Raw genomic sequence first — 57,671 nt, forward strand, 5'->3', positions numbered from 1 at the left:
CAGCACCGTATCACTCTGGGCATCATATGCATCGACTAATCCCCATGTAAGAGCCTGCTCAACCATAATCGGCTGTGTCATTAATGTCAAATAATTCGCTTTTTGGAATCCAATTCTGCGTACTAAAAAGGGCAGAACACAAGCAGGGAAAAGCCCAAATAACAATTCCGACAGACTGAACTGTGCTGTCTGATCTGCTATCACAATGTCGCTGGCAGCAATAAATCCAATGCCGCCAGCGTTTGCCTTTCCTCGCACATGAGAAATCGTGATATAGGGCCCTGTCGCCAGTTTTAACCACAGATCATATAGAGGTTCTGGATTCTGTGCATGCCCATGTTCATTTGCCATTTTTTCGTACATTCCTTGAAAATCCGCTCCAAGACAGAACACCTCCGGCAGGCCTTCCAAAACAACGATCGTAACCGACTCCTCACACAGTGCAAGCACATGCATGCATTCCTCAATGAGGGTGTTATTAATCGTGTTATTTGCCTCTGGTCGGTAAAACCGTAAGTAACAAATCGATTCTTGAAACCGAACCTGAATTGTTTGATAATTCATGATTCCCACCGATATTTGCGGTGGAATTCATAGATTTCCTCCAGATATAATCGCTGTCTCCCTTTCCCGGAATCGATCACTCCAGGAACCAATTGAAAATCAAGTTTGGTGTTGCGGGTTCCAAAACGTACAGCGCCACTGCCTTTCAGCAGGGATTCATATTCATCCATGGATAATTGATACCGATCATTCAAATTACGCTCGATCTCAAAACGACGCAGATATTCCTGGCTTTGCGGCATCACTACCCCGCTATAAAATTCCGAGCAGCAGCCTGATCCATAGGAAAAGCAACCAATCCGCTTCGGAGAATCAAATGTGCCCTTATCAATCGTGCCTGCCAAGGACAGGTACAAGGTCGCACCCATAATATTGCCGACTCGTTGGCAATACTCCAATCCTGGCTTGACACGTTGTACATAATCCGCCTCAATCTCATTGGGCTTGGCCTGAGTAATCCTTCGCATCATCGTGCGATGCGCTCCTTTTACCATTCCACCGAATGGAGTATGGAAGGAAAGATACTGGAAGGTATCTTTATAGTCCACTCCTTGTACCCGTTTCTGGTATTCCAAAAATGCTTGCTCGCAGCAGTCCAGATAGGACATTAAAGACAAGTCCGCATCTCCGGCCTCGCTATCTGGTATTGGCCGGCAAGTATCCATCACCTCATAGCCATAATATCCATTAGCGCCCGCATCGACTTGGAATATATGAGGATTTTCACTAATGAGCATGGCCACAGCCCCTGCCCCTCCGCTTGGTTCAGCGTAAGACCAATCCTCACTCAAAACATCCCCGCCTTCAGCGGCAATAAATCGTGAGATATCACTGGCAATAACAAGCGCTTTGGCCCCTGGCGAGACTTGGGATAAAATAAAATTCACCGCCATTTGGAGTCCGGCAGTACCCGAATAGCAGGCTTGCTTGAGTTCAAATAGCCTGCAATTCCGATTCAGTCCCAAATAGTGGTGAATATATGTACTGATTGATTTTCCAAAATCAATTCCTGATTCTGTACAGGTGATGAGCATTTCGATGCGGTTTTTTTCCGCTTCAGAGAGGGCGTCCACCAGCGGTTTTGCCGCATTGACTCCAAAGGTAACCGGATCTTCATAGGGCAGGGCAACAGCCTTTTCTTTCATTAATAAATTTTCAAATCTCGCAAGGTCCAACTGTCTGTGCTGCGCTAATTGCATGACATCTAGATAGGCTGAGCCCCCAAAAACATTCATTGCTTCTATTCCTACTAATACCATAATGCTCCCCCTTTCTTAAATGCCCGACTCATACTTTTGCATACAGATGGCCGTATTGATCCCGCCAAATCCCATGCTCAAATTCATAGTATTGTGAATAACCGCTGGGATGGACTCATTTTTCACCCAGTTGCAATCCACTTTGATCGGCTCCTCCAAATTGCGGGTAGGATGAAGTTTCGACTCTTTCATTTGTAGAAGAGTAGCAATAATTTCAACCGTCCCGGCTGCGCTCAGACCATGCCCGATAATGGATTTGGTTGCATTGATGTAAGCATGTGATAATTGGCAATCCTGTATTGCCTTTATTTCGATCTCGTCCCCAATTACAGAGCCTGTCCCATGGGGATTAATATAATCAATTTTTTCCGGCGACAGTTTCGCTTTCTCCAAGGCCCTTTTAATCACTCGAACCTCGCCTTCATAAGAAGGATTGGGGTTCCGGTTCCGATCCATCCCCATATCCCAGCCTGCAAGCTTTGCATAAGGTTTCCCCTGCCGCTTCATTGCAAAATCCGACCGCTCTATGACGATAACTCCGCAAGATTCCCCGTATATAAATCCATCGTGCATCTTATCAAAGGGGCGACACGCCATTGCTGGCTGGTCGGCATATCGGTCGCTTCCCATGGCTCCCAAGGATCGCAATGCCTGGCATTCCAAATACGAAATATCCATCAACGCCCCCATCGCAATGCACACATCAACCCGATTTGCTTGAATTGCCTCAATCGCTTGAATGATGGCGACTTGTCCGCTCGCGGAAGCCCCGCCGACAGTATATGCTATCCCTTGAATACCGAATTGCTCAGTGCATAATCCGCACAAATCAGTATCCATAAAGGACAGCCCATAGGTCGGAGATACAAAGTGCATTTTTTCCCGATAAGCCTCATAGGTTTGAAATAATTCCCGTTGCTGAAAATTGGAGCCTCCAATCACCAATCCTATGCGGCTAGGGTCGACGTCATCCAATTGAGCATCATCCCAGGCCTCTTGAAGGGTAACCATTGCCACCTGTCCTGAAAATGATGCGGTTCGTAACATTCGTTTGGAAATGGTCTCCGGATAAGACAGAGATGGCAGCTCCGCACCTATAAATGAAGCTTCTCCCTTTCTGCCTGGACGTTGCATAACTCCAAATGCATGTTGCCCTTTGAACAGCGCCGAAGCAAAGGCAGTCTTCCCTTGCCCAATCGACGAAGTAACACCAACTCCCGTAATAACTAACTCAGGCTCTTTATAATTTGGCATAGAGCGCATCTGCCAACTCTCCTACATTTTTAACGCCAGATAACTCAACGCGCGGAATATTAAGAGATAATGCTTCCATAGACTTCATTACAATATCGGCTCGATCTACCGAATCCGCACCCAAATCTACCAAGCGATCGTCATACTGAAACTGGTGATCGTTTAATTCCGGTAGAACTTCACAAATACAACCTTTAACGATTTCGAATACTTCTTCTTTACGCATGTATATCCTCCTAAAATTGGGTTATTTACAAACAGCTTGGATGGAAAATCGGATTAAATTGCTCATACAATTGAGACATATTGATACTCCATTCCGTCTTCCTTGGCGCTGCAATAGTAAAGATGTAGTTACCCAACCGATACGACTGGGCGGCATATTGCGGAAAATGCGAAAATGTACTCCGAAAGCATCCACTATTAAATCTGATCTCGTTAATTTCAAGCACTTGCAATGATGCGGTAAAGCCTGTGCGCAATATTTTCGAAATCGCCTCCTTTACCGTCCAAGAAACCGTCAATAAAACAGAGTATTCCTCTACTCCTCGCACGGCTGCGATTCTTTCCCTTTCTTCCGTCGTCAATTGGCTTTCCATGGTCTTATTTCGGTTAGGACTTATCCTCTCAATATCAATCCCCATAGGATGCGCTTCTGGAAAAACAACAGCGGTCCCGATATCATCACAGTGGGCAATGCTCACTTGGTAACCAGGGACTCCGGTAGTTCGAAGCAAGGGCTGGCCGAAAACACCTGTCTCCACGCTTATGTTGCGTAGGTTCTGCTCCCTTAACAGCACGGATGCTGCTTGTTTTGCACTTAGCCTGCCAAGCAGAAAGTTGGATTTTCGGCGCTGGAATAGCAGGCTCTCAAAGTAGCTACACTCATCTGAATGAAAAATCTCCGGATCGAGAGCAGCATCGTCACGGCAAACTGCATGTACAAAACTAACAGCCGCCTTCATCACGATATCTTCCCGCTTCAACATGAGCTGTTCCGTATACATGGTCACATGCATATCCCCCTATGAATAGGCAAGCACAAACCAAAAAAACCTTCAAATGCCTTAAGGGCTCTGAAAGCTTCCAAATGGAGAAGATATCCCCACGATTATTCTATTTAAACTTTACTAATAATTTCTAAAGCTACGTTCACTAGTCTGATATCACCCATAAATTCTAGCTGAATAACCGCCTGTCTTTTATGTCTGTCTATCTTCTTAACTATGCTGCTTCTTCCTTTAAGCGGCCCTTCTATGATACGTATATTGTCTCCTTCAATAATTCCAGTTGAGCATTCTATACAATATCTATCATTGCATAAACTCTCTAAAACTTGTCTCTCGCAATCTCGCATAGAAGCTTCTAACTTCGAATATCTCAATAAACGAATGATATCGCTGGAAGTATAAATCATTGAATTTGTACTTGTTACGAACTGCAAGTCAGGTAAGTTGGACTCAATAAACACATAACTGGGGAACAAAGGCGCTAATTCTTTCTTGACTGTTCCTGCTACTTTAAAAAGCCTCTCCTGGAGCGGTATAAATGGTTTGTAAACTTCAGAATCAAACCACTTATTAAAAAGTTGTTTAACCCTTTCTTCCCTACCCGTTCGCACAAAAAGCACGTACCAATTCACTCCGCTCATCTCCTAACAAAACATACTGCCAAAATCAACCCCTATAATGTCTGCTGCCAGTGTATGCATAGCTTCGCCCTTTCACTTATCCTGCTTGATAAGCTACAATCTCTCACGATATGTCCCTCATCAGTGGTTAACGTGACCCGCCAGCGATTAACCGCAAACAAGTTCCTTTATTTTTCATATAATCATATAATTGGAATAGTATATTTCCATTATAATCCTCTGCTCAAACAGTGTCAATTGCCATTTTGGCAACAACCCGGTCTATATTTAAGGGGGTAGAGGCCCCATCACCCTTTAGAACTGCCCCCTTTTTACCAACTCATTTAAAATTGAATAAACCTTTTTGGTTGGGGCGCATTCTGAAATTAATAAACGGCTTCATGCTCGTAAATTGAAAATAAATATTTTCATCCATAAGGTGACTGAGTGGGAACCCAGGTGCTTTACCATATGAATGAGCAGGATAAATTTGAATGGAGCTATCAACCTCTCGCTTTATTTTTTGAACGCTATGATATAAGTCTTTCGGATCTCCTCCATTCGGATCACAAAAGCCACAACCTTCAATGAAAATGGTATCCCCCGTAAACAAGTGATTGGATAAAAGATAGCATACACTTCCCACGGTATGTCCTGGGGTCAAAAGACTTCTAATTTCTGTTTCTCCAAGTTTGATAATATCCCCATCTTTAACGGGATGTAAATTTTCACATCTAAAATGGTAATAATCGATTTCTTGTATTGACATGAATACGTGCGGTCTATACTTTTCCAGGAGCGGATTTACCAAATTAACATGATCTAAATGTGAATGGGTTAATAGTATGGCTCTGAGATTACCATTCAACTGTCGAAGATATAACTCTATTTTCGATAAATCCCATGACGGATCGACAATAGCAATGTCTCCTGTTTTCTTATCCATTACAATATATACATAGTTAATAAAATTCATAAAACAGACTCTTAACTGTTCCATATGGTATGTCAGACTCATATCAGCTTCACTGAACCCACCTTCCCATGGCCAAATCCAAATTTGTGCGTCAAATTCACAGTTCAAATGCGGCTGAATTGATCTACATCACTATGCGTTTGCTATGTTGTAGTCTTTGCTAAGAGTTCCTGAATAACAAGCATTTCTGCGCTTTTCGGGATAATTCTCGTCTCCGATGTCTTTCTGTCAAAAGTTGCTGTACCAATGATTATACCAACTTATGCAATAGAAAGGCTTCGGCCCTCTGTTACAAGATTTTGCTCTATAAAGTCGTAAAACTCTTTCTTCGCTGTAATTACATAACCAAAAAAATACCGCCATACGGCGGTATTTTTGGTTTCTCTTAATATGAACACTATTATTCACACTTTCATAAACTACTAATACAAAATACATTTTTTACTGAAAGAGAGTTGGCTGAGATGAAACCTAAAAAAACTGGAAAAAGTACAGCTACTGTCCGTAGAGGGATGAATAGATCCCCTATACAACCTCAACCTCACGCAATGAAGAAGAAAAGAATATTGCCTACTCAGGCTGTTGTTAGAAACGGCGGCTTTGAAGATCAGGATTTGACACCTTGGATTGCAAACGTCAGCAACGTGACAGGTCAAATCTTTATTACCAGAACCAACCCGCACAGTGGCAATCAAGCCGTCAGAATCTCAGCTAACCCGGGGCACAGCGTCTCGCTTAGACAAACGATTTCCGATCTGAGAAGAGGAAGAAGATACCGTGTGACCTTCTGGGTACGTAATTTGATCAGTCCTTTCGGTGGTCGGCTTCAAATTAGTTTAGGAGAGCAAACCTACACGATCCAGCTTAACTCGCTACCTTCATCACAATATGAGAGAGTCTCCCGTACCTTCTCAATCTCAGGGAATTCGGGGACAGTCTCCAGAGATTTAGTGTTTCGCGTTACAGCACAGGATGCTTTTGCAACCATTCTTTTGGATGATGTATCTATATCCAGATTAAGATAATGAATCATTTGGCAGCAGAATTATCATTACAAAACACAAAACTAAACTGAATTTTATAGCATGTAATTTTTCCAAAATTAAAGCGCCTCTTCCGCATATTAACGGTGAGGCGCTTCGTTGGTCCTGTGTACCTGCGAATACTGTAATCTATATAAAATACCAGAGTCTGTCCCCAATTCGTCTTTGTTCTCCTAACTAAAAGTGAAAATCTTAAAAAGATAATTATACTTTCACGTCAAAAGTAAAATTCTCCACCTCTTCTTCGGCTTCACGCATTAAATCCAACAAACAATCGGCGTATTCTCCAAGGGATTTCCTGCTTGCGTGAAAATCAAGCCATTGAATTGTAAGTGGCATCGGGATGGAGCCAGTTAAGCAATCCCATAATGCATCCAAATTTCGACCGTAAGTTTGGTCTAATCCAAGCTGGGCTTGAAGTGTATCATGTAATTCTTCTTTTCCATGAATGTTATTTCCATTTATAATTACAACCACCATAAAGCCCCCTTCATTCTTTTAGTTGCTCAAACGTACGGTAATGATCAGTTGTTTTATAGATTAAGCCATCATTGGAGTAGAGAATTCGATCGCTCCCCCTAGTTCCGCCTGAGTAATTAATGTCTGCTTCGTACCAAATTCTCCCTTTTTTCTCGGGCAACAAGCCTTCTCGATTTCGAAATACATCACCGCCTATGCTTTTGCCTGGGGCTACTTTTTCCAAATTTCCTTCACTAGGCTCCCAGCCTAATTTCCTGGCCTCTTTCTTGGTTATATAATTCCCGGGAAGATCATTATGCTCCGAAATATATTTAGCGACTTCATCAAATTGCGTTAAAACAGAACTGCTGTGTGTTGAGTCCTTTAATGAGACCGTTTGGAGCGAACAGCCTGTAAACAGGATGGTCACTAAAATAAAAAGCAAGACACCTAAATATTTTTTAACATTCATTACATTTAATCTCCTTTTGACAGTTGCATCCTATGTTCAAACTTATCAATCTCATTGATTTCTTTTATTCATTATTTTTTCTTTTGGTGTATAAAAGTCACCTGTGAAAGTAAATCCAAATTGTTTATATAATTGAATTGCATGGATATTATTTTCATAAACACTTAAATAAATATGGTGGCCAGGGTACTCATTTTCTAAAAATGAAATAAGCTTTTCCATAAAATATTTGCCCAAGCCCATTCCCTGAAATCGCTCATCTATTAGAAACCGATCGAACCAGACTTCGTCTTCAAATTTACCGTACATAGCAAAACCCACTGGTATACCATTTTTATACAGACCTACTGGTACAAAACGAGTATCCTCCCTAGCCTCTTGTAAACATTGTGAGATGGATTCTACAAACTGTCGCTGATCCTTAGCTATGCTTAAGGAAAGTACTTCTTTTTCATTCGAGCTCGTTACAACCCGAATTTCGCTAAACATAATAACAAAACCTTTCCATTTAGTTTGTCTACAAAACGATCATATGGTATATAGTAACTATATAGTCAAGGGAGGCACTCAAAAATGAATGAAAAATACTTTACTCCGAGGGAATTTTCCGATCTATGTAAAGTTAATAAGCAGACATTACTCTATTACGATCAAATTGGCCTTTTTTCTCCGATTTACAAAAACGATAAAGGATATCGTTTTTATTCTATTCGTCAATTAGAATGGTTCAACGTTATTGAATTGTTAAAAGATCTTGGAATGTCACTCAAAGAAATCCAGCAGTATATGAAACACAAATCACCTGCCAGCTTTTTATCTTTAATGCACCAACAGAAAGAGAACATTGTTAAAAAAAGAAAAGAAATTGAAATGACGGAAAGAATCATCGACGCAAAAATAGAACTCATGGAAGAGGCATCACGGTTAGATTTTCACCAGATTTCTCTTGAACAACACACAGAAGCAACACTTTATCTTAGTAAAAATATAAAAAATATTTCGGAAGAAGATTTTGTGAGAGTGGTTTCAGAATTTGTTGACGAATTATATGTATCATTTCTCGATACAGGATATCCTATTGGGGGTATTACAAAAAAAGAGCAAGTATTGAAGGGTGACTATACGAACTACAGTTATCTGTACATAAAGCAACCTAATCCTCGGGAGGACTATCCTTATTTGAAAACTAAGAAAGGATATTTTCTAACGGGCTACCATATTGGTGAAGAAAAGAGCATTCATGAAACCTATGATCGACTTTTTTCGGAAATGGATCGACTAAACTTATCTTTAGGAGATTATGTTTATGAAGAATATATATATGATGCCGTGGTAAAATACCGGGAAAAAGATTATATTACCAAAATTATGATGGAAGTCATATTAGAATAAGGGTAGGCTCCTACTTTACCTCAATCTCTCCTTCATCAGGCTACGAAAAACAATCCCCTAGCGGATATTAGTAACGAGGATAAGAAAGGCGTAAAGAGAACAGAAAAACTATTTTGAGGAAGAAGCAACCAAAGTTATTGATGCGTTAATCAAGAGCGACTCAGTCTGGAGACTTTACCTTTCCATAAAAAATGAAGCCTATGAGGTATGCAGATATCCAGATATGCAGATATGCATATAGAGGAAGTATCCACTCATGTCAAAGCTATGCGTAAATCCAAAAATTCGTCCCCAATCCGTCCCCAAAAGTGAAAATGGCACTCGCCCCTTATGATATGGGTTTTAAATCTCAATCCCTAAAAAAAGCAAAAAGCCCCTGATTATCAAGGGCTTCATGCAATAAACTAGGATGCCGAGGACCGGGATCGAACCGGTACGGTAGTCACCTACCGCAGGATTTTAAGTCCTGTGCGTCTGCCAATTCCGCCACCCCGGCAAGCATTTAGGAACGCTATTTTACACTTACTTGTTCTTATCTTACAAGTATCTGAGAAGCTTACTTACTAAGAAGTGTTCTCGTTATGTAAATGTCGTTCATCTGGGCACCAACTTATAATACGATAATTTCATCAAAATGTAAAGGGGTTTTAAAAAAAAATATAAATTTTCTCTTTTTGTATAACTTGTGCACATTTGAACTACACTAATAAACGTCTTTCCAAACCACCAGAAGGGGTGTTACGAATGCGTGAAGGTATGATTCCAGCTGTTCTTGGGACGGTAGTATCGGCTTCAGGCGCTGTGTTGCTGAGCAGTAAGTACAAACTTGCAGCTACAGGCATTCTCGGTTTCGGACTGGCTCATGTTGTTCTGGGAGCGATTGATTTGATTGAGCATCGCTAGTTGTTTGGAAAGTACCGGGCGGGATTTATCCTTCCCGGTTTATTTTATAAGCGTTTAATATGGAGCATAAGCGTTTATGTAAAGTGTAGAACTGACCATGCCTAAGAAGGAGCGTGTAATGTGCTATGAAAAAACATAATTCCAAAAAAAAGAGTCTTACTGACGATCAAATCGAATATAAACAATCTCTGGATAAGCGTGAACCAGGATTTGATCGGATTCCTGACCCTGGTGCCGATTCACCTGCAGCTACCGATATGATTGATGAAGCCGTAGGCCGTGGAATAGACAAACTACGTAATGATTTTACAAAATAAAGCATGAATTATAAGTCACAGGTTTTTGTTAAGCATCACTTGAAGATAAGCATGATCCAACCAATAATTGAGATCCACAGCACAATGCTGATGAAGAGTCCACACAAGAGACCAAAAGAGAAATTACCTTCACTCTTCGGCATAGCACTGCCAAATTTCAATCTAAGCTTCATTTGATTCCAGTTCATAGAACCCCCTCCTTAAGTTCTATTTCGGAATATGAAGCTTATTTTTGTAGACCTATAGTCATGTTTTTTTAAAAAAAAGGGGGTTTTTGTCCTATCACCCTGAGCGCGGCAACAGAATTACAGCTATACCTACCAAACAAATCAATCCACCAATGAAATCGTACAAGTCAGGTGTCTTTTTATCAATCCACCAGCCCCATGCAATGGAAAGAACAATAAAGACACCTCCGTATGCTGCATATACACGCCCAAAGGAGGAGAAAACCTGGAAGGTGGCAATGACTCCATAGACAGCTAAAATCACTCCGCCGCAAAGTCCGACATACCATGTCTTGCCTTCTCGCAGCCACTGCCAGATCAAATATCCACCTCCGATTTCGGCGATGCCAGCCAAAATAAAAAGTAAAGCTGCCTTTAACACTCCATTTCACATCCCTAATCTTTTTGACTTTTCAGTCATCTCATTAAAGTAATCGGCCTATAATAATAATCAATGCAATTACGCCAACCAGAATAAGCAGATTACTGACCTGACGCCAAAGGCTTGAAGCTCCCTCGGAGTGAAGCTTCCGCTGATTGGCATCAAAGTTTGCTTTGGTTCCCTCAGCATCTGCTGGACTAGAAAATGGTCTGTTTTCTTCATTCATATGAAAACCTCCTTTGCAATCCACTTTAATCATACCAAACTTTTCCGTCGATTTCGCGTTGCTTTATGCTTATACTTTACCGCCATTTCCAAACGGAGCTTCATATGTACGTAGTGTACAAACCATATGTCGATATTTCACTGAATATAAAGTATGATGGCGAATCAAGGTAGAGTGGGTATTTAGACGCCTTTCATTGCAGGACGGTAGTTATGGTATAATTTAGTCAACTTGTTCAAGATCATAACCAGAGCACAACAGTTACTCACCCTGTCCTAAAACTTGCATCTAAGAATCCACATCTGCGGTTACAACCTGCATATTCTTTTTGTAGACCTAGGAGGAGGATACGGATGTCCCCTATTTTTATAGCTAGTTTAATGATAATGGGTATATTTTTATTTCAGGCAGCCATCATTTTGGGCATCATACATTGGGTTTCTAAACGTACCAAGCGTCCAGCACAAACCAAAATGTACCTTATAGTGGGTTTGCTTGTTTTTATATCAGGCTTCCTTGTGTGGGACAATTGGATACAATCGCAGGAACTCAATGGGTGGACTATGATTAGTCTGATAATGATCATGATTAGCGCCTACATACAACTTAGAAAACACAAAGAAAAACACTAATCCCATTACCAGCATCAAAGGAGGAGCGCCATGAAATCTCACTCAACACGCTTTTGGTTACAGAGGGTGCTACTGCTAATGCTTGTTTTACTCTTTAGCGGCTCTCAACAATCGTTCATTGTTGCCGATGCCGCCCCGCCAATTAATGCTCATGCCTCTGCCAAAGCCAGGCAATTACTTGCCTATTTAACTAATGTACCGGATGGTATGCTAATTTCTGGACAGCATGATTATTTAGAGGCACCGGATGAACAAAATAACAAGCTGCAACAAATCAGCGGACAATACGCAGGACTTCACGGCTATGAGTTTGGTGGGTTGACTAATCAGTCCCGTACTGCTTTACGAGAGCAACGTCAGCGCGTTGTGAATAGTGCTATTGAATGGAGCCAGGACGGCGGAATCGTAGCTATCACCTTTCATCAGGCGTTACCGGGCAAGCCAAAAACGTGGAAAAACGTACAAGCAAAAATTACTCAAGCTGAATTTAATCGTTACATCACGCCGGGTACCCCGCAATATAAGCAGCTCATCGCTGATTTGGACGAGGCGGCTCTGTCCCTTAAGACCTTACGGGATGCGGATGTACCAGTTTTATGGAGACCCTATCATGAAATGAACGGCAACTGGTTTTGGTGGGGGAACAAACAAAATTACGCTAAGCTGTGGGATCTAATGTATGATCGGTTCGTACATGTCCATCATTTAGATAACCTATTGTGGGTCTGGAGTCCCAATGCCCCGAACGCATACAGCACGCCCTATAATCTGTCCTTTCCAGGCATTAACCGGGTAGATGTGCTTGCAGCCGATATCTATAATAATGATTACAAATCCTCCTACTACACTGAATTGCTAAAGCTTGCACAAGGCAAGCCTATGGGAATCGGAGAAAGCGATATTCTGCCAAGTGCGAAGGTGCTACAGAATCAGCCAGCCTGGGCCTATGCCATGACATGGGGAAAGGAACTGTCGGCAACTAATTCGCAGGCAACCATTAGACATTTTATGAACCAAAATAATATTATCACACGAGATCTTCTCCATGAGTCCCTCCGCTGAAAGAAAAAAGCTTGTACTTTGCTCCTAGAGCGAAATACAAGCTTTTTTTCATACCCAGTCAAAAGAAACTCTCTAACTATTTCTGATTACCTCTTCAAGATCAAGATCGGCATACGCCTCTTCACCAAGATGTACGGATACAATGGTGTAGATCCGCTTGGTTAATCTAGACATCAGCCGATCACCTGGTGCTACGGAATATTCTTCCCGAAAATCCCCAATCTTGTGAAAACCGCTGGACATATGGATGTACAAGTTGCCCCTACGTGTTTTACCATGTACCAACATCAAATCTCCTCCTGCTGTGTGACCAACCTAATTTCCCTGTTATATCTATATCGGTCAGAACAAGATAGGATATAAGTCCCTGGTCCCTTCTTTCGTTTCACTCGTTAGTGCACATAAACGAAACGGGCCTGTCAGTGGTATGACAGACCCGTATTTGTAAAATTCACTTTTCGAATTAGAAAGAAACTATTATTGATAGGATTCTGCAATCGCATTGGCTGCGATGATTGCATTATACACATCATCAGGACTAACCGGGAACGGCATGTTGATCATCGTATCATTTGCTGCACAAGCAGCTTCAGCCACCTGGCGCCATTCAGCCTCAACAAATTCCTCTACACCCAGGTCACGAAGAGTTAATGGAAGACCTACATCCTTAACCAGCTTAATCACAGTCTCCAGCTCTTCTTTTGGCGCGTTTTCCAGCACCAGCTGAGTTAACAAGCCGAAAGTAACTTTCTCACCATGCTGTGCTTTGTGAAGCGAAGGAACAGCCGTCATACCATTATGAATAGCATGTGCCGCTGCCAATCCACCTGATTCTGCTCCGACACCACTCAGATAAATAGTCGCTTCAATCGTATCCTCAACCGCACGAGTATACACTTTACGATCCACTGCGCGTTTGGCCTTCACAGCATTTTCCAGCAATGTATCATAACAAAGGCGAGCCAGTCCCAGACCTGTAGTGGAAGGCTTGTTCAGCACCAGATTGTCCCCATTGGCCTGATAGCAGGCACGAGCTTCAAAATAAGTGGCCAGTGCATCACCGATTCCTGCTGCAAAGAAACGTGCAGGCGCCGCTGCCAAAATACCTGTATCCGCAAGTACTACATCTGGATTCGTAGGCAGGAACAAATATTCATCAAAGGAGCCATCCTTCTTGTAAATAACCGCAAGTGCGGTACAAGGAGCATCTGTAGAAGCAATGGTTGGAAAAATAACGACCGGCAACTTTTCATAATATGCTGTTGCCTTGGCGGTATCCAGCGTTTTTCCCCCGCCAATCCCTATAATGATGTTCGAACCATGTTTACGTACTAATTCACGGTTACGATCAATCTCTTCTTTTGTACATTCATATTGGAATTTCTCGAAGACCACTTGGTTACCAGCTGCTTCAATCGAAGCACCTGCCTCCTTTTGGGCTCTTTCAAGTATAAACTCATCGCAAATAACATAGGCTTTATCGCCATAATCCTTAATGTAGTCATTTAACGACGAGAGCAGATTTTGTCCAGAAATAAATTTCTTGGGTGAAGTGACGGACCTTACAACATTTGTCATGTAAATTCCTCCTCAGCTTTGACTCATACTCAAATTAATAATGATTTGGGCATGTGACCCCTTAACTATAAACCTCTTTTCACATTATTAAAAGGCTTATTATGGAATATTTTATGAACAAATTGTGTATCTATTATTCTTGAAGAGTCGAAATCCATTCAGAGTACAGGATGCCCATCATGATGCGATCATAGCTGTTGCCATCACGGAGAACAGCGGAACGAACTCTACCCTCCAGCTGGAACCCTGCCTTTTCATAGGTACGGATCGCTTGTGTATTGTACTCAATCACATCCAAGCCGACCCGATTAAGATTCAGCTCATAAAACGCATAACGAAGAATGAGACGTATAGCTTCCGCTCCAAACCCCTTGCCACGGTAGTCTGTATTACCTATACCTACTGCCAGCTGCCCGCAGCGATTATTCCACTCAATCCCATGAATAGCAACAAATCCGATCAAGACATCGTCTGCCAATGTTCTTAACCGAAAATAGATCTCGTTAGAGCTAGGAGATCCTTCCGATTCCATCTGTTTCAACGTGTAGGGGAGTGCCAAATCCGTATCTACATTTCGCAAATACTTCGCATCCTCACCCCATTTGAACATCAGTTCAGCATCTTCTTCCCTGACTGCGGCCAGTTTTATTCGTTCCCCGTAAAACAAATTTTCGATTTTAATAACCCTTCAGCTCCTATTATGAATTGTGTACGATGTTTTCCGTCATCATTGTCATGTTATCCAATGTCCGCAATATGAGCTCTCCCTTATGAATTCAATGTTTAAATTTTACAAAATAATCACCCCTAACACAACCAAATCATTACAATTATCATGGTGGGAAATACAAAAAGACCTTGCAGCTGCAAGGTCTTCGTATTCCTAATATTTGAACAACATAGCAACCAGTTGATATCCAGCTCCGATCGTCCAGAATAGCACATGATCGCCACGCCGGATACGACCTGATCCAATACCTTCATATAGAGCAATGAACGGGCTGCTGGTACCTGTATAACCATAACGATCACCCACATAAATCATCTGATCATCCTCTAGCTCCAAATGATCCTGGATCTTCAACACATTGGCCAATGAAAACTGCGACAGACAATAAGCCCGCACATCCTGAGGCGTCAGCCCATTCTTTTTTATAATGCGTTCAAGCAGCTCGAATGTTGGAGGCAGGGCCATATTGGCGTCGAACGGAAGCCACTGAATATATTTTCCGGGCGCGTTCCTTTGGAGTGTCGCCGCTAACCCCTGAGCCGGGTACAAAATTTTATCTATATTGACGGGGTCCGTAAAATACAGGGAATCTATGAATCCAGTTTCCTCTTCAGTACGCTCCAAAATAACTGCGCACGCAGCATCCCCATAGTTCGCATAAGTAATCTCATCCGCAGGATCGGAAATGAGCGAATTATAATCTGAGCCGATAATAAGCGCTGTCCGTACATCGGGATTAGATAACATCGACCGACTGGCTTGATCGACAGCTACTGTCATCCCTGCACAATTCGCATTGGAATCCATCACTGCCACATCATGTCTGGCCCCAATCGCCTGGTGAACAAACAAGGCATTCATCGGAAACAGCGACTCAGGAACTTGAGTGGAGAACACGATCATATCCACATCACGACCTGTCATACCAGCTTGCTCCAATGCTTTTTGCGCAGCTGCTATCCCCATAGTTAGACCGTTTTCGTTGGGGTCATCAATGATATAGCGGTGTTTTCTTCCCATATGCTCCATGAAGCGTCGAATATCTTTTCCCCGCTCGTCAAAATGGCGAATATAATATTCGTTATTCAACGAGTGGGACGGATGATACACTCCCAGTGCTTTTATTCTGATATGGCTCATCAGGTTTCCCCCTTACTCATACGTCAGCGCATTATTGTACTACAATATCTACGTTGTTTAATCCTGCTTCACGTGCTACGCGACCAAGCTGCATTTTAATAATCGTTTGCTGGAGGCTGATAACAAAAATTATTTTGGCAAATCCAGTTTCTTTATAACGTGCAAAAGAACCCTTCAGTTTCTCTACTTCACCCGGTCCCAAAAGTGCCATTTGGGTGCAATCTACCCTGAGTGTAAAGTTCGATGCCTGAATAGATGAAGTTTTGGCGATATAATCCTTTACAAAGCTGTCATACTCCTCTTGGCTAAAAACTCCATTCACTGCCATATGTACCGTTTTAATGACTTGATCCACTTCGATGGTATAAGGATGTTGACTCATTTTAGAAAGACTCCTTTGATTTCATTTTTTGTCTATTAAGAGTATCGGAATAATAGGTAGAATTTTTAATATAAAACGAGATACATCACCCCTAATATATTACAAATTTGTGAATACACAAAAAGCCGTCACCACTTCTAGAAGAAGCTACTGACGGCTGAAAAAATTACAAATGCTCATATGGAATTAATTCGTAAATGTATGACGACCAAGTGAGATGACAGCCGGACGGCTTTTACTCCATTTGGCTGTGGCAATCGCTGGGTTGTAATAAAACAAGGACCCATTGGTCGGATCAGCCCCATTAAGTGCCTGTCTGGCTGCTCGGTACGCAGTCTTGTTGGGCTTCAGGCGGTATTGACCATCTTGTACAGCGGTGAATTGACCCGGCTGTAAAATAACGTCGGGAATCGAGCTTGGAAACTCGCCGGACTGCACACGGTTTAATACTACAGCGCCAACAGCTACTTGTCCTTCAAACGATTCCCCACGCGCCTCGGAATAAATGATCCGTGCCAGTTGATCCAACGCGGTTACGCGGACCTTTCCGAACGAATCCAGCTTGGCCTGTGTTGCCGCTCCCGCTATACCATCAGGCGTCAGACCGTTATCCTTCTGAAAACGAGCCACCGCTTTACTGGTCAAGGAGCCATAGTATCCCGTAAAACCAGCTTTGAAGTAACCGAGTGAATGAAGCTGCTGTTGAAGCTCCAGCACCCGTTCGCTTTGAATCCCTTTCTTTAAAGCTGACGATTGTGCCTGTGCTTGTCCTGGTGCGACTGATAATACTGTACCTAACATGCATGCGCAGGACAGGATTAAAATAGATAATTTTTTCATATTCCAGACAACCTCCTCTTTCATGTTCTGTCCGGTGCAACCATTCCGGCCTGTACAACTCAGGGACGTTTATCCGATGATGCTTCTTTTGCCATAACTTATGACTAGCTGCGGAAATGACGCGTGGCTATATATGGAATCGGATATTGATGCATTCACACGTCCGTTGCAGTATACCACAAGCCGCATTTACGTATCATCCGGCTCTGGTCCTAAGAATAACTAAGCTAATAAAACACCATTCCTAAGGGGCTGACGTGTATGAGAGGGCAATAGACCACATTTCGACTACACTTGAATACGTGACTTTTTTCGCTATTTTTCGATTCAATCTACCCAGGACCTGAATCTGACATTTGCTTTTTCAAACCACATTTTGTGCACATAAATATAGGCGAATGCATAGGGTAGCGTACGATCATTCATTTCGAGTAACAGAAAGGCAGGAAAGGACACGTGAATTCATATATGGATTACACCTCTCCCACTGTACAGTTCACCTATGATTTAAGCGACAATATTTTGTTTCAGAAAGATGCTCAGAACTCAATCAACGAGCTGTCGATCCAGCAGCTGAATACATTAGCAAATGTATCGCTACTGGATATCCGTCTCAGCACTGCTAATGTTGTAGAGCCTCACTACCATCAAAATGCCACAGAACTAATATACTGTATTTCTGGAGCAGTGACCGTGTCACTGATTAATCCCTTTACCCGCGAGTTACGACATTTTCCGATTACACCTGGACAGGTGGCTAACGTCCCTCAGGGATGGTGGCATTATCTAGTCGCCACGGTGGACAACACTCACTTGTTGGCGATTTTTAACGCTCCAGTCCCTGAATTCATTTTAGGCTCCGATGTTTTGCGGCTAACGCCGAGTAACATTATGGCTCATACTTACTGCCTGGATGAGAAAAAGGTTCAGGAAGCGCTCGCCCCTATTAAAAAACCTGTCATCATCGGTCCTCCCAATGACTGTAAGCAGCAGCCACCTCGAAAACCAGGGATTCATGTAAGGCTAAACGATACTTCATCACATCGTCAAATCGCCCCCCAAAGAGGTTACACCTATACTCATGAATACCCTGGCTTTTCCTTTAATCCCTATCAAGAGCAAGATTAACCCTAGTCAGACCTGAAGTACGCCGGAATCCCCCTTCCCTGTATGTTCGCCGTTACCATAAGACTTTCCCTCTCATAAAATGCCAATGTGTATAAGAGGGGGTGATTGAATGGACGCTTACTACAACTGTTTGAACTGTATGAATAAAAAGGTGCGTATTCTCACCATGGACGGAAAACAGTACGAAGGAACCATTACGGATGTGGATCGTAAAAATGTGTACTTAAAAACCGAGCGGAACGGACGTGTACAAACGTCTGCCTTTTATCCTTATGGGTATGGTGATCAAATCTTAACTTTGAGCCTATTTACCCTATTAGCGATTGCTTTAATTTAATCCTCATCCATCTCCCGTTTCGGCTTATTGATGCCAAAACACCCCATTTGACAGCTCCCCAGCCCTGCACAGTTGTGTTGGGCTTGTGCGCTGTTATTTGGGGTGTTTTATCATACAATCCATTCTCTAAAGCACTTAACCCCCCACCGGTAATATACCAATGAGGGGTTAAGCTACTCAATTGAATTTAGATCCAGAAAGACTTTGTAATGATAACGAGCAGAATGAACAATACCAGAATAGCTCCTGTCGATGTCCAAACGCCTGGGTAGCCCCCTACCGAACCGCCACCGCAACCTCTTTCACATTCACTCATGGATCATTGCCTCCTTTAATTCAAGGTACAACATAGCTTATGTATGGAGCTTTCCTATGGACCGGGCTTTTTGGCAATGTTATGAATATTTTCACGGATGGGCATTAGCCTACACCTTTCCTAGGCAGGAGCATAGGATATCACAACTAATCCTGAAGGAGTGAAGCAATTGAATTCAAATCAAATGTTTAATTATAACGTTAACCAACCTTTTCCTCACCATCCTACCTCCCACCATGTCGTGGTACACCCCGTAGATCCATATGTCGTAGAGACATTAAAATCAATGATCGGCAAGTACGTTGTACTTGAAACAACACGTGGCAGAATTGATGGATGTGTAGTAGATATTAAGCCTGACCATGTCATCTTGGATGTATACGGAAAAAAATTCTTTGTTCGAATCAGCGAAATCGTATGGATCATGCCCAGCTAAACAAATCAGACATTAAAAATCCTCGCAGATCCTATCCGGATTCGCGAGGATTAATCATGACATGAACCTTCTAATCAAGCGAGCCTGCCAATGAAGCACGAAGTTCATCTATCGTTCCATTGTACTCATCTAGATCGACTTGGCCGCTAATACCTGGAACACTGCCTGTGCTACTGTATTGCCAAGCCCACCAGCTATTCCAAGCTGGAACTGCGGTCGGCTTTTGCGTAGTGCTGTATCGCGCTACCCACAATTTATACATAGAAAACGTAGGATCAAACTTGGAAGCAAAGACATTTCCCGTGTATACGATCGGCTCACGTCCGGTAAGCTTCTCCATTTCATCCAAAAATGCATGAGCCACTTCACTGATCTGTGCGGAAGTAAGACCTTTAGGATTATTTTCATAATCCATCACAGGGGGCAGATCCAGCCTTCCTCCTGCTGAATCTAGAGCCCTGGCGAAATTAGCTGCTTCCTGGCGAGCTCCATCTACGGTAGTTGCGTTTAAAAAGTGATAAGCGCCAACCAGGATGTTAGCATCTCTGGCCCCCTGAACATTTGCTAAAAATTGATTATCTTGATACTTGGTGCCCTCTGTAGCTTTAATAAAAGCAAATGTCTTGCCTGCTGCCGCCACCTGCTGCCAATCAATATTGCCATTATGGTGCGAGACGTCAATCCCCTGCGCGTGTCCGTCAGAAGAAATCGTAGGCTCAACAGGTATAGTAGATATAACAGTATCGGTAGATGCTGACTCCTCCGAAGCCTGATCCAACGCTATGACAACTTTACCATCATCTGCATTAATAAGATGAAAGGGTGTGCTGTGATCAAGATCAACCACAATACGTGCCGAGGCTGGGTTTGTGCTAAACATGGAGTATCTTACCTTGGAAGCATCTAGATCTTCTGTGACTAGAAAGCTTCCTTGTCCACCATTGTTAATAGATTGCGAAGCTGGAAATTCCTCGCCAAACTTCGAATCAGGTATATCTATAACAATACGATCTGGTTGAGTCAATGTGGTTACTTTGGGGCTTACCTTTCCATCCACCGTTATCATCAATTCGTGATTGTTGAAGCTAATTTGGTGTATAGCTGTACGCTCACTCTCTGTAGCATCACTTGCAGCTTGAGTAGCAGAGTGATCATGGGTGGTCACGCTGTTTTCGCTTGAAGCAGACGGAGTCGTCAAAAATACGGTTTTAAGTTCGTTGTTCCAGACCACTTCAACTCCTGTCTGTTCAGATACAAAACGAAGTGGAACATAAGTCGTCCCCCCGTTCAGCAAAGGAGCTACAGCCAGCCCCATCGGTTGATCATTAACTGAGGCAATGGGATTGTTGACCTGAAGGCTCAGGTTGAGATTTTGTTTATGTATAGTTATGGTACCTGTCTTGGATTCCCAATTCACACGATAACCCAATTCCTCTACAATAAGACGGAGTGGAACCAGCACATTGCCCTTTACTTCCTGAATCTGCGCACCCTTGCTGACACTTATATCTTTACCGTCCAGCTGAATATGTGAATTTGAAGACGCAGCGTGACTTTCTCCTGGAAATGCTAATAGAAACAGAAACAAAAAAGCAAATAAACTAATTTTCTTCATATATACCCTACCAATCTCTAATTTTTCACTATGTAAATTTTACATTCTATGCACCTCTGAAGCCTCCATTTTGATAGACGCGACTCCTATGTAAAAAGTTACGATTCATTCATTATATATTTCAGCCTTGTAATACGAAAGCACTAAAAAGCTCCGCCAGCTATACGCAAGCAGAGCTCTTTCCAGTTTATTAATCTCATTTGCTACAATCTCATCACAAGCACATACTTCCAATTTATACAGTTACAAACGTTATCCCTACAAGAATGATCGAAGTAACAGACAGTACAAGTAAGGGCAGCATTGCTTTCTCTCTTAAAGTCTTAAAGCTCACATTCAGCCCCATGCCTACCATAGCCATCGTTAACATAAAGGTAGTAAGCTGAGAAAGTTCGTTCATTAGATTAGGTGGAACTAAAATATATTTTCCAAAAACATAACTTCCCAAAATACTTGCCGCAATAAAGCCAATGAGAAACCAGGGGAACTCCACTTTAGTACCTGTACGAATCTTTCCGGTTCGTTTCATCCAATACATTAAAATAAAGCTAAGCGGTATGAGTAAGAAGACACGCCCCAGTTTGGCTAATAAACCCATGGCAAGAGCATCCTGTCCGGCAGGCGCTGCTGCTAAGGCCACATGTGCAATTTCATGTAAGCTGATGCCCGACCAGATTCCATATTGCATATCCGTCAGAGGAAGCCAAGGTCGAAGTACTGTAAACAAAATAGCAAATACCGTTCCGACCAAGGCAATGAGTCCAACTCCTATGGCTGTATCCTCATCGTCCGACTTTAACAAGGGAGATACAGCTGCTATTGCTGCTGCACCGCAAACTCCTGTTCCAATCCCTAGAAGTAGAGAAAGCGAAGCATCTGCCTTACATCGTTTGGCCAGCCAAACCGTAAAAAAAATGGCGAACACCACAGTGCCTACATCACGTAAAAGCAACCCCAGCCCCTGATGAATAACAACATCCATATTCAGCTTCAGTCCATACAACACAATAGCTCCGCGCAGTATTTTCTTAGCTGAAAATTCAATTCCTGAGCGTACAGCTTCAGGATATCCCCACAACTGTCGGTATAGTATAGCGAGAAACATCGCACATGCCAATGGACCTACATAATGAAAGCCTGGTACTTCATTCAGGACGTATCCCGCCAGTGCGAAGATCATCGTTAGCACAATGCCGAATAAAAACCGAAACAATCGACCTTTGTTCAATAAAAGTTTGCTGTGTTGAATATGACTTTTCATGCTGATTCCCTCCAATTCTACATGCATACAGCTTAATATGTATTTTGTCATAAGAAAAATAAATCATTATAATAATGATAATAAGTAAATAGGCATGATTAAATTGGAGGAATAAGCTTTGGATCAATCTTTAGTCGTTTTTGTTAGGGTTGCGGAGAAACAAAATTTTACACGAGCTGCTGAGGCACTACATATGACCCAACCTGCGGTAAGTCAATATATTCAAACACTGGAACGCAGTGTAGGAACCCGGCTCTTGGAGCGAAGTAATAAATATGTGCGCTTAACTAAAGCAGGTGAAATTGTGTATCATCATGCCCAGGAGATTATCCGACTCCATACACGTATGCAGTACTTGGTGGATGAGCTAATGCATACGGCAAAGGGTAACCTGTCTATTGGTGCAAGCTACACGTATGGTGAATATGTACTACCACATGTAATTGCGCAGATGAGAATTCAGTACCCACTCATTCAGCCCTCCATTACCATCGGCAATACATTGGAAATTGAAAAGCTCGTGATCCATAATCAACTGGATGTAGGCATTATCGAAGGAGAATTTCAGCATGACCATTTGCACATTGAATCCTTCGCCGATGATGAAATGGTTATTGTCGTTCCGCAAAATCATCGTTTGGCCGGTAAATCTCAAGTGGATATAAATGAGCTGCATGAGGACATCTGGATTCTGCGGGAAGAAGGCTCTGGAACCCGGGAGGCGGCTGAAAAGATGTTTGCACAGCTTCGATTTTATCCTTCTCATATGATGAATTTTGGCAGTACACAGATCATCAAAGAGTCGGTAGAAGCAGGCTTGGGGATTTCTTTGCTGTCCCAATGGGTAATTCAAAAGGAACTTGCTTTGGGAACATTAGAAGTATTGGATATTCTCAATCTCCCGTTCATTCGGAAATTTTCTTTTCTGACCCCTTCTGCGATATTTGAGACGAAAGCAACCACTGCTTTTTTGGAGATTTTGCGAGATTATAATGTGAAAAGGTAATCTGCGAAAGAAAAAAAGCACCCATTAAGGTGCTTGCAGTATAGTCAGTATTATATTTTTATGAGGAGAGATGGTCCTTACCATGGTATAAGAAGTGGGAGAAATCAGCATGGCTTCCTTGGAATTGTTGCATATCATGAGCTGCAATACCTACAAAATTCCCTGTAAATCCTCCAGACAAAAAGCTGATATCCTGTATTTCAAAAAGTCGCGTCCAGGAAGGTTCATCTCCGACTCCATAATAAAATTGTGCATGGGATGCATGAACCTCTACAGCCAAATGTACAGGAAAATCATTCTGAAGGGCAATCACTTGCGGAATTAGCGTAAATGAATTAGCTTCACAGCGCATCATGCGCAGCACTTTTCCCACTCCCTCTTCATAGCTAACATACGCATACAAATAGTCTTCTTCATTGAGATACAGCAAAAGTCCCGCCATTTGCAAATAGCTGGTTGGCTGATACTCCAGTGCTGTTTCTACCCGGAAATGATGATCCGTTTGCCGAATGGCAAGCACGTGATGCTGGAACAGACTTTGTATGGATTCTCCAGCATGGATTCGAAGATAGCCTGGGCGTTGACTTAATGAACACCAGCTATCGTCCGCCAGGATACGCAATGTGTTCCACGTTTTGTCAAGTGTGGGGCCCTCGAAAAAGTCTTCGAAAATATACTTCTGCTGCTCTTGCTGAACCAAGATTGTCCCTTGAGGCGCAGGCACCTCCAATTGGGGTGTATGGCCCCCGGCGGTTAATCGCAGCCAGCCTTCATCATTCCAATATACTTGCTGTAACGCTGTCTCGCGCCCTAAAATGGCGTATTTCCCCTCCACTGGACGTGTACATAAATGAGCCATATACCATTCTCCGTCCGGTGTTTCCACAAGACTGCCATGTCCTGCGCATTGTAAAGGGAAATTCAGCAGATCACGAGACGTAAGCATCGGGTTATGCGGGTCCACTTCATACGGGCCGGTTATCTGCTTGGAGCGTGCTACGGTAACTGCATGCCCCGTACCCGTTCCACCTTCCGCTGTAACAAGATAATAATAACCGTTCTGCCTGTAGATGTGGGGCGCTTCTGTCTTCTTCAATGGAGTGCAATCAAAAATTTTAATAGGCTCGCCAACAAGCCGCTGTTGACTGCTGTCATACTCCTGCATGACAATACCCGATGACTTATTGCTTTCCAACATGCGGTAATCCCACAACGCGTTCAGCAGCCATTTTCGTCCATCCTCATCATGAAATAAAGATGGATCAAATCCACTACTATTCAGATAAACGGGTTCCGACCACGGTCCGTTGATCGTGGGTGCCGTTATCACAAAATTATGAACGTCCTTGAACGGACGCTTGGTGCTTTTCACATCTGTATAGAGCAGATAAAAAAGGTTATCCGCATAGCTTAATTGCGGTGCCCAAATGCTGCAATTTTTCGGGTTCCCTCTCAAATCAACCTGGTCAGTCAAAATATCCGTGCAGTGCTCCCAATGAGCCAAATCTTTGGACTGATACACCCGTACTCCAGGCAGCCACTCAAATGATGACACTACAATATAGTAAGTATCTTCGACTCGCGTAATACACGGATCGGGATTAAAGCCTTTTAATATAGGGTTTTGGATCAACATGAGACATCACTTCTCCTTACTTTCCAAAATGTGACTCCCTCAAAAACCTGCTCCTTGCTCCATGCTTCTGTCCTCGCTTCAAAGCAATCCGCCCACGGAACACGCTGCTTACGTAATAAAGCTATTTCATCAGATCCGCCATATTCCTGATAGCAGACGGTTTTCTCATTCGCGACATTGTCCCAATTGTCCCAGCCGCGTGGGTCGATATGGTCACCCATTTTACAATCGACAAATACGGTTTTGGCATATTCCCGCCATGGACGGCCCAAAAAAACAGGAGTAATATCAGGCTCTGCGGTTAAATAGCAATGATCGAATACATAGCCGTACGTTTGTCCTTGCGGTGTAGAGGCGGCTGTAACGTAGCTTGTATGGTTCTTATGATGACGCAAACTACGAATCTCGCAATCTTCAAAGTAAGCGGTAGCCCCGCCAAAAATGAAATCTATCGTACCCTCGATGTAACAATGCTGATAAAGCTGGCGATAGTGTGCATGGTGTTCTTTCAAAGGAATTCCACCAAACTTTAATCGTTCTTTGGGTGCAGGAGGCAGAGGGCCTGTAAATAACGTGTCCTGGTACCCTTTAAAGGTGCAGTTTCTAAAGACGGTTTGATCACAATGAGCGTATACCGCAACGGCCTGCCCAATGTGTTCTCCTTGTCCGGCCGTGTTGGAAATGATGAGATTTTCCAAGATCAGATGGCTGCCGCCTATAAATAAAGTCGGTGTCGCAAAGGTTCCTATTTCCTCACCTGCTTCATTCCGCTCCTTGGCATACCGGTCCATACGAATCTCTACCTGTCCGATGCCTATGATATGTAGATTTGAACGGTAAATCCGCACTTCTTCCTCATAGGTACCCGATAAAATAGTTAACGTTTCCATTTCGTTGGAAGGCGATTGCTCCAATACATGAATCGCCTCCTGAATGGTGTGGAAATCACAAAAGGATTCTTTTCCGACTAGCATGGTTACCCCAATCCTTTCATTTGATTTACAAGTGTTCAGCTAAAAATGACTGCCAAGCCGTTCGCATTTCCAATGTCTCCATATGGCCACCGCCCGCAATCACAGGCTGCCAATGCTCAGGGTGACCTGCTTTCTGATAAGCTTCCAACAACCCCTTGGCCAAATGCTCGACTCCTTCTATAGGACACATCCGATCATTTTGACCTGTTATACTCATCCGTGGACGAGGTGCGATCCGCTTTTGAATATCCAGCGTGGTGAAATGCTTCAACAAGCCGGGGACATAGGAATAGAAGCCATGATGATCCAATCCCCTTTTAGCGATCAGCGTATGGGCATCTACCTGTCCGCAGATATCCACCGTGACCTGTATTCGTTCATCTAAAGCAGCCATCCACCATGCCATAAGTCCACCCATCGACATACCGATCGTTGCGATACGGGAAGCATCAATGTCCTCACGCTGACACATATAATCTACCAAACGACGGTTATCATACAGCATCATGCCCCACAGCACCTGACCCTGCCAGAGCATTTCTTTTACCAGCTCGCTCTCGGTTTTGCCTCCACGCTCGTTGAAGCCCCACATGTCGATACAGCACACGCAATACCCCATGTCTGTCAGGGTTGTAGCAAACGAAGGCTGCTGCAGGTAAGAACTGCTATGAAGCAGTTCCTTACGTCCATTCGTATAGTTGCCCCCATGCGAATGGTTAAATACGACCAATGGGAACGGACCGTCCACTTGTAAGGGTGTAGCTACATAAGCGGGTACAGACTCGATCCCGTTCAAGTCCAGCAGGAGACACTCCAGTCGATAACCCTCCCGCTCTTCTTGATTCAGTAGAGTCGCCGTTATAGGGCGATCTGCCGGAAGGTCTCCCAACAATGCTTGCAACTTATCCACGTTTTATGCTCCTTTCATCCCCTCCTATTTCACAACATTTTGTTCAGAAGGTTGTATCGTTACTTGTTCTATCAGCTTTTCAGGCTGAGCTGTATTCTTCGAATGACAACGATTGATTTCAACATCTTCCCCATTTTCAATGTAAAAGGCAGGACCTTCATGATTCTCAATCGTAACTTGTTGAAAACGAATATCCCTTACATTACCTAGATAAAAACCACGGTTGTTCATATCTTCAATCCCTGTCATCATGGCCGGACGACCGGGAATCGCATTTTTAGCCATAGATATATCAATATTGGAAAATGTAATTTCAGCAATATATTGTTCTGCAAGTCCGTATAAGAAACCAGCCGCCGCATGAACCTGACGTGCCGTGATATCGGAAAAATGGATTCTTCTAAAGCACGGAGTTTCATCAGTAATTGGATAGGGATTTTTATCCCACACATATTTGTCCTTGCCCCGAGGTCCGCAGAAATAATACAGGTTTAGAATAAATGGACAAATGACCTCCTCCATCACAATGTTGCTGATACGAATATCCTCGATGATTCCACCGCGTCCCCGTCTTGATTTCAGACGTATGCCCCGATCCGTTTGCTTGAACACGCAATTGCTGATCGTAACATTACGAATATCTCCGCTCATTTCGCTTCCCAGTACGACAGCACCATGACCATGCACCATTGTACAGTTGGTAATCGTAATATTTTCACAAGGAATCCGCTCATGGGTATCTTCGGTTCCTGCTTTGATCGCAATACAATCATCACCTACATCAATATTGCAGTTGCTAATACGAACATTGGAACAGGATTCGGGATTAATGCCATCCGTATTGGGAGAGTCGGCTGGGTTAAGAATGGACAAATTGTCAATCGTAACGTTATAGCAAGCAATGGGGTTTACAGTCCAACTGGGGGAATTTTTTAACATGAGGTCTTTAATGGTGACCCGTTGACAGCGGTCAAAGCTGATTAATTTGGGTCTTGGATACTGCAACTCTTCAGGGTGATTCCGATGCTTTTCCCACCACGGTTGACCATTTCCGTCCAGTGTTCCGCTGCCTGTAATCGAAATATTCTCAAGGTTCTCTCCATAAATGCACGATGCATGTACTTCCCGCTGAACGCCTTCCCATCTGGATTCTACTACAGGGTAATCTGCCAGTTCCGTACTGAAGGAAAGAATTGCGCCGGGGCTTAAATGCAGCTCAATATTACTTTTCAGAATAATAGCACCCGTCAGGTATGTTCCAGACGGAACAAAAACGGTGCCTCCACCAGCATTACTTGCTGCTTCAATGGCAGCCGCAATCGCCTCTGTCGCCATCGTCGTACCATCCTGAACTGCTCCATAATCTACAATGTTATATAATTGCATTTCGTTCTCTCCTGTCTTTATTTTAAGTGAATAAAACGCAGTAGGCGGAATGGTGCTGGACAAGTGTCAGCGATGTTAAGCACCATCCGCCTGCGTAGTGACAATTCATGTACACTAATGTTCAGCCTATATCTTTATTTTTTCGTTTTCTTATACGCTTCTTCATACTCAGTGGTAATTCGTGCTCCGCCTGACTTTTTCCAGTTTTCTACAGCTGCTTTAAATCCGGCTTCATCAATTTCACCCATAATAAATTTGAAGGAGGCGTCGGTAATGATTTTCTCCAGCTCTGTTCCTTGTTCATTAGCGGTGGCTGAATCCAGTGGCACTGTCGGGTCCAGAACAGCAAATTTATTATTTTCTCGCACTAATTCATTAGCCATTTCCTTTTCCGGATTGGCATCCTTTAAGTTATAGGTCACTTCACTTGGTCTGGAGCTTGAAAATGGCTGAACGTCTGCTTGCCACAAATCTGTATTCGTAATTTTAAAGGAACCATCCTTTTCGATTTTATAATGAGTACCTTCAATACCACCGGTCATGTACATATATACATCTTTGTCAATTAAATCATCTACAAATTGCAGCAGTCTCTTCAACTCAGCTTCTGTCTTTACTTCAGATTTCGGAAATGCCAGCAAGCCTCCTACCCCGCTTCCTTCAGACCATACGTGATATTGGCCATCTCCATTAGAAATCTTGTTAACAGGTACCAGCTTCAGCCCTTTTTGTAAGCCTTGAGACAAGGTTCTAAGGTTAGAGATATCGATCATGCCTGTATAAATCCCTGCTTTACCTTGTGCAAATTGTTGTTGCTGGTCCGTTTTAGCGGTTACAGCAAAGTCTTTGGAGAGATACCCATTTTTGTATAATTTATTGGAATACTTTAAGGTCTCCAAATATTGAGGAGTATCAAATTCCGGCGTAAACTTGCCGTTTCCATCTACTTTCCAGCCATTAGGTGTCCCAAAGTAGGAGCTTAATGTTTTGAAGCTGCTGTAACGCAGATCCGATCTGTCAACAAACCCAGTCGTATCATTTTTTCCATTGCCATCTGGATCATCTTCTGTAAACGCTCTCGCAACTTCATACAACTCATCCAGTGTGGTCGGCACTTTCAGTCCTAAGCGATCGAGCCAATCCTGACGAATGACCAGACCCGCCCGAGCCAGATTTTTCTGGAACGGAACACCATACAGTACCCCTTCAATAGAAGCAGCTTCGCGCACTTCAGGCGGGATCTTCTTCAAATTTTCATAATCATCCAAGTATTTGCCTACATCCCAGAATAGTCCTGATTTCAATGAACTACGCACTGATGAATTTGTCATCATCGTCAAAGTCACCATGTCTGCCAATTCACCAGAAGCCAGTGCGGTGGTAATTCTCTCTTCCTTGGAAGCATCCGGCACCCAGTTGAACGTAATTTTGGAATTGGTGTATTCTTCGATTTTGCTTTTAATCGTTTCTGTAGGCGGAGAGGCTGTATGCAATACGTTTAGCCAGGTAAATTCCAGTTTGGATTTGGGATCATAGGTTTGGCTGGCTTGATCCTCAGTCCCCTTGTCACCACAAGCAGTTAGAAAAACACTCATGACCATAAGTCCGGCAAGAAGACCCGATACTCCCTTTTTCATCGCGGTTCTTTTTTTCATCGTGTTTGCTCCTTTTTCGTTTGTATATTCATGCCATATCCTCCTCTTTCACCAGAACCTCTCGCTCTATTTTGCTGAATACCTGATGCGTCATCCACATCACGAGATAACCGATGATGCTCGCTCCGGCAAAAGTTAGAATTCCTGGGTACAAGCCTAGAATCAATGCATAAAGCACGACAATAGCTACAAAAAGAACAAGTGTATATTGTAAATACGAAAATCCAATGACGATCGACATCTTGATCTTCAGCTTGATGCCTTTCCAATCATAGTGAGCCAGTAACGGAAAAATGTATGCCAAAGAGATAAGATACAAAAAGGCACCCATCAGTGTCACCACACGAACATACCAGGATGAGCTGTTGACGATATCCACGTAGAGCACGTAACCCACAAGGCTGTATAGCCCGCCAATGATGGCTGCTTCCTTAAAGCTTTCTTTAAAGTAACGTACAAACGTCGAGAAAATGGCGACTTCCTCATTGCCCCGAATCCACTGCCTTAAAATACTAAGCATAGCAACGGTTGCAGGCCCTACACCTATAAAACCCAAGCCCAGGATTGTCGCAATCGTCCACAGCAAGTTAAGGTAGACCAGGCGTAGCAGGCGCATGCACCATTTGTTCATGTTTTCTACAAATCGTACCATTTTGCATCCTTCCCGTCGTCATTAGTAAACGCCGTCCTCACCAAATTTCTTAGCGAGTCGATTGGAGAACATAATCAGAATTAAGCCTACTACACCTTTGAAAAGTCCTACCGTCGTACTGAAACTTAATTGTCCATTCTTTAAGCCCGCAGTATAAATATAGGTGTCAAAGATTTCGGCAACCTCGCGGTTTAATGAGTTCAATAGCAGATACATATGTTCAAAGCCCAAATCCAGCGTGCTACCGATTTTCAAAATTAACAAAGTAATAATAACCGGGCGGATCGCTGGCAACGTCACGTGCCATGTCTTTCTCAAACGCCCAGCACCGTCCATTTCTGCTGCCTCATACAATTGTGTATCCACCACTGTAATTGCAGATAAATAAATGATGGTAGACCAGCCAAGTTCCTTCCAAATCACTTGCCCGATATAGACCGTTCGCAACCACTGCGGAGATGTCAAGAAGCTGATTTTCTCACCACCCAGCGCGGCAATCAGTTCATTCAGCACACCGCCGTCCACCGTCAGGAATACATAAGAAATCGAAACGATGATAACCCATGACATAAAGTGCGGGATATAGATAATGGTTTGAATTATATTTTTGAAAAACATCTTCCTAACCTCATTCAGCATGAGCGCCAATATGATAGGCAATGGAAAAAAGATTACAATATTCAGTGCAAATAAAACCAGCGTATTGCGAAGCAACATAAAAAACGTAGGCTCTGTAAACAAACGAATAAAATGCTTCATTCCTACCCATGGACTGCCTGTAATTCCCTGAAAGGCTTGATAATCCTGAAATGCAATTACCAATCCTCCCATAGGGAAGTACTTGAAAATAATGAAGTACACCAACCCGGGTAAAACCATCAGATAGAGCAGCTTGTGTTTCTGCATTCGTAAAAGGCTTTCCGTCGTTCTTTTGTTCTTTTTCATTTTCATCTTCATGTTTGGTGCGGGGACACTTGAAACTTTCATTAGTTCGACCTCCTTCAAACGTTCCTGTATACGCTTTCAAGAGTACGTTATTTTCGTCATTCCGCATATAATCATCAAATGATAGCGTTTACAAAAATAGGCCAACAGCCTACTTTACAGCCTTTTCACCTTAGCTAATGATTACTACACAACTTAATGATCATCCTCTTTTTTCCACGCTTAGAGAACACCTCAAGATTTGATTATATACGGAATTCTTTGCTCTTGATAAGGTTTACATGTAAACGATTACAAGGAGGTCACCCACATTGGAACAACCATTAATCAAACCAAAATCACGAAAAAAAGAATCACTGGGCAGTCGTATTTTCAACATTGTAAACAGTACACTTTTGATTCTCATTGCCCTCACTTGTCTCTTACCTTTTTTGAATATCATCGCCAGCTCATTTGCTTCAACTGAGGAAGTAGTGGCCAAGAAGTTCATTTTATTCCCTGTAACTTTTTCACTGGATGCTTATCGCTATATCCTATCCACTCCAACGATTTTTAGAGGACTGGGGGTTTCGGTCGGAGTAACGATCGTGGGTACAGTTGTAAGTATGATTTTTACCGCTTTTATGGCTTATGGATTATCCCGAAAATATCTGCTTGGCCGCAATACGATTAACTTCATTGTCGTGTTTTCTATGTTGTTTAGCGGGGGGATGATTCCGACATTCCTCGTGGTCAAAAGCATGGGACTGATCAATTCGTATTGGTCCTTGATTCTGCCCGTAGCTATTAATGCATTTAACCTGATTATCATGCGTAACTTTTTTCAGGCATTGCCGGATGATTTGGAGGAATCGGCCAAGATGGACGGGTGCAACGATTTTGGTATCTTCTTTAAAATTATGTTGCCATTAGCCCTGCCTTCTATTGCAACCATTTCTTTATTCTACGCTGTTGCCTACTGGAATACGTATATGCACGCCATTCTCTATATCAATGACTCTGCCAAATGGCCAATTCAAGTCTTACTTCGCCAAATTGTTATCGTCTCCAGTGGTATGCAGGCAGAAGGAACTGCGGTAGATGTCATCCCGCCTGCGCAGACGATTAAGATGGCGGTCATTGTTATAGCGACCGTTCCGATGTTAATCGTGTATCCATTTGTGCAAAAGCACTTTGTCAAAGGAGCCTTGCTGGGGGCGGTTAAAGGTTAATTGGCTTGCTTCATCTTTCGATAAGCCCCTGGTGTAACCTGTTCTTTTTTTCGAAAAGAGCGGATAAAGTTTTGCGAATTATGATATTGCAGCCGCTCGGCGATTTCTTTAATCGTCATATCTGTCTCAACGAGCCATTTCTTGCTCATTTGCAGGCGATAGCCCATCAGATATTCACTAAACGTCGTTCCGTATTCTTTTTTGAAAATACTGCTTAAATAATTTGGATTGTAATGCAGTCGATCTCCAATGAGTTCTAATGATAATTCCTGGTCATATTCAGCACGGATAATCGCGGCAATTTTCTCAGAGAGACAGCGGAATTGCTGGTTGGTCTTCTCCTTCATGCTTTTTACCATGGGGAAAATAACCTGTTCCAGCAGCATGCGTTCTATCTCCTCCGGGTTACGGATATCCAGCAAACGGTGATACAAGGCATGATTGTCTTGCGTTAGCAGTACTTCAATCCCTAATAGCTGCTCTAATTGGATGAGGTTATTGACAAAGCGTACCAGCAGCACTTCAAAGTTCATGGAATGGTTGTTCTTTGTCATCATTTCCGCCAATAAAGAGTGCACGGTATGATATACCTGCTCTTCATCTCCTATGCGGATGGCATCAAACAGTTTGGATTCCAATTCCGCAGGATAATGCAGCAGCACCGGACCTGAAATGACCATGGAAATATCCTCATAAAAAATAATCGACTCTTTACCTAGGTTTAAACGGTGATGCAATGCTTGCTTGCTCATCTCACAAGCTTCTTTACTTTCTAATAAGTTATCATACGCTGTGCTAATACCGATGCTGATGGATACATTCAAATACTCTTTTACATTCTGAATCAAAAGGGTCGCATGATCCAGCACTTGCTTTCTCATTTCCTGTGCACTCTTACCTGCCAAAATTAATATGGTAGCCTGGGTGTTATCGTTCAAAATGATGGGAAGCATACGCTGCTGCTCAGGAATCGTTTCTTCTACGATTTTGTTAATAGCCAGCAGTAAAACATCTTTATCCGAAGGTTCTCGATCTCCCAGATTATCCAGTTGAACCAACAAGGTAATATACACTTGATTCTCGATCTGCGGGTAGCCCAAGCGTGGCATTTTTCGTGCCAATTCCTCTGCGGAAACACGTTTGCGAAACAGGTTGAGAATCAATTGCGTTTCCAACTGTGGCATTTCGGACTGAATGAGACTTTCCAAGCTTTCCTTCTCTGTTACAATGTTGTCGATGGAATTAATAATCCACTCAATTTCATTTTTAGAAGGTTCATTTTTGAAAGCGAAATTGGGATTTTTCGGTAAGCTGCGTTTTATTTGCTGGAATGGCTTGGTAAAGTAAATGGCAATGATGTATGCCACCACCACCATTAAAAGCGTTAATACAAGGCCCATCATGATAATCCCAAATTTGGTCGTTTGAAACGCGTTTGCAATCTCTTTTTTATCTAATACCGTTAAGTAAGTCCAATTGTTGTAAGCAGATTTAGCATAAATGATTTGCCGCGCTGGCTGATGCTCCGTTTTCTCCAATGTCAGCATGCCCGTGTTGTTTGATTTAGCAGTAACCTCTGAAATGTGCTGAAGCTGCTGAGTAGACAATAAGGGAGTAGCAGGCTCAGTTTCGTACATTAAGTCGCCTTTTTTATTCAAAATAAACACAGGCATATGATCCTCTGTTTGAATGGTATGGCTTAACGTCTGCGACGAAATATCAGATAGCGCGATGGCCTGTTTCTTTTTGGAAAACACAGGCAAGGTATTCACAAAACGGATTCCTTTATCTGTTTTAATCCAGAATAGTCCCTTATCCTGGTGGTCGATATAGGTACTAATCAGCTTTTCTCGTTCCGTTTTCGTCAAATAAGACAGGCTTCCATTGGAGATTCTCCAATTCTGATTTAGACTTATTAGTGAATACTCGGTTCCTTCTAATCCCATCGTAGCAATATAATTGAGCTGGGTATTTACATTCCGATACGCTACAAAATCTTTTTCTGTAATGGGATTTTTGACAACTTCATTAAAGGAACTGGTCGTGCTATACGTATTAAAAGCGTATTCAATCGTTTGGATTTTCTGTTCCAGGCTATTTCTGATCTGCGCCATGTAGCTTTGCTTGGTATTGGAAACTCTCTCCACAACGGAGCTAATTGTTGTAAAATAGATATAGCTGCCAAAGCTGGCCACCAATCCTATTCCCAAAACCAGAATCGTAATAAAAATAGTGTAGAACATTCTTCCTTTTTTCATTGCGCTCCCCCTTTGGTTCTTGGTATCACACCAAATTATAGCGCTTTCATAACAAGGTTTAAATCATTTTTTTCACGTGTGCATTATTTTTTACATCCGTATCATTCCAATTTAAGTTGATTTTATTTGGTTTGCGGCAGTTAAAAAGAAATTTGGAGGTCTCTTATGTTACATGTCGTTAGTTCTAAAGAACAGATTGTAAAAGAAGAATTTCCGTTGGACACTTCCTTTCTCTCCCTCTATCCCATAGTGGCTCGTGAAGCTCGTCCTTTTGTATTGGTGTTACCTGGCGGTGGCTACGAGCATTTGGCCTCACATGAAGGAGAGCCAATCGCCCGGTGGTTAAATGATCTAGGTATTCATGCGGGCGTGCTGGAGTATCAGGTCGGTGATTTCGAGATTACCTCCTTGCTGGAGGATGTAGAACATGCCCTGCAATGGATTCGCCAAACACCGCATGACTGGCTAGTGATCCCTGATCAAGTGGGTCTCATCGGTTTTTCAGCAGGCGGTCACCTGGCCTCCATTGTCTCCACGATCGGAGCGGAAAAACCAAATCTTCTGATGTTGGGATACCCTGTCATTTCATTTCATGATCCTTATACGCATCTTGGAAGCCGTACGCACTTTTTAGGGGAACAGCCGACCCTGGAGCAGCTTCAAGCCTTTTCATCCGATCGGCAAGTGACTGCACAGACACCTCCGACTTTTATGTGGACAACGGCCAATGATGGCGCTGTACCGGTAGAAAATAGCCTGTTGTTCGCTTTCTCATTATCCAGAGAGCGTATTCCGTTTGAACTGCATGTATTTGAGGAAGGACGACACGGATTGGGACTATCCGAGGACAACCTTGAATGCAGACAATGGCTCGACCTGGCGGAAAAATGGCTACAAAAACATGGATATACGCAGGCAAGACGACAGATGACAACTCGACTGTTTATCGCAGGAGACTCTACTGCAGCCCAAAAAGGAGCAACCGAAAAACCGATGACAGGCTGGGGCGAACATTTGCAAGCTCATTTGGACTCTACTGTTCATGTGGACAATCGTGCCGTCAATGGACGAAGCACCAAATCTTTTATAGCAGAAGGGCGATTAACTGATATTGAAAAAGATATTCAAGCTGGCGATTATCTGTTTATTCAATTTGGACACAATGATGAGAAAAAAGAAGACCCCAATCGCTACACCGATCCTGATGGAGAGTACCGTCTAAACTTAATTCAATACATTCAGTCCGCTCGGGAACGTGGCGGAATTCCAGTGCTGTTAACCTCTGTAAGCCGCCGCCGCTTTACCGCAAACGGTGAACCTGATCCGCTGGCCGTAGGAGCCTATCCCGCTGCCATGAGACAAGTAGCCAAGGAAACCCAGACACCGTTGCTCGATATTTTCGAAGCATCACAGCAGCTTTATCGTTCCATGGGCGAAAAAGAGTCCCAGCTTCTATTTATGCATTTGCCTGAAAAAACGCACCCTAATTACCCAGCTGGTGTAGCCGATAATACCCATTTTTCTGACGAAGGCGCAAGGAAGATCGCCCAGTTGGTGGCGGAAGCGATTCGTCGAAGTACGGAACTGTCTGCATTAAAACACCTTATGGTTCAAAGGAACCTGGACAGCAGTGAGAGGCTTGCGCACCAACTCATCAACTGATATTAAGTGCCTACATGCACATACGAAAAACGGATCTCGGACGAATCACTCCGACGTCCGTTTTTATTTTGTGTTATGCAAAGATGGCCCAGCTATAGAGAATAGCTCAAAAATACAGTATATTAAAATTAATTTCTCTAATTTTCATATTTTAATTATTTTGTATCTTATAGGACTTTAGAATCGTTTTATTGTATTGTTTTTACAATATTTGTCGAATGAAGTGAAAGAAACCATTTTACATGGCATATTTTAGGAGATCATATCATACATAAGGAGGATTTTTTTATGAATACTAAGAAAATATTATTATCAACAGCTATGTCTTTGGGACTCATTGAGGGTATTATTATCCCTAGTGCGTCCGCAGCAGTAGGCCCTTCTCCAGAAATTACACCTGTTGTACAAGTAAACGGAGTATCCTACAGAACGGCTACGTTGCCACGTAATTATTCTTATGCGTTGTCAAATTACCCTGGAGATACTTATAAAGTGGCGAGCGGAAATGTCACCGTCTCCGCTTCCGGCGTAGTAACCACCACCACTGCAACGAATGCAAGAGTTGAGATTTACGCCGGTAACGGTAAATTGAGAATGGTGTATACCCTTAAGGTAAACTAAAAAAAGCGTTAAAAAAGCACTGTTCGTTTATTCGAGCAGTGCTTTCTTTGTTGGACCTATATTCCTACTAGCTATAATGATGTATTATGAGATATTTCAAAATTAATGACTCGGAGACTTATAAAAAACGGACGGGCTGAGGTCACCCCTCTCTTTGCTACTCAATGTCTTGCGAATTCAATAAAACGAGGCCCATAACTTTATCAATAACATTTGTACTCTCTGAGACATTAACCATATACTAACATAATAAAATTTTGGAAAACTAAACCATAAAAAATATATATAAGAAATCATAAGCAAAAAATTGTAGACTTGGATTGTAGTCCGTATAATAAATCGCGGTATAAATGTTAAAAAAATATGAAATTAGTTATCCTTTAAATGTACTTACGGACCATTAGAGAAACCTTATTTTTGTATTTTTTGTTGGTTAGCAAGATTCATTATCTTGATTTAGCCTGTTTTAAATATTTATAGAAAAATAGAACTAGTTCTGATAGACTATTCTATTGCTACTATATTTTTATACTGGAGGATATTGGGTTCGTGAAAAATAAAACTTTTTTCTCTCTTTTTTGTGTTATTATTTCCATAATAGGATTAACAGCATGTGGAGTATCATCAAGTAAAGATCAATCATTACTATCAAAAGAAGAATTTGAACAAATGTATGTAAATGCTGATCAGTTTGAAGACCGTTCTATTAATTTTTATGGACAAATCACCTATGGTCCTAAGGAGAATAGCAATGGAATTTATGTTCAAGTGAATGCTGATCCGAAAAATAATGAAAAAAATACTTTTGTTTACGGCGATAGTTTTTCAAGCTTCTCTAATGTAAAAGAGAATGATTTTATCCACGTAACCGGTACTGTCATAGAAAAATATCGTTATAGAACGACCCACGGCAACTACACCTCAGCTCCTGCCATCTCGGCAAATAAAATAGAAAAATCTATGTTTATTGATCCTACATTGAGCACTATAGAAGTGAATAAGTCAGTAAAACAAAAGGGCTATATCATGACTCTTCAAAAAGTCGAGTTTGCTGAAGAGGAAACACGAATTTATATGGCAATTGAAAACAGATCTACAAGCACTATAAATTATTTTGACTTTTATACTAAATTGGTTCAAGGAAACAAACAATACGAACCAACGCTTGATCGCGTAAGCTATACTTACCCTGAATTACAGTCTGAAATACTACCTGGTATGAAGACAGAAGGAATCCTTACATTCTCAAAAATAGACTCTTCTAAGGATTTAGCCTTAATTGCAAAAGGTTCTTCAGAGGAACTTGAATATAATCCATTCAAGTTTAAGATTTCAAAAAAATAGTCTTTTCGGAACTACTCCTAGCATATTGCATCCCCTAGAATGGATTATGCCCCCTTCGGGTAATTCAATATATTCTAAGGGATGCTTTCTTGAAGGCAATGAAACGTCAAAAAATAAATCGAATTCATATAAAGTAAAGAAAGAGAAGGTTCATTAGCAACTTACAATCCCCTCCTCAGATTGCGATTTTATTCCCGCCCTCTGAAAACAACAAAAAAACCCTTGCTAAGCAAGGGTTTTTGAGGAAATGGGCCCTGAGGGACTCGAACCCCCGACCAATCGGTTATGAGCCGACCGCTCTAACCAACTGAGCTAAGGGCCCTCAAAAAAACATGTATATTCACGCTACATATTCGTAACAGCAACGTTAATTAATATACAACATTTTCTTGTGTTTCGTCAATAGTTTTTTGAAATTTTCTTTTTAAGAATTATTTTTGTAAACCTATGGAATAAATCGGACACCATAACGGCCTTTGCGCGAGCGGTACACCTCCACTGCGCGGGGATCATTGTATCCATACATCCAGCCGTCATGCTCCAGCCTTTTTGCCAAACATCCTGCCTGAAATTTAGTCGTGTACAGTCTGCCATAGTAAACCCAATACATCCGAACTCCCTCTTTTCACATGTATAGTAGGAGTTAGTGTAACCGGATCGAATTCGATTTACACAGCTTGATTACTAACAATCTGCACTGGATGGCAATGAGTCTGTGGCGCACTACTTATTAGCTCCGTTGTCTCTAGTACTCAGCCTTATTTGCCAAAAGAAGCTGGGTCCTGACGCCAGGAACGCAGCAGTTCCATTTCTTCCTCCTGAATGGTTCCTTCACGCAAGGCAACCTCCATCAAGGCGGTGTAATTGGACAAGGTTTGCAGCTTCACACCTGCTTCTTCAAAAGCTTGAGTGGCTTTGTCCAGCTGGTAGCTGAAAATAGCCAGTACAGCTAACGGCTGAGCTCCTGCTTGCTCTACGGCCTGTGCTGCTTTAATGGAGCTTCCCCCGGTAGAGATGAGGTCTTCGATAACCATAACCTTTTGTCCGGCGCTGATACGGCCTTCGATTTGGTTTTCCTTCCCGTGTCCTTTGGCTTTGTCTCTGACATAAGCCATTGGCAGATTTAGCTTTTGTGCCACCCAAGCGGCATGAGGAATCCCTGCTGTGGCTGTGCCGGCAATAACCTCGGTCTCAGGGTATTGTTCACGGATGAGAGCCGCAAAAGAGTCTGCGATTAGTTCACGCACCTCCGGGTAGGACATGGTCAGGCGATTGTCACAGTAGATAGGGGATTTAATACCGGATGTCCATGTGAAAGGCTGCTGTGGACGCAGTGCCACTGCCTGAATGCGTAACAGATGGGATGCAATTTGCTCTGGGATATTGTTTAATGTAGTCATACTTGTATCATCTCCTCAATAATATGTTTTGCTGCGGCGCGTGGGTCTGGTGCCGCCGTGATCGGCCGTCCAACGACAATGTAACTGCTGCCTTGGGCAATGGCTTGTCCGGGTGTAAGCACACGCGACTGATCACCTGTAGCGCTGCCTGCCGGGCGTATGCCAGGGGTTATGGTTTTAAAGTCCGCTCCGCATACCGCACGAATTGCAGGCACTTCTAATGGGGATGCTACCACACCGTCCAGCCCAGCCTCACGTGTCAATTGTGCATAACGAACGACAGCATCCTGCACCGTGCCCGGAATGCCCAACTCTGTATTCATGGTCGTCTGATCCGTGCTGGTCAGCTGTGTGACTGCAATAATGAGCGGCATGGTAAGTGAGCTGTCTGCGGAAATCGCTGCTTCGGCTCCGGATCTGGCGGCCGACATCATACTGCGGCCTCCAGCAGCGTGTACGTTAAACATATCCACCCCTAGACGGGTAATACTCTCTGCCCCTCCACGTACCGTGTTAGGGATATCGTGCATTTTCAAATCCAGAAATACGGAGTATCCTCTTGATTTTAATTGTTCTACAAAAGCTGGTCCTGCGCTATAAAACAGCTGCATACCCACTTTTATATAACAAGGAATTCCCTCCAGCTGCCGAATTAACTGCTCAGCCTGTTGTGCATCCGGGTAATCTAGCGCAACCATCAGCCGTCCTGCCATCTGCTGAAATGCTTCATTCACCGTTCTACCGCCCCTTTTCACATCAATTCGGGTATATTTGCCCGTGATAAAGGACACCCGTCAGCAAATGCTGATGAATGTCCTTCCCATTACCACTTATTTTGCTTATCTATTCATAACGCGTTAGTTGCTTAGAACTGGCATCGATTCGGATGTGAAGTTAATCGTCTCCAGCATTTTTAACAGAGCGCGCACTGTATCCAGCGAGGTCATGCAGACAATGCCGTTTTCAACTGCTTCGCGGCGGATGCGGAATCCGTCACGCTCTGGCGTTTTGCCTTTGGTGAGCGTGTTGAAGACAAAGTTGGCTTCACCTGTACGGATCATATCCAGAATATTCGGATTGCCCTCACTTAGCTTGTTAACAGTGTTCACTGGAATGTGGGCCTGTTCCAAGGCTGCTGCCGTTCCACCTGTAGCAATAATTTTGTAGCCCAGTCTATAAAAGCCCTGCATCAGCTCGACCGCTTCTTCCTTATCCTTATCCGCTACTGTGATGATGATCGCCCCAGTAGATGGAATTTTCATACCTGCGCCTACGAGTCCTTTGTACAATGCTTTCGCATACTGGATATCGCGTCCCATAACTTCACCTGTAGATTTCATTTCAGGCCCCAGTGTCGGCTCTACACGACGCAGCTTGGCAAAGGAGAATACAGGAACCTTAACCGAGACATAATTACTTTCAGGCCATAGCCCTTCTGTGTAGCCTGCATCTTTGAGCTTACCGCCCAAAATGGCCTGTGTCGCCAGGTTCGCCATCGGAATATTCGTTACTTTACTCAGGAAAGGAACCGTCCGTGAGGAACGAGGGTTAACCTCGATGACATACACCTCATCTTGATGAATGACGAACTGAATGTTTACCAGACCAATCGTTTTCAATTCCTTGGCGATGCTGATCGTAATGTCCACGACTTTTTGCTTCAGCTCGTCAGACAAGTGTTGTGGCGGATACACTGCGATCGAGTCACCTGAGTGAACCCCTGCCCGTTCCACATGTTCCATAATCCCTGGTACTAGGACCGTTTCGCCGTCACAGATGGCGTCAACCTCAACTTCTTTGCCCAGCATATAACGGTCGATGAGCACAGGATGTTCCGGATTGATTTTAACCGCTTCTTCCATGTACCGCAGCAATTCCGTATCTGAGTACACAATTTCCATAGCGCGTCCGCCCAGGACGTAGGATGGACGTACCAGAACTGGGTACCCCAATGCTTGGGCAGTTCCTACCGCTTCATCTACCGACGTGACCGTATTGCCTTTAGGCTGGGCGATAGCAAGGCGAGACAGCAGCTGTTCGAACTTTTTCCGGTCTTCTGCTTCATCGATACTTTCCAGACTCGTACCCAAAATATTTACGCCTGCCGCACTAAGTGGAGCTGCGAGGTTAATCGCCGTTTGACCGCCGAACTGGACGATGACACCAATCGGTTTTTCCTGCTCGATGACATTCATTACATCTTCGAAGAAAAGTGGCTCAAAGTAGAGACGGTCAGATGTGTTGAAGTCTGTAGAGACGGTCTCCGGATTGTTATTAATAATTACCGCTTCGTAACCTGCTTTTTGAATAGCCCACACCGCATGCACAGTGGAGTAGTCAAATTCAATCCCTTGCCCGATCCGAATCGGTCCTGAGCCGAGTACGATGACTTTCTCTTTGTTGGATGGAATCACTTCGTTTTCCACCTCATAAGAGGAGTAGTAGTACGGAGTTGTGGCTTCAAACTCGGCCGCACACGTATCTACCATTTTGTAGACAGGACGCAGGTTTTGATTTAGACGGAATTCACGAACCTCGGGTTCGGTTGTCATACTCTTGCGTTGACCCATACTGCGAATCTCAGCAATGGAGCGGTCAGTAAATCCTTTTCGTTTGGCCTGATAGAGTGTTTCATAAGTCAACTCAGACTCTTCTGCGATAGTGGATTCAAATTTGACAATTCCCTCTACCTTGTCGAGGAACCACCAATCAATTTTAGTTATATCCTGAATATCTTGTTGCTTCCAGCCGCGACGGAATGCCTCGGCTACCAAGAACAAGCGTTCATCATCTGCTTTACTCAGACGATCCTTAAGCACCTCATCAGATAGTTGATCGGCACCCTTTAGATGCAGGCGATGTACACCAATTTCCAGAGAACGAACCGCTTTATGGATTGACTCTTCAAATGTACGTCCAATGGCCATGACTTCACCGGTTGCTTTCATTTGTGTGCCAAGTTTGCGGTTGGCAGAAATGAACTTGTCAAATGGCCAGCGTGGTATTTTACTCACGATGTAATCCAATGTCGGCTCAAAGCAAGCATACGTTTGTCCCGTTACCGGATTCACAATTTCATCCAGTGTGTAGCCTAGTGCAATTTTGGCCGCCATTTTGGCAATCGGATATCCGGTCGCCTTGGAAGCCAGTGCCGAGGAACGACTCACCCGTGGGTTGACCTCAATCACGTAGTATTGATAGCTGTGCGGATCCAGTGCAAACTGTACATTACAGCCGCCTTCGATATTGAGGGCGCGGATAATTTTGAGAGAAGCGGAGCGCAGCATCTGATACTCACGATCTGACAGCGTCTGGCTCGGCGCTACGACGATACTGTCACCAGTGTGCACGCCGACCGGATCGAAGTTTTCCATATTGCAGACCACGATACAGTTGTCATTACCGTCACGCATGACTTCATATTCGACTTCCTTCATACCTGCGATACTTTTTTCCACTAAGCATTGTCCGATTGGACTGTAACGCAAGCCAGAGCTTACTGTTTCACGCAATTCTTCTTCTGTGGCGCAGATCCCACCGCCTGTACCTCCCAGCGTATAAGCCGGGCGAACGATAATGGGATAACCGATTTCGTTAGCAAATTCCAGCGATTCTTCCAATGTCGTTACAATTACACTCTCCGGCACGGGCTGTTCCAACTCACGCATCAGGTCGCGGAACAAGTCCCGGTCTTCGGCTTTTTCAATTGAATTCAGTTGAGTTCCCAGCAGCTTAACGTTTTCGCGCTCCAACACCCCTGCGCGAGCCAGTTCCACTGCCATATTCAGACCTGTCTGTCCTCCCAGTGTAGGAAGTAGACCATCTGGACGCTCCTGACGGATAATCTGTGTTACAAAATCCAGTGTAATCGGCTCGATATATACTTTGTCTGCCATATTGGTGTCTGTCATGATGGTTGCCGGGTTACTGTTAATCAGTACTACCTCGACGCCTTCTTCTTTGAGCGCTTGACAAGCTTGTGTACCAGCGTAATCGAATTCTGCTGCCTGACCAATAACAATAGGACCGGAACCGATCACGAGTATTTTTTTAAGTTCTGTATTTTTCGGCATATTAGCGCTCTCCTCTCACTGCGGCGGCGATAGCAGCCTGACGCGGTTGCTTTGGTTGATTTCTTTTGTGTTCACGAATCATATCCAGAAAGCGGTCAAACAGGTAGCCATTATCGTAAGGGCCAGGTGCAGCCTCTGGGTGATATTGCACCGAAAACGCAGGATATTTAGTATGTTTAAGACCCTCGATCGTTTTATCGTTGTTATTAATATGCGTCACTTCAAGCTCAGTTCCTTGGATCGAATCCTCATTCACTGTGTACCCGTGATTTTGTGATGTAATGAAGCAACGGCCGCTCTCCAGTTCTTTCACCGGATGGTTACCACCGCGATGTCCAAATTTCAGCTTTTCCGTATCCGCTCCCGAAGCTAAGGCAAACAACTGGTGTCCCAAGCAAATCCCGAAAATAGGGTATTCTCCTAGCAGTTCAGCCACCGTACGGACAGCATGCGGTACGTCTTTCGGATCTCCAGGACCGTTGGACAGCTGTATACCGTCTGGATCTAAGCGACGAATTTCTTCGGCCGTCGTATCATGCGGAACGACAACCACATCGCAGTCCCGTTTATTCAGTTCGCGCAGGATGCCGCTCTTGGCACCATAGTCAATCAATACGATCCGTTCTCCGTTGCCAGGGCTGCTGTACGGATGAGGTGTAGAAGTCAAAGGAACCTGATTGCGCAGTTCTTCTATGGTCATGTCGGACATCATTTCTTTTAGTTCTTCCACCGGCTGGGAACCAGTCGTCAAAATGCCCTTCATTGTGCCGTGATGGCGAATAATCCGGGTGAGCATGCGGGTGTCGATGTCGCTAATGCCAATGATGCCATATTCCTTCAGCAAATCGCCCACGCTGTATTGAGCACGCCAGTTACTTGGCGCCGGCTCGTAATGTCGAACAGCAAAGCCATGAACATAAGGCCGTACCGATTCAAAATCATCACGAGTAATTCCATAATTACCAATCAGCGGGTAAGTCATGGTTACGATTTGTCCGCAATAAGAGGGATCCGTCAGCACCTCTTGATAGCCTGTAATCCCTGTGTTGAAAACGACCTCGCCTGTTTTTTCACCTTCTGCACCAAATGATGTGCCTGTAAACAGCGTGCCGTCCTGAAGTAACAATCTTGCCTGCATCCCGTCTCACTCCTCTATTTTGTTTCCTGCTATAAGGTTCTATTTTTTAAGTAGTTGTGTATTATTTTGCTTCGTCAGCAGACCATACCAGTTTGCCGTCTACCCAAGTTTTTACCGGCCAGCCTTTGAGCTTCCAGCCTGTAAAAGGAGTGTTGCGTCCTTTGCTGGCAAACGTTTGTGGATCAACTGCCTGCTCCTGCTCCAGATCAATCATGGTCAGGTCAGCGGGTGCTCCCTCTTCCAGACGTCCTGTATCAAGGCGGAAGACACGCGCTGGGTCAGTCGTCATACGGCGCACCAGAAAGTCCAGCGTCCATTTCCCGGTAGCTACGAATTTGGTGTACAGCAGTGGAAAGGCCGTTTCAAATCCGACGATTCCAAATGGCGCCAGCTCCAACCCTTTTGCCTTCTCTTCCTCACTGTGTGCTGCATGGTCAGTTACGATGATATCAATCGTTCCGTCCTCCAGCCCCTCGATGCATGCCTGTACATCACGCGGGGAACGTAGTGGAGGATTCATTTTCCAGTTGGCATCCAGCCCAGGAATGTCCTCATCGGACAGTACCAAGTGATGCGGGCATACCTCAGCAGTGACTTTGATGCCAAAAGATTTTGCATGGCGAATCAACCGCACCGATTGCTCTGTGCTGACATGGCATACATGATAATGTGCCCCGGTTGCCTCGGATAGCAGGATGTCACGCCCAACATGGATCGCCTCGGATTCATTGGGGATACCTTTAAGTCCGTGACGCTTGGCAAATTCACCGTCCGTCACCGCTGCTCCTACAACAAGTGTGTTATCTTCACAATGTGCAATGACTGGCATATCCAGCGCTTTGGCTCGTGACATGGCATCTTTCATCATTTGCGCACTCTGCACTCCGACTCCGTCATCAGTAAAGCCGATTGCACCTGCTGCTTTGAGCGCTTCAAAATCCGTCAGTTCTCGTCCCAGTTCGTTTTTCGTGATGGCTGCGTAAGGAAGTACCTTGGCCAGCCCAGCCTCTTGCCCCTTTTTCAGCACCAGCTGAACCGTGTCTACATTGTCCGTAACCGGACGTGTGTTCGGCATGCAGGCAATCGTGGTAAATCCACCTTTCACCGCAGCGCGGCTACCTGTTTCAATGGTTTCTTTATATTCAAAGCCAGGTTCTCTCAGATGCACATGCATGTCGATCAGACCAGGGATGACCAGTTTTCCCTGGGCGTCGATTTTTTCGACATCGAGCTCTTGCCCAGATGCCCCTTCTTCCACAAGTAGGCTAACTCCGGCATCCGCATTTGCGATAGCTAAAATTTTCCCATCGGCAATTAGGATGGATTTCAATTCAGCCTCGCCCTGCTCGTTCAATACGCTTGCATTCATAATTAATTGTTTCATCTGAAATATTCCTCCGCTCAGGTTTTTTGCAACTTTTTCCCTACGATCCTGCTGACAGCTTCTACAGCTTCATTGCCCGTTCCATAACCGCCATGCGGATCGGAACCCCGTTGGCCATTTGCGGAAAAATTCGCGATTGCTCGCTTTCCACAACTGCACTGTCGATCTCCACATTTCGATTCACTGGAGCCGGGTGCATGATAATTGTTCCGGACTTAAGGCTTGCTGCTCTTTCTTCTGTCAAACCGTACTGCTCTCGGTACTCATCCGCTGAGCGCAACATTCCTTCGGCATGCCGTTCCAGCTGGACCCGCAGCATCATGACTACGTCTGCCTGCAATGCTTCTTGCATCGGCACATAAGGCGCGTACGTTGCAAGATCAGATGCCTGCATATTGTCTGGTGCACAGAAGCTAACCTCGGCTCCGAATTTTTGCAAGGCCCACAGATTCGAGCGAGCTACACGGCTGTGCAAAATGTCTCCTATGATGGATACTCTCAAGCCTTTAAGCTCACCGAAAGTTTTGCGCATGGTGTAGAGGTCTAGCAAAGCCTGCGTTGGATGTTCATTGTTGCCGTCTCCCGCATTAACCAGCGGAACACTGACCTTCTCAGCAAGCTCTTGCAGCACTCCGGCTGGCTTTAAGCGAATGACTCCAGCATCAATGCCCATGGATTCAAGCGTACGCACAGTATCGTAAATGGACTCCCCTTTTTCCACACTGGAAGCCGCAGCGGAAAAGTTCAAAACCTGAGCGCCGAGTCGCTTCTCCGCCATTTCAAAGGAAAAGCGTGTGCGTGTACTATTTTCAAAAAACATGTTGGCCGCGAAGCGTGACTGTAGGACTGGAATCAGTTTTTGCGGCTGTGATTCCCAATACTGAGCACGATCCAGAATCGACTCAATTTCATTTCGGCTAAGTTCTTTTAATCCGAGCAGGCTACGTTCTCTAAGTTGACTGGCTGTTGTGATCATACCTATTCCCCCCGGTTCTGAATGATCGTCACTTCGTCCTTACCGTCCGTCTCCTGAAGTGCAACTACGATTTCCTCAGATTTGGAGGTCGGGATGTTCTTGCCGATGTAATCCGGACGAATCGGAAGCTCACGGTGTCCGCGATCTGCTAGCACAGCCAGCTGGATCATTTGCGGTCGTCCGCAGTCCATCAATGCATCCATCGCCGCGCGAATAGTACGGCCTGTGTACAGCACATCGTCAAAGAGAATGACTTTCTTATCATGAACCGATACGTCAGCGGGATTCATCAAAAGCTCTTTTCCATTTCCTTTAGCCTCGGCAACGCTGCTCCGGTCATCCCGGTAGGCTGTGACATCTAGCTCTCCCCATGGAATTGGTGCGCCTTCAATTTCAGCAATTTTTTCAGCCAAGCGCTGCGCCAGATGAACTCCGCGTGTTCGAATACCTACGAGTACGCAATCGTCAATACCCTTGTTTTTCTCCAAAATTTCATGTGCAATCCGCGTTAATGCCCGACGAATCGCAATTTCATCCATCAGTACATGTGTTTCAATACTCATGCTTCCAGCCTCCTCAGGTGATGTTCCCTTCAGACCTGGTCCCGTGTTCGGATACAAAAAAGACTCCTTGCCCAAGTTTGGCAAGGAGTCTCGTATGAACAGTCTTCCACTGTTCTCCGATCTGTCGGACACACTGAAGACATACCGCCGCAGCGGATGCACTGATCAGTGATCCATTCACGTTACCTTGCCAGCCTCACGGGACTGATTTAAAGGTGCTATTCAGGATTTCCTTTGTCCTGTTTCTCATAGTGTGAGATGGTTAACCATCTCTCGGACAAAGTCCATCGCAACTACAAGAAGTATGACAGATTGAAAATCTCGTGTCAACACCCGTTCAACCGGAACCACCGGAAGCACTTTAATAATTATACATCCTAATTGTATAATTATCCATAGTTGTTTTTACCCATTCCTATTCAGACAATAAAAAAACCGCCATTTAGGCGGTTATACTTAATAATTTATTCAAGTTTTTGAATAGGAAAGCAGAGCAAATCATCATTATTTTAGCGACTACGCAAGGACGTTAATACGTCCTCCATATCAGGAGGGATCGGTCTGCTAAATTCTAAGTACTCTCCAGTAGTTGGATGCTTAAATCCCAGAACCGCTGCATGCAGCGCTTGGCCATCCATACGAACCCCTTTACTGCGTCCATACATAGGGTCGCCAACCAATGGATGTCCAATGAATTTCATGTGAACACGAATTTGGTGTGTCCGTCCTGTCTCCAATTGAAGTTCAAGCAGGGTATAATCACCTAACCGTTCAATGACGAGAAAATGGGTAACTGCATGCTTGCTGTTGCGTTCCGTAACCGTGAACAATTTACGGTCACCTGAATCACGACCAATCGGAGCATCTACGGTTCCCTGATCGTGACTCAAATGACCGTGGACCAATGCTATATATTTCCGAGTCACGCTATGATCCTTCAGCTGTGCTGCAAGTGATGCGTGGGCCTGATCATTTTTAGCTGCCATCAGCAGTCCTGATGTATCCTTATCAATACGGTGAACAATACCGGGACGTAATTCCCCGTTAATGCCGGAAAGGTCATGGCAGTGGTACATCAGTGCGTTGACCAGTGTTCCCGAGGAGTGTCCTGGTGCAGGATGCACAACTAGACCACGTTGCTTGTTAATGACAATAACGTCCGAATCCTCGTATACGACATCTAGCGGAATATTTTCCGGCATAATATCTACACTTTCTGGTTCAGGTACCGATAGTACGATATGATCTCCTTCAGCCAGCTTGTAGTTCGCTTTGACCGCCGCACCGTTCACCAGTACCCGACCATTCCCGATCCACAGCTGGATCTGGGAACGAGACACTTCCTTCATTTCTTCGGCGATGTATTTATCTATACGTGTTTTGACATCCTCTGAATCCGCTGTCCATTCCAGAGATTCACCCTCCAGTTCGTCCTCATAAGACAGACCTATGGCTTCGCCGTTTTCATTCACTTCGTTCATGCTATGACTTCCCTTCAACGCTATCATTGCCATTCCCTTTTTCCCGACGCGATTCCAGCAATGTATCCAAAATAATCAGTGCAACACCGATGACAATTGCCGAGTCTGCCACATTAAAAATCGGGAATGTGTAGCTTCCAAAATTGAACTGTGCAAAATCAACTACTTCTCCAGAAATAGCTCGATCCAAAAAATTACCAACCGCTCCCCCAAGCACCAAACTTAGCGCAACAGGAAGTAGTTTTTGCCCAGCTCTGACCGTTTTTCTCAGGTACCATACGATCCCGATCACAACTACAATTGTAATCACGATAAAAAGCCAGCGTTGCCCTTCCAAAATCCCAAAAGCGGCTCCGCGATTACGATGAGAGGTGATTAAAAAGAAATTGCCGATGACTGGTATTTGCTCGTACAATTCCATCCGCGTAGCCACCAAATATTTGACACCCTGATCAATCAAAAAAATAATTAGCGCAATACCAAAATAAATCACAGTCCTTCGTCACTCCGATCCGCTTATATCCGTTGTCGAACCCATTTATTGTAGCATAAGCCTTCTCAGATCGTCCACGAGTCCTGCAGGCTATCGAGCATAGTCCTTAAATGGAATGAACTCAATCACATTTGATTAGAATTTCCTATGTAAAAGAGGTCTTCCCGGTGCACACTACAAGGAGCATACCTGACACAACGCATGCATGTAAATCTAGAACAAGGAGAGGATTCCATGTCCCCATTGACGGAGCAACAATTGCAGGGCTTGCGTAACGAACTGCTGGAACGCAAAAAGGAAATTGAGCATCGTTTGCAAAACAACGACCATTATGGACTCGGCGATTCTCAACGCGACCAAACCGGTGAGCTTTCTCCCATCGATAACCATCCAGGCGATCTAGCTACCGAAACCTATGAGCGAGCCAAAGATATTTCCTTACTGGAGCATGACGAGTTTCAATTGGAACGTATCAAATCAGCCTTGATGGCTATGGATAAGGGAACCTATGGCATTTGCGCCGCCAGCGGCAAACCCATCCCCTATGAACGCCTGTTGGCTGTTCCCTATACCATTTATTGCAAAGAATACAGTCCTGAGACAGAAGTATCCAACAACCGTCCGGTGGAGGAAGAATTTCTCGCTCCCGCGTTCGGTAGAACAAGCCTGGATGAGCGTGAAGAACAAAACGGCTTTGACGGTGAAGATGCTTGGCAGATCGTTGAAAATTGGGGAACCTCTAACACTCCGGCCATGGCGGAAAGTGGTGAAATCCACCGCTATGATGATATGGAAATTGAAGCTGGCGATGATAATATGGGCTTCGTAGAGCCATATGAAAGCTTTGTCGCTACTGACATTTATGGCAGAAATGTATCCATTGTCCGCAGTTCTATTTATCAGCGTTATATAGAAGATGGCGAGGGTGAAGGTCTGCTGGAGCCAGATTTGCACGAGGACGAATCGGAAGCTTAAAAGTGAAACGCCCTAGTAGGTAGTAAGCTCTAATTGTCGCTGTACGATCCGTACAATATCAGCGATATAATCACCGATAATCGGCAAATTCAACGCTCCGAGCACTTGCAGCACATAAATTATGGTAGCGGCAAAAAAAGTAAACCCTAGCGCAATGCCGATTCCACGGGAAACACCTGATATTAGGTTTAGCCAAAGTAATCGCCAAGGCTTATTCAGCAGCAAAGCGTAATCTGCAATACGTGTTCGTTCCATCTGCTCTGATACAGCTTGCACCAGCTTTTCCACACGACTTAGTTTCTCTGCCTGGTCACCTGCTATTCCCTTATCTGAGGCTATGGCGGCCCCTTCTCCGTTCATCCCTCGGAGACTCCTTCCCAGTCTGCGCCTTGACCGTGCTGTCATATGCACAATCCCCCTTTTCCCATGGCTGCCCCGAAAGCAGCAAACGAGCCGAAGCACGTAACGGAGGAAACCCGTTTCCGATGCTTAGGCTCGTTTTTATATGCTGCCTGTTATTGTATTATGGGACAGGGGGCTTGTAATTATTCCCCAATATGAACGCCGATCGTTTTGCCATTCACTTCTACATGTTCCGCTGGTTCGGCTTGACCGAATGTCACCGTGGTTACCAATACGTTCTCACGCAACACAGAGTCGAAGCTTTCGATCGCCTGACGCAAGTCGTTGTCTACATCCAACGTCAATGCTACATACTTTTCAATCGGCAGATCCAGCTTTTTGCGGTAGTCTTGTACCGCACGAACCACTTCACGTACCCAGCCCTCTTGCTCAAGCTCCGGTGTAATGTCTGTGTTCAACGCTACCGTTAAGCCATAGCCAGAAGCAGAAGCGAAGCCTTCTTTCGCTTTTTTCTCCACCAGCAATTCCTCAGCTGTAACTTGCAACTCTTCTCCTTCTGGAGAAGCCACGTTCAGTACCCCTTTTTCTAAAACAGAACGAGTTTCTTCAGCAGACATTCCCTTGAAAAGATTTTGTAGGAATCCGACATTTTTGCCGTATTTCTTGCCTGCCACTTTCAAATTCAGCTTCAATGTAAAATCTACAAATCCGCTATCGTCCGTCTCAACATGAATATGCTTCACATTGATCTCATCTTTGATGATTTCCTCATAGCCACCCAGGTCAAAATCCTGATCCATAGACAGAATCAACTCAGACAACGGTTGACGTGTTTTCAAACCCGTTTCGTTACGGACATTACGTGCTAATTCAACGACGCGACGTGCCGTTTCCATATCTCGCTCCAGTTCCAGATCAATTAAGGATTCATTGGCAGACGGATAGTCATCCAGATGAACACTTTCCCCATTGCTCAGGTTGAGGTAAATATCCTCAGCAAGCAGCGGTGTGAACGGTGCAAGCAGCTTCGCCGTCGTTAACAGCACCTTCGTCAGTGTGCGGTACGCATCCAGCTTATCTTCTGTAAGCCCGTTACCCCAGAATCGATCACGTGAACGACGGATATACCAGTTACTCAGTTCATCCACAAACGACTCAATCGCTTTGGCAGAGTTCAGGAAGTCATTGACAGACAATGCTTTGTCCACAACCAAAATTAAGCTGTTCAGACGGGACAAAATCCAGCGATCCAATTTGTGTGCCGATGGCTTGAACGGATGCTGTGCCGGATCAAATCCGTCAATATCTGCATACAAAGTCAGAAATGCGTGTGTATTGACAAGCGTATCTACCAGCTTCGATTTAGCTTCGCCTACGATGCCTTTGGAAAAACGTTTGCTATTCCATGGTGCGCTATCGGAGAGCAATGCCCAGCGGAAAGCGTCTGTACCGTACTCGTCAATTACTTCCCACGGATCGATAACATTGCCCTTCGATTTGGACATTTTCTGACCCTGCTCATCCAGTACATGGCCTGTTGCCATGACAGCTTTGTAAGGAGCTTTGCCAGTCAGCATAGTCGAAACCGCAAGCAAGCTATAGAACCAGCCACGAGTCTGGTCAATCCCTTCACAGATCATATCTGCTGGAAATTGCTGCTCGAACGTTTCATTATTCTCAAAAGGATAATGATGCTGTGCAAACGGCATAGAACCGCTATCGAACCATACGTCGATGACTTCCGGTGTGCGAGTCATTTCGTATTTACCGCATTGGCTACGAACCTTGATATCATCTACATATGGTTTATGTAGCTCGATATCCGCCGGCACGTCCCCAATCGCACGTTCTCTCAACTCAGCAATACTGTGGGGTGCGAACTGTTCTCCAGTTTCCTCACAAACCCAGATATTAAGCGGTGTACCCCAATAGCGATCACGACTGATGTTCCAGTCCACCAGTTCCTCCAAAAACTTGCCAAAGCGTCCTTCGCGTACATGACCTGGGTACCATTCAACTTCGCTGTTGTTGGCAATCAGTTGATCCTTGATCGCAGTTGTTTTGATAAACCAGCTGTCCATAGCATAGTACAGTAATGGAGTATCGCAGCGCCAGCAAAACGGATAGCTATGCTCGTATTTTTCCTTGCTGTACAGCAAACCTTTTTCGGATAGCATTTTCACAATATCTACATCGCAATCTTTCACAAAACGGCCTGCAAAATCAGTGATTTCAGCTACATAGTTACCTTGAAGATCCACTACGTTGATAAACCCAACACCATTTTCACGACATACGCGATAGTCATCCTCACCATGTGCCGGAGCCATATGAACGATACCTGTACCGCTGGAGTCTGTTACGAACTTCGCACCCAGAATTTGGTTGCCCTTTTCCACCTGAAAATAAGTAAATGGCGGGGTATAGGTTTGGCCTACCAGTTCAGAACCCGATAGTGTGCCAATCACTTCATGATCACCTTTAATTACGGTCTCAACCAGATTTTTAGCAACGATGTATACACCATCTTCTTGCTTCACACGTGCGTATTCCAGCTCAGGGTTGACAGCGAGCGCCACGTGGCTCGGCAAGGTCCAAGGTGTTGTCGTCCAGGCCAGTACATATTCACCACTGCTATGCAGCTTGAATTTGGCCGTGGCACTCAGATCCTTTACATCTTTGTAGCCCTGTGCTACTTCATGGGAACTTAGCGTCGTCTGACAATCCGGGCAATACGGACTCACACGATGACCACGATACAGCAGGTCTTTCTCATGAATCGTCGCCAAAATGTTCCATACGCTCTCGATATAGTTATTGTCCAAGGTAATGTACGGGTGATCAAGGTCTGTCCAGTATCCGATCGCTTCGGTTAAATCGCGCCATTGCTGCTCGTATTCAAACACGCTCGCTTTACATTTTTTAATAAATTTCTCAACACCATATTCTTCAATTTCAGGTTTGTGGGAGATCCCCAGTTGCTTTTGCACACCCAGTTCCACCGGCAGGCCATGCGTATCCCAACCCGCCTTCCGTACGACACGATATCCCTTCATAGTCTGATAGCGGCCGACGAAATCCTTAATTACGCGACCCAGCACATGACCGATGTGTGGTTTGCCGTTAGCTGTTGGTGGGCCCTCATAAAACACAAAATTGGGCTTTCCTTCACGATTGGTAATGGATTTACGGAATGTGTCCTCCTGTTTCCATTTGCTCAGGATGCGTAGGTCACGTGACCGTGCTTTTTCTTTAACATCCACTCTGTTCATAACGTTATACTTCCTCTCTGCTCATCATTAATTGTTCTAGCGCACTTAAAAAAGCAACAAAAAAAGCCCCATCCCTGTAAAAGGGACGAGACTGTGCTCGCGTTACCACCCTGATTCCGTAAATAGACCAATCTAAAAAGACGATCTTGTCACGACTCTCTGAGCCCTACTCTACTTCAGCAGGGCGCCATTATAACGCATGGCAAACGGTGATCGCTTACACACGCCCCAAGTTTAAGCGCTTCAGCTCACTTCTCCGGGAGGATCTTCAGTCATGTTCTGAACGTTGGCTTGCACCGGTAGGCCAACTCTCTGAGGGACAAATCATGACGTACTCGTTCCCATCAACGAATTAAACATGTTAAATTCATCGAAATCTTAAATCAGCAACATCGTTGCCTTGAATCACAACCATCAACCGATAGACGGATAATCGTTGAATTCAGTATAGTATTTACAGTTATAGCCTGTTTAAAGATAAAAGTCAACCCTAACAAGACCTAATAAAAGCTTGTCAGAAATCAAAATTAGTAAATTTCTTTCATTTCACGCTCGCGCTCCAGCACTTCGCGTTCCCGGTTTTCAAGTGCTTCCCAGCCATCTTGGCTTAACAAGTCGAGCTGCGCTTCCACCAATGTACGAAACCGTGCTCGGTAAATTGAAGCCTGTTTCTTCAGCTCTTCAACCTCCAACGCGATTTTACGGGATTTGGACAATGCTTCGTTCACAATACGATCCGCATTTTTTTCCGCTTCCTTCACGATCAGTTGAGATTCTTTCTTGGCGTTGTTGCGAACTTCATCAGCTGCTTCCTGCGCGACAATAATTGTCTTGCTCAGTGTATCCTCAATTGTCGCGAAATGATCGAGCTTCTCCTGTACGTTCAACAACTGGGTGCTCAATTCTTTATTTTCACGGATAACGCCCTCGTAGTCCTTGATCACCTGATCCAAAAATTCATTAACTTGATCCTCATCATAACCGCGAAGCCGGCGGGCAAATTCCTTATTATGTATATCCAATGGCGTTAATGGCATGCCGTCCACCTCCTATAAGATTGACAAAAAATTCATTTTCCGCGTCACGACGCTCAATATCATCTATCGGTCATCATACCCCGTTTTGTGAATACTGTACAGAGCAAAATCGTTCCAGTTCAACGCTATAGGTTAATTCTTTCGACAGAAATCTCATGAATCCTGCCTTCAGCTATACAAACTTACCAATTTTGACACGGAATCTACCCTTTTTTGTCATCCCGTCTGTTTCAAGCACTTTAAAACGCCCAAATCCCTGCATGGAAATAACGTCCCCAACTTTAAGTGAAGTCGATGGATTCTCCTCCACCTTCCAGTTTACCCGACATCGTCCCGCTCGAATCGGTGTTAATATTTTACTGCGGCTCAATTTGTAGACGTCACTAGCAATCCCGTCCAGGCGCAAAGAAGCCACCGTCAGATCCATCGCCTCTAATGCGACTTCCTTCGTTCGGAGACTTGCTACTGGCAACAGTTCTGTCCATACATGAACACGATGTACCTGCTGCAAATGCATGGTCATAAAATCTCCAATCTCTGACGCCACCAATACATGACACCCATCATCCAGCACATGAATGTCCCCGATTTTGCCACGCTTGATCCCAAGCCCCAAAATGGCACCTAGATAATCGCCGTGCTCAAGGGTATTGATTTTATGATCATCAGAAGTGATGGAAAGGACCTGAATTCCCATTTCCTCATCGTCCAAATACGAATAATCGGGCGCAATCAGCGCCCGCTTTCGTTCCGAAGCCATGTATCCGCCATCTACCCTAATCGTGACCTTGTCTTCCTTCGAAGCAAGTGTCTCCAATATGTACTGTTGCCGCGGATCCAAAAAATCAGTCAGCTTCTGCTCATGATAAGCTCCCGCATGACTGATCCATTCGGAAGCACGATCCACATAATCCCGTTCATCCGGGTGAAAATGCTCATAAATCTCAGTCCGCATAAATCCTCCTAGACGAAATTGCCGATTAAAGAAATCAAACCGTACGATGCAAAACGCAGAGCAATCAGCGCTACGATAGGTGAAATATCAATCATCCCGAAGATTGGCGGTATAAACCTGCGGAAAGGAGACAAATATGGCTCCACAAACCTGGCAAGTAAATCACCGATCACACTCTCTCTGGCATTAGGAAGCCATGACAGCAGGACATATGCAATGATCATGTACGAATAAATCTGAAATAGCCAGTAAATTACCTCGATCAAGAAAAGCTCACCTCATTCTGTTAAGTTCTTGTTCAGTGTCAGCCAGTATCTCCGTAATGGAGCCTTGAATTTCAACCGTATCCGGTGTGCACAGAAAAATATTGTTACCGACCTTCGAAATGCCGCCACTCAGTGCATACACAGTGCCACTCAAAAAATCAATGATGCGTAGCGCCTGATCCTTGCGAATTCGTTGCAAGTTAACCACGACGGTCCGGTGGGAACGGATATGGTCGGCGATTTCCTGTGCTTCATCGTAAGAACGCGGCTCATACAGAACAACTTTCACATTTTTTTGTGAATGGATGCTGACAACATTCGTGCCCTTCTGGTTCTTACGTTTATCAAAGCTTGGGGTTTCAATTTCTTGATCTTCCGGCGTATTCATAACCTCTCGCTCTATAACTTCCTCTTCTTCCTGAAGGCCCAGAAAGTTCATGAACTTATTCATTACGCCCACTGAAAATCCTCCTC

Annotated in this window: 61 protein-coding genes, 2 tRNA genes and 1 other annotated feature (2 of these 64 only partly in view); of the genes, 14 read left to right on the forward strand and 49 right to left on the reverse strand. The window is 44.1% G+C overall.

Annotated features, from left to right (window positions below; genetic code table 11):
* The 7 genes from ACUC6J_RS15680 to ACUC6J_RS15710 all read right to left on the reverse strand — a co-directional run.
* On the reverse strand, positions 1 to 564 hold the 5' portion of the coding sequence (locus tag ACUC6J_RS15680; protein WP_290409498.1) for an enoyl-CoA hydratase/isomerase. 198 nt of this gene lie to the left of the window's left edge; 564 of the gene's 762 nt are visible here — the first part of the coding sequence; the start codon lies at positions 562 to 564; the stop codon falls past the left edge of the window.
* Complete coding sequence (locus ACUC6J_RS15685; RefSeq protein ID WP_447249081.1) at positions 561 to 1,823, reverse strand: hydroxymethylglutaryl-CoA synthase family protein; 1,263 nt, start codon at positions 1,821 to 1,823, stop codon at positions 561 to 563. The genes ACUC6J_RS15680 and ACUC6J_RS15685 overlap by 4 nt, the downstream gene beginning before the upstream one ends.
* A 15-nt stretch (positions 1,824 to 1,838) precedes the next feature.
* Positions 1,839 to 3,086: a beta-ketoacyl synthase N-terminal-like domain-containing protein gene (locus tag ACUC6J_RS15690; protein ID WP_447249082.1), complete on the reverse strand. Its 1,248-nt coding sequence runs from the start codon at positions 3,084 to 3,086 to the stop codon at positions 1,839 to 1,841.
* Positions 3,064 to 3,303 carry an acyl carrier protein gene (locus tag ACUC6J_RS15695; protein ID WP_016821485.1) on the reverse strand — a complete coding sequence of 80 codons (240 nt, stop codon included), beginning with the start codon at positions 3,301 to 3,303 and terminating at the stop codon, positions 3,064 to 3,066. Before ACUC6J_RS15695 ends, ACUC6J_RS15690 begins: the two co-directional genes overlap by 23 nt.
* Before the next feature lie 25 nt (positions 3,304 to 3,328).
* The gene (locus ACUC6J_RS15700) at positions 3,329 to 4,084 is read right to left on the reverse strand and encodes a 4'-phosphopantetheinyl transferase family protein (protein ID WP_228552566.1); all 756 of its coding nucleotides are present in this window, start codon (positions 4,082 to 4,084) and stop codon (positions 3,329 to 3,331) included.
* A 113-nt stretch (positions 4,085 to 4,197) separates the two neighbouring features.
* The gene (loaP, locus tag ACUC6J_RS15705; protein WP_016821487.1) at positions 4,198 to 4,719 is read right to left on the reverse strand and encodes an antiterminator LoaP; all 522 of its coding nucleotides are present in this window, start codon (positions 4,717 to 4,719) and stop codon (positions 4,198 to 4,200) included.
* 328 nt (positions 4,720 to 5,047) lie between these two features.
* Positions 5,048 to 5,683, reverse strand: coding sequence for an MBL fold metallo-hydrolase (locus tag ACUC6J_RS15710; RefSeq protein ID WP_016821488.1), 636 nt, complete (start codon positions 5,681 to 5,683; stop codon positions 5,048 to 5,050).
* Between the two features lie 464 nt (positions 5,684 to 6,147).
* On the opposite strand from ACUC6J_RS15710, the gene ACUC6J_RS15715 reads away from it, so the two are divergent.
* Entirely contained in the window at positions 6,148 to 6,708 is a 561-nt protein-coding gene (locus ACUC6J_RS15715) for a carbohydrate binding domain-containing protein (RefSeq protein WP_447249083.1), read from the forward strand.
* Between the two features lie 222 nt (positions 6,709 to 6,930).
* Here ACUC6J_RS15715 and ACUC6J_RS15720 read toward each other — a convergent pair whose 3' ends face one another.
* Genes ACUC6J_RS15720 through ACUC6J_RS15730 form a run of 3 tightly spaced genes read right to left on the reverse strand, consistent with a single transcriptional unit; the run spans position 6,931 to position 8,146 of the window.
* A complete protein-coding gene (locus ACUC6J_RS15720) occupies positions 6,931 to 7,203 on the reverse strand; it encodes a barstar family protein (protein ID WP_447250301.1) in 273 nt (90 codons plus the stop codon).
* A 13-nt stretch (positions 7,204 to 7,216) separates the two neighbouring features.
* A complete protein-coding gene (locus tag ACUC6J_RS15725; RefSeq protein ID WP_017428096.1) occupies positions 7,217 to 7,657 on the reverse strand; it encodes a ribonuclease domain-containing protein in 441 nt (146 codons plus the stop codon).
* Between the two features lie 51 nt (positions 7,658 to 7,708).
* Entirely contained in the window at positions 7,709 to 8,146 is a 438-nt protein-coding gene (locus tag ACUC6J_RS15730) for a GNAT family N-acetyltransferase (RefSeq protein ID WP_031461761.1), read from the reverse strand.
* A gap of 84 nt (positions 8,147 to 8,230) precedes the next feature.
* Between ACUC6J_RS15730 and ACUC6J_RS15735 the strand changes: the two genes are divergently transcribed.
* Positions 8,231 to 9,049, forward strand: a complete 819-nt coding sequence (locus ACUC6J_RS15735; RefSeq protein ID WP_404302093.1) for a MerR family transcriptional regulator — start codon at positions 8,231 to 8,233, stop codon at positions 9,047 to 9,049.
* A 410-nt stretch (positions 9,050 to 9,459) separates the two neighbouring features.
* Here the strand turns inward: ACUC6J_RS15735 and ACUC6J_RS15740 are convergent.
* Positions 9,460 to 9,545 (reverse strand) — tRNA-Leu (locus tag ACUC6J_RS15740).
* A gap of 248 nt (positions 9,546 to 9,793) precedes the next feature.
* Here ACUC6J_RS15740 and ACUC6J_RS15745 point away from each other — a divergent pair.
* Positions 9,794 to 9,952, forward strand: a complete 159-nt coding sequence (locus tag ACUC6J_RS15745; RefSeq protein ID WP_013311032.1) for a hypothetical protein — start codon at positions 9,794 to 9,796, stop codon at positions 9,950 to 9,952.
* 125 nt (positions 9,953 to 10,077) lie between these two features.
* Entirely contained in the window at positions 10,078 to 10,269 is a 192-nt protein-coding gene (locus ACUC6J_RS15750) for a hypothetical protein (protein WP_025365320.1), read from the forward strand.
* Positions 10,270 to 10,304: 35 nt separating this feature from the next.
* Here the strand turns inward: ACUC6J_RS15750 and ACUC6J_RS15755 are convergent, their stop codons facing one another.
* The 3 genes from ACUC6J_RS15755 to ACUC6J_RS15765 all read right to left on the reverse strand — a co-directional run bounded on the left by ACUC6J_RS15755 (position 10,305) and on the right by ACUC6J_RS15765 (position 11,104).
* Positions 10,305 to 10,457 (reverse strand): hypothetical protein, encoded by a 153-nt coding sequence (locus ACUC6J_RS15755; protein WP_019688000.1) that lies wholly within the window; start codon positions 10,455 to 10,457, stop codon positions 10,305 to 10,307.
* A gap of 94 nt (positions 10,458 to 10,551) precedes the next feature.
* Positions 10,552 to 10,878 (reverse strand): YnfA family protein, encoded by a 327-nt coding sequence (locus ACUC6J_RS15760; RefSeq protein ID WP_013371956.1) that lies wholly within the window; start codon positions 10,876 to 10,878, stop codon positions 10,552 to 10,554.
* 43 nt (positions 10,879 to 10,921) lie between these two features.
* Positions 10,922 to 11,104, reverse strand: a complete 183-nt coding sequence (locus ACUC6J_RS15765) for a hypothetical protein (protein ID WP_016821496.1) — start codon at positions 11,102 to 11,104, stop codon at positions 10,922 to 10,924.
* A 662-nt stretch (positions 11,105 to 11,766) separates the two neighbouring features.
* Between ACUC6J_RS15765 and ACUC6J_RS15770 the strand changes: the two genes are divergently transcribed.
* Complete coding sequence (locus ACUC6J_RS15770) at positions 11,767 to 12,798, forward strand: glycosyl hydrolase (RefSeq protein ID WP_025365323.1); 1,032 nt, start codon at positions 11,767 to 11,769, stop codon at positions 12,796 to 12,798.
* 72 nt (positions 12,799 to 12,870) lie between these two features.
* On the opposite strand, the gene ACUC6J_RS15775 is transcribed toward ACUC6J_RS15770, so the two are convergent.
* The 6 genes from ACUC6J_RS15775 to ACUC6J_RS15800 form a co-directional block, all read right to left on the reverse strand.
* Complete coding sequence (locus ACUC6J_RS15775) at positions 12,871 to 13,086, reverse strand: hypothetical protein (RefSeq protein ID WP_013371960.1); 216 nt, start codon at positions 13,084 to 13,086, stop codon at positions 12,871 to 12,873.
* A 189-nt stretch (positions 13,087 to 13,275) separates the two neighbouring features.
* A complete protein-coding gene (locus ACUC6J_RS15780; RefSeq protein WP_016821499.1) occupies positions 13,276 to 14,376 on the reverse strand; it encodes a glycerol dehydrogenase in 1,101 nt (366 codons plus the stop codon).
* Between the two features lie 133 nt (positions 14,377 to 14,509).
* Complete coding sequence (locus ACUC6J_RS15785) at positions 14,510 to 15,043, reverse strand: GNAT family N-acetyltransferase (protein ID WP_016821500.1); 534 nt, start codon at positions 15,041 to 15,043, stop codon at positions 14,510 to 14,512.
* 216 nt (positions 15,044 to 15,259) lie between these two features.
* Positions 15,260 to 16,246, reverse strand: a complete 987-nt coding sequence (locus tag ACUC6J_RS15790; protein ID WP_102998791.1) for a ketoacyl-ACP synthase III — start codon at positions 16,244 to 16,246, stop codon at positions 15,260 to 15,262.
* Positions 16,247 to 16,277: 31 nt separating this feature from the next.
* On the reverse strand, positions 16,278 to 16,628 hold the full coding sequence (locus tag ACUC6J_RS15795; protein ID WP_013371964.1) for a hypothetical protein: 351 nt from the start codon (positions 16,626 to 16,628) through the stop codon (positions 16,278 to 16,280).
* 186 nt (positions 16,629 to 16,814) lie between these two features.
* Complete coding sequence (locus tag ACUC6J_RS15800) at positions 16,815 to 17,468, reverse strand: cell wall hydrolase (protein ID WP_044785309.1); 654 nt, start codon at positions 17,466 to 17,468, stop codon at positions 16,815 to 16,817.
* A gap of 456 nt (positions 17,469 to 17,924) precedes the next feature.
* On the opposite strand from ACUC6J_RS15800, the gene ACUC6J_RS15805 reads away from it, so the two are divergent.
* Both ACUC6J_RS15805 and ACUC6J_RS15810 read left to right on the forward strand, forming a co-directional pair.
* Positions 17,925 to 18,596 (forward strand): cupin domain-containing protein, encoded by a 672-nt coding sequence (locus ACUC6J_RS15805; RefSeq protein WP_113049895.1) that lies wholly within the window; start codon positions 17,925 to 17,927, stop codon positions 18,594 to 18,596.
* A gap of 109 nt (positions 18,597 to 18,705) precedes the next feature.
* Complete coding sequence (locus ACUC6J_RS15810; RefSeq protein WP_447249084.1) at positions 18,706 to 18,933, forward strand: hypothetical protein; 228 nt, start codon at positions 18,706 to 18,708, stop codon at positions 18,931 to 18,933.
* Positions 18,934 to 19,120: 187 nt separating this feature from the next.
* Here the strand turns inward: ACUC6J_RS15810 and ACUC6J_RS15815 are convergent, their stop codons facing one another.
* The gene (locus tag ACUC6J_RS15815; RefSeq protein ID WP_016821506.1) at positions 19,121 to 19,249 is read right to left on the reverse strand and encodes a hypothetical protein; all 129 of its coding nucleotides are present in this window, start codon (positions 19,247 to 19,249) and stop codon (positions 19,121 to 19,123) included.
* A 169-nt stretch (positions 19,250 to 19,418) separates the two neighbouring features.
* Here ACUC6J_RS15815 and ACUC6J_RS15820 point away from each other — a divergent pair, with 169 nt between their 5' ends.
* Positions 19,419 to 19,685 (forward strand): DUF2642 domain-containing protein, encoded by a 267-nt coding sequence (locus tag ACUC6J_RS15820; protein WP_330719967.1) that lies wholly within the window; start codon positions 19,419 to 19,421, stop codon positions 19,683 to 19,685.
* 70 nt (positions 19,686 to 19,755) lie between these two features.
* Here the strand turns inward: ACUC6J_RS15820 and ACUC6J_RS15825 are convergent, their stop codons facing one another.
* Positions 19,756 to 21,300 carry a GH25 family lysozyme gene (locus ACUC6J_RS15825; RefSeq protein ID WP_330719968.1) on the reverse strand — a complete coding sequence of 515 codons (1,545 nt, stop codon included), beginning with the start codon at positions 21,298 to 21,300 and terminating at the stop codon, positions 19,756 to 19,758.
* A gap of 235 nt (positions 21,301 to 21,535) precedes the next feature.
* Positions 21,536 to 22,561 carry a YeiH family protein gene (locus tag ACUC6J_RS15830; protein ID WP_330719969.1) on the reverse strand — a complete coding sequence of 342 codons (1,026 nt, stop codon included), beginning with the start codon at positions 22,559 to 22,561 and terminating at the stop codon, positions 21,536 to 21,538.
* Positions 22,562 to 22,679: 118 nt separating this feature from the next.
* On the opposite strand from ACUC6J_RS15830, the gene ACUC6J_RS15835 reads away from it, so the two are divergent.
* Positions 22,680 to 23,567, forward strand: coding sequence for a LysR family transcriptional regulator (locus tag ACUC6J_RS15835; RefSeq protein ID WP_025365328.1), 888 nt, complete (start codon positions 22,680 to 22,682; stop codon positions 23,565 to 23,567).
* Positions 23,568 to 23,625: 58 nt separating this feature from the next.
* Here the strand turns inward: ACUC6J_RS15835 and ACUC6J_RS15840 are convergent, their stop codons facing one another.
* The 7 genes from ACUC6J_RS15840 to ACUC6J_RS15870 form a co-directional block, all read right to left on the reverse strand.
* Entirely contained in the window at positions 23,626 to 25,203 is a 1,578-nt protein-coding gene (locus tag ACUC6J_RS15840) for a glycoside hydrolase family 43 protein (RefSeq protein WP_447249085.1), read from the reverse strand.
* A complete protein-coding gene (locus tag ACUC6J_RS15845; protein ID WP_044785316.1) occupies positions 25,197 to 26,177 on the reverse strand; it encodes a pectinesterase family protein in 981 nt (326 codons plus the stop codon). The genes ACUC6J_RS15840 and ACUC6J_RS15845 overlap by 7 nt, the downstream gene beginning before the upstream one ends.
* A gap of 25 nt (positions 26,178 to 26,202) precedes the next feature.
* Positions 26,203 to 27,087: a dienelactone hydrolase family protein gene (locus ACUC6J_RS15850; RefSeq protein ID WP_330719971.1), complete on the reverse strand. Its 885-nt coding sequence runs from the start codon at positions 27,085 to 27,087 to the stop codon at positions 26,203 to 26,205.
* Positions 27,088 to 27,111: 24 nt separating this feature from the next.
* Positions 27,112 to 28,473 carry a glycoside hydrolase family 28 protein gene (locus ACUC6J_RS15855; protein ID WP_249506804.1) on the reverse strand — a complete coding sequence of 454 codons (1,362 nt, stop codon included), beginning with the start codon at positions 28,471 to 28,473 and terminating at the stop codon, positions 27,112 to 27,114.
* A 134-nt stretch (positions 28,474 to 28,607) separates the two neighbouring features.
* Complete coding sequence (locus ACUC6J_RS15860) at positions 28,608 to 30,128, reverse strand: extracellular solute-binding protein (protein WP_447249086.1); 1,521 nt, start codon at positions 30,126 to 30,128, stop codon at positions 28,608 to 28,610.
* Between the two features lie 28 nt (positions 30,129 to 30,156).
* Positions 30,157 to 30,780: a YesL family protein gene (locus tag ACUC6J_RS15865; RefSeq protein WP_016821516.1), complete on the reverse strand. Its 624-nt coding sequence runs from the start codon at positions 30,778 to 30,780 to the stop codon at positions 30,157 to 30,159.
* A gap of 21 nt (positions 30,781 to 30,801) precedes the next feature.
* Positions 30,802 to 31,767 (reverse strand): ABC transporter permease, encoded by a 966-nt coding sequence (locus tag ACUC6J_RS15870; protein WP_016821517.1) that lies wholly within the window; start codon positions 31,765 to 31,767, stop codon positions 30,802 to 30,804.
* A 269-nt stretch (positions 31,768 to 32,036) separates the two neighbouring features.
* Between ACUC6J_RS15870 and ACUC6J_RS15875 the strand changes: the two genes are divergently transcribed.
* Positions 32,037 to 32,936, forward strand: a complete 900-nt coding sequence (locus tag ACUC6J_RS15875; protein WP_016821518.1) for a carbohydrate ABC transporter permease — start codon at positions 32,037 to 32,039, stop codon at positions 32,934 to 32,936.
* On the opposite strand, the gene ACUC6J_RS15880 is transcribed toward ACUC6J_RS15875, so the two are convergent.
* Positions 32,933 to 35,194, reverse strand: a complete 2,262-nt coding sequence (locus ACUC6J_RS15880) for a helix-turn-helix transcriptional regulator (RefSeq protein ID WP_045244396.1) — start codon at positions 35,192 to 35,194, stop codon at positions 32,933 to 32,935. The two genes, ACUC6J_RS15875 and ACUC6J_RS15880, sit on opposite strands and share 4 nt — an antisense overlap.
* Before the next feature lie 165 nt (positions 35,195 to 35,359).
* On the opposite strand from ACUC6J_RS15880, the gene ACUC6J_RS15885 reads away from it, so the two are divergent.
* The 3 genes from ACUC6J_RS15885 (at position 35,360) to ACUC6J_RS15895 (ending at position 38,821) form a co-directional block, all read left to right on the forward strand.
* The gene (locus ACUC6J_RS15885) at positions 35,360 to 36,856 is read left to right on the forward strand and encodes a GDSL-type esterase/lipase family protein (protein WP_447249087.1); all 1,497 of its coding nucleotides are present in this window, start codon (positions 35,360 to 35,362) and stop codon (positions 36,854 to 36,856) included.
* 288 nt (positions 36,857 to 37,144) lie between these two features.
* Positions 37,145 to 37,477, forward strand: coding sequence for a hypothetical protein (locus ACUC6J_RS15890; RefSeq protein ID WP_447249088.1), 333 nt, complete (start codon positions 37,145 to 37,147; stop codon positions 37,475 to 37,477).
* A gap of 549 nt (positions 37,478 to 38,026) precedes the next feature.
* The gene (locus ACUC6J_RS15895; RefSeq protein ID WP_016821522.1) at positions 38,027 to 38,821 is read left to right on the forward strand and encodes a hypothetical protein; all 795 of its coding nucleotides are present in this window, start codon (positions 38,027 to 38,029) and stop codon (positions 38,819 to 38,821) included.
* Positions 38,822 to 39,069: 248 nt separating this feature from the next.
* Here the strand turns inward: ACUC6J_RS15895 and ACUC6J_RS15900 are convergent.
* The 11 genes from ACUC6J_RS15900 to lspA all read right to left on the reverse strand — a co-directional run bounded on the left by ACUC6J_RS15900 (position 39,070) and on the right by lspA (position 50,329).
* Positions 39,070 to 39,143, reverse strand: a tRNA-Ile gene (locus tag ACUC6J_RS15900).
* Between the two features lie 123 nt (positions 39,144 to 39,266).
* Positions 39,267 to 39,431 (reverse strand): hypothetical protein, encoded by a 165-nt coding sequence (locus ACUC6J_RS15905; RefSeq protein ID WP_010345444.1) that lies wholly within the window; start codon positions 39,429 to 39,431, stop codon positions 39,267 to 39,269.
* A 148-nt stretch (positions 39,432 to 39,579) separates the two neighbouring features.
* Entirely contained in the window at positions 39,580 to 40,221 is a 642-nt protein-coding gene (pyrE, locus tag ACUC6J_RS15910; RefSeq protein ID WP_040103340.1) for an orotate phosphoribosyltransferase, read from the reverse strand.
* Positions 40,218 to 41,012 carry an orotidine-5'-phosphate decarboxylase gene (gene pyrF, locus ACUC6J_RS15915; RefSeq protein ID WP_016821524.1) on the reverse strand — a complete coding sequence of 265 codons (795 nt, stop codon included), beginning with the start codon at positions 41,010 to 41,012 and terminating at the stop codon, positions 40,218 to 40,220. The genes pyrE and pyrF overlap by 4 nt, the downstream gene beginning before the upstream one ends.
* Positions 41,013 to 41,078: 66 nt before the next feature.
* Complete coding sequence (carB, locus tag ACUC6J_RS15920; protein WP_016821525.1) at positions 41,079 to 44,294, reverse strand: carbamoyl-phosphate synthase large subunit; 3,216 nt, start codon at positions 44,292 to 44,294, stop codon at positions 41,079 to 41,081.
* Between the two features lies 1 nt (position 44,295).
* Positions 44,296 to 45,432: a glutamine-hydrolyzing carbamoyl-phosphate synthase small subunit gene (carA, locus tag ACUC6J_RS15925; protein ID WP_016821526.1), complete on the reverse strand. Its 1,137-nt coding sequence runs from the start codon at positions 45,430 to 45,432 to the stop codon at positions 44,296 to 44,298.
* 61 nt (positions 45,433 to 45,493) lie between these two features.
* Entirely contained in the window at positions 45,494 to 46,816 is a 1,323-nt protein-coding gene (locus ACUC6J_RS15930; protein ID WP_447249089.1) for a dihydroorotase, read from the reverse strand.
* A 61-nt stretch (positions 46,817 to 46,877) separates the two neighbouring features.
* Entirely contained in the window at positions 46,878 to 47,792 is a 915-nt protein-coding gene (locus tag ACUC6J_RS15935; RefSeq protein ID WP_016821528.1) for an aspartate carbamoyltransferase catalytic subunit, read from the reverse strand.
* Positions 47,793 to 47,794: 2 nt separating this feature from the next.
* Positions 47,795 to 48,355 (reverse strand): bifunctional pyr operon transcriptional regulator/uracil phosphoribosyltransferase PyrR, encoded by a 561-nt coding sequence (gene pyrR / locus ACUC6J_RS15940; RefSeq protein WP_016821529.1) that lies wholly within the window; start codon positions 48,353 to 48,355, stop codon positions 47,795 to 47,797.
* Between the two features lie 509 nt (positions 48,356 to 48,864).
* Positions 48,865 to 49,836, reverse strand: a complete 972-nt coding sequence (locus tag ACUC6J_RS15945) for an RluA family pseudouridine synthase (RefSeq protein ID WP_016821530.1) — start codon at positions 49,834 to 49,836, stop codon at positions 48,865 to 48,867.
* Between the two features lies 1 nt (position 49,837).
* Entirely contained in the window at positions 49,838 to 50,329 is a 492-nt protein-coding gene (gene lspA / locus ACUC6J_RS15950) for a signal peptidase II (protein WP_013372070.1), read from the reverse strand.
* 234 nt (positions 50,330 to 50,563) lie between these two features.
* Here lspA and ACUC6J_RS15955 point away from each other — a divergent pair, with 234 nt between their 5' ends.
* Positions 50,564 to 51,304, forward strand: coding sequence for a TraR/DksA C4-type zinc finger protein (locus tag ACUC6J_RS15955; protein ID WP_016821531.1), 741 nt, complete (start codon positions 50,564 to 50,566; stop codon positions 51,302 to 51,304).
* 12 nt (positions 51,305 to 51,316) lie between these two features.
* Here the strand turns inward: ACUC6J_RS15955 and ACUC6J_RS15960 are convergent, their stop codons facing one another.
* The 7 genes from ACUC6J_RS15960 to ACUC6J_RS15990 all read right to left on the reverse strand — a co-directional run.
* Entirely contained in the window at positions 51,317 to 51,709 is a 393-nt protein-coding gene (locus tag ACUC6J_RS15960) for a DUF5665 domain-containing protein (RefSeq protein WP_026065489.1), read from the reverse strand.
* A gap of 140 nt (positions 51,710 to 51,849) precedes the next feature.
* On the reverse strand, positions 51,850 to 54,939 hold the full coding sequence (gene ileS, locus ACUC6J_RS15965; protein ID WP_257126067.1) for an isoleucine--tRNA ligase: 3,090 nt from the start codon (positions 54,937 to 54,939) through the stop codon (positions 51,850 to 51,852).
* Between the two features lie 78 nt (positions 54,940 to 55,017).
* Positions 55,018 to 55,296 (reverse strand) — a binding site (T-box leader).
* Between the two features lie 170 nt (positions 55,297 to 55,466).
* Entirely contained in the window at positions 55,467 to 55,976 is a 510-nt protein-coding gene (locus ACUC6J_RS15970) for a DivIVA domain-containing protein (RefSeq protein ID WP_013311075.1), read from the reverse strand.
* Positions 55,977 to 56,148: 172 nt separating this feature from the next.
* Positions 56,149 to 56,931 carry a YlmH family RNA-binding protein gene (locus ACUC6J_RS15975; protein ID WP_017428125.1) on the reverse strand — a complete coding sequence of 261 codons (783 nt, stop codon included), beginning with the start codon at positions 56,929 to 56,931 and terminating at the stop codon, positions 56,149 to 56,151.
* A gap of 8 nt (positions 56,932 to 56,939) precedes the next feature.
* Positions 56,940 to 57,197, reverse strand: a complete 258-nt coding sequence (locus ACUC6J_RS15980) for a YggT family protein (protein ID WP_013372075.1) — start codon at positions 57,195 to 57,197, stop codon at positions 56,940 to 56,942.
* 7 nt (positions 57,198 to 57,204) lie between these two features.
* Positions 57,205 to 57,657 carry a cell division protein SepF gene (locus ACUC6J_RS15985; RefSeq protein ID WP_013372076.1) on the reverse strand — a complete coding sequence of 151 codons (453 nt, stop codon included), beginning with the start codon at positions 57,655 to 57,657 and terminating at the stop codon, positions 57,205 to 57,207.
* A protein-coding gene (locus ACUC6J_RS15990) for a YggS family pyridoxal phosphate-dependent enzyme (protein WP_193189755.1) crosses the window boundary here: on the reverse strand, positions 57,648 to 57,671 show its 3' portion. Its footprint extends 678 nt past the window's final position; the window shows 24 of its 702 coding nt (coding positions 679-702); its start codon lies off the right edge, out of view; its stop codon occupies positions 57,648 to 57,650. The genes ACUC6J_RS15985 and ACUC6J_RS15990 overlap by 10 nt, the downstream gene beginning before the upstream one ends.

The organism is Paenibacillus sp. JJ1683 (assembly GCF_053006485.1).

Coding starts and splice junctions, on each gene's coding strand:
- ACUC6J_RS15890 (WP_447249088.1), top strand. CDS start 37,145: ATGAATACTAAGAAAATATTATTATCAACAGCTATGTCTTTGGGACTC.
- ACUC6J_RS15735 (WP_404302093.1), top strand. CDS start 8,231: ATGAATGAAAAATACTTTACTCCGAGGGAATTTTCCGATCTATGTAAA.
- ACUC6J_RS15955 (WP_016821531.1), top strand. CDS start 50,564: ATGTCCCCATTGACGGAGCAACAATTGCAGGGCTTGCGTAACGAACTG.
- ACUC6J_RS15975 (WP_017428125.1), bottom strand. CDS start 56,931: ATGCGGACTGAGATTTATGAGCATTTTCACCCGGATGAACGGGATTAT.
- ACUC6J_RS15880 (WP_045244396.1), bottom strand. CDS start 35,194: ATGAAAAAAGGAAGAATGTTCTACACTATTTTTATTACGATTCTGGTT.
- ACUC6J_RS15730 (WP_031461761.1), bottom strand. CDS start 8,146: ATGTTTAGCGAAATTCGGGTTGTAACGAGCTCGAATGAAAAAGAAGTA.
- ACUC6J_RS15690 (WP_447249082.1), bottom strand. CDS start 3,086: ATGCGCTCTATGCCAAATTATAAAGAGCCTGAGTTAGTTATTACGGGA.
- ACUC6J_RS15700 (WP_228552566.1), bottom strand. CDS start 4,084: ATGTATACGGAACAGCTCATGTTGAAGCGGGAAGATATCGTGATGAAG.
- ACUC6J_RS15865 (WP_016821516.1), bottom strand. CDS start 30,780: ATGGTACGATTTGTAGAAAACATGAACAAATGGTGCATGCGCCTGCTA.
- ACUC6J_RS15795 (WP_013371964.1), bottom strand. CDS start 16,628: ATGAGTCAACATCCTTATACCATCGAAGTGGATCAAGTCATTAAAACG.
- ACUC6J_RS15845 (WP_044785316.1), bottom strand. CDS start 26,177: ATGCTAGTCGGAAAAGAATCCTTTTGTGATTTCCACACCATTCAGGAG.
- ACUC6J_RS15855 (WP_249506804.1), bottom strand. CDS start 28,473: ATGCAATTATATAACATTGTAGATTATGGAGCAGTTCAGGATGGTACG.
- ACUC6J_RS15905 (WP_010345444.1), bottom strand. CDS start 39,431: ATGTATTGGGTTTACTATGGCAGACTGTACACGACTAAATTTCAGGCA.
- ACUC6J_RS15725 (WP_017428096.1), bottom strand. CDS start 7,657: ATGAATGTTAAAAAATATTTAGGTGTCTTGCTTTTTATTTTAGTGACC.
- carA (WP_016821526.1), bottom strand. CDS start 45,432: ATGCAGGCAAGATTGTTACTTCAGGACGGCACGCTGTTTACAGGCACA.
- ACUC6J_RS15840 (WP_447249085.1), bottom strand. CDS start 25,203: ATGTTGATCCAAAACCCTATATTAAAAGGCTTTAATCCCGATCCGTGT.
- ACUC6J_RS15790 (WP_102998791.1), bottom strand. CDS start 16,246: ATGAGCCATATCAGAATAAAAGCACTGGGAGTGTATCATCCGTCCCAC.
- ACUC6J_RS15765 (WP_016821496.1), bottom strand. CDS start 11,104: ATGAATGAAGAAAACAGACCATTTTCTAGTCCAGCAGATGCTGAGGGA.
- ACUC6J_RS15960 (WP_026065489.1), bottom strand. CDS start 51,709: ATGACAGCACGGTCAAGGCGCAGACTGGGAAGGAGTCTCCGAGGGATG.
- ACUC6J_RS15815 (WP_016821506.1), bottom strand. CDS start 19,249: ATGAGTGAATGTGAAAGAGGTTGCGGTGGCGGTTCGGTAGGGGGCTAC.
- ACUC6J_RS15695 (WP_016821485.1), bottom strand. CDS start 3,303: ATGCGTAAAGAAGAAGTATTCGAAATCGTTAAAGGTTGTATTTGTGAA.
- ACUC6J_RS15810 (WP_447249084.1), top strand. CDS start 18,706: ATGGACGCTTACTACAACTGTTTGAACTGTATGAATAAAAAGGTGCGT.
- ACUC6J_RS15830 (WP_330719969.1), bottom strand. CDS start 22,561: ATGAAAAGTCATATTCAACACAGCAAACTTTTATTGAACAAAGGTCGA.
- ACUC6J_RS15970 (WP_013311075.1), bottom strand. CDS start 55,976: ATGCCATTAACGCCATTGGATATACATAATAAGGAATTTGCCCGCCGG.
- ACUC6J_RS15755 (WP_019688000.1), bottom strand. CDS start 10,457: ATGAACTGGAATCAAATGAAGCTTAGATTGAAATTTGGCAGTGCTATG.
- ACUC6J_RS15780 (WP_016821499.1), bottom strand. CDS start 14,376: ATGACAAATGTTGTAAGGTCCGTCACTTCACCCAAGAAATTTATTTCT.
- ACUC6J_RS15710 (WP_016821488.1), bottom strand. CDS start 5,683: ATGAATTTTATTAACTATGTATATATTGTAATGGATAAGAAAACAGGA.
- ACUC6J_RS15715 (WP_447249083.1), top strand. CDS start 6,148: ATGAAACCTAAAAAAACTGGAAAAAGTACAGCTACTGTCCGTAGAGGG.
- ACUC6J_RS15770 (WP_025365323.1), top strand. CDS start 11,767: ATGAAATCTCACTCAACACGCTTTTGGTTACAGAGGGTGCTACTGCTA.
- ACUC6J_RS15745 (WP_013311032.1), top strand. CDS start 9,794: ATGCGTGAAGGTATGATTCCAGCTGTTCTTGGGACGGTAGTATCGGCT.
- ACUC6J_RS15685 (WP_447249081.1), bottom strand. CDS start 1,823: ATGGTATTAGTAGGAATAGAAGCAATGAATGTTTTTGGGGGCTCAGCC.
- carB (WP_016821525.1), bottom strand. CDS start 44,294: ATGCCGAAAAATACAGAACTTAAAAAAATACTCGTGATCGGTTCCGGT.
- ACUC6J_RS15775 (WP_013371960.1), bottom strand. CDS start 13,086: ATGTTGGTACATGGTAAAACACGTAGGGGCAACTTGTACATCCATATG.
- pyrR (WP_016821529.1), bottom strand. CDS start 48,355: ATGAGTATTGAAACACATGTACTGATGGATGAAATTGCGATTCGTCGG.
- ACUC6J_RS15800 (WP_044785309.1), bottom strand. CDS start 17,468: ATGAAAAAATTATCTATTTTAATCCTGTCCTGCGCATGCATGTTAGGT.
- ACUC6J_RS15825 (WP_330719968.1), bottom strand. CDS start 21,300: ATGAAGAAAATTAGTTTATTTGCTTTTTTGTTTCTGTTTCTATTAGCA.
- ACUC6J_RS15930 (WP_447249089.1), bottom strand. CDS start 46,816: ATGAAACAATTAATTATGAATGCAAGCGTATTGAACGAGCAGGGCGAG.
- ACUC6J_RS15750 (WP_025365320.1), top strand. CDS start 10,078: ATGAAAAAACATAATTCCAAAAAAAAGAGTCTTACTGACGATCAAATC.
- ACUC6J_RS15870 (WP_016821517.1), bottom strand. CDS start 31,767: ATGAAAGTTTCAAGTGTCCCCGCACCAAACATGAAGATGAAAATGAAA.
- pyrE (WP_040103340.1), bottom strand. CDS start 40,221: ATGACTACATTAAACAATATCCCAGAGCAAATTGCATCCCATCTGTTA.
- ACUC6J_RS15860 (WP_447249086.1), bottom strand. CDS start 30,128: ATGAAAAAAAGAACCGCGATGAAAAAGGGAGTATCGGGTCTTCTTGCC.
- ACUC6J_RS15935 (WP_016821528.1), bottom strand. CDS start 47,792: ATGATCACAACAGCCAGTCAACTTAGAGAACGTAGCCTGCTCGGATTA.
- ACUC6J_RS15945 (WP_016821530.1), bottom strand. CDS start 49,836: ATGAACGAAGTGAATGAAAACGGCGAAGCCATAGGTCTGTCTTATGAG.
- ACUC6J_RS15885 (WP_447249087.1), top strand. CDS start 35,360: ATGTTACATGTCGTTAGTTCTAAAGAACAGATTGTAAAAGAAGAATTT.
- ileS (WP_257126067.1), bottom strand. CDS start 54,939: ATGAACAGAGTGGATGTTAAAGAAAAAGCACGGTCACGTGACCTACGC.